The organism is Tenacibaculum aiptasiae, from assembly GCF_965221665.1.
GTDB lineage: Bacteria > Bacteroidota > Bacteroidia > Flavobacteriales > Flavobacteriaceae > Polaribacter > Polaribacter aiptasiae.
Genome location: NZ_CBDCSN010000002.1, coordinates 1,326,442 through 1,384,112, shown reverse-complemented (window position 1 = coordinate 1,384,112; position 57,671 = coordinate 1,326,442). Strand labels below are relative to the sequence as shown.

General features: G+C 31.2%; 48 protein-coding genes (2 of these 48 only partly in view). 24 read left to right on the top strand and 24 right to left on the bottom strand.

The window, feature by feature from the left end; all coding sequences use genetic code 11:
- From ACOQN8_RS06605 to ACOQN8_RS06585, 5 genes are all read right to left on the bottom strand, one after another.
- Nucleotides 1-402: the 5' portion of a hypothetical protein gene (locus ACOQN8_RS06605; protein WP_420552091.1), read on the bottom strand. The gene continues 114 nt to the left of window position 1, outside the view; 402 of the gene's 516 nt are visible here — the first part of the coding sequence; it begins with the start codon at nucleotides 400-402; the stop codon falls past the left edge of the window.
- A gap of 180 nt (nucleotides 403-582) precedes the next feature.
- The gene (locus ACOQN8_RS06600; RefSeq protein ID WP_420552090.1) at nucleotides 583-1,074 is read right to left on the bottom strand and encodes a hypothetical protein; all 492 of its coding nucleotides are present in this window, start codon (nucleotides 1,072-1,074) and stop codon (nucleotides 583-585) included.
- Nucleotides 1,075-1,083: 9 nt separating this feature from the next.
- Nucleotides 1,084-6,417 (bottom strand): DUF6443 domain-containing protein, encoded by a 5,334-nt coding sequence (locus tag ACOQN8_RS06595; RefSeq protein ID WP_420552089.1) that lies wholly within the window; start codon nucleotides 6,415-6,417, stop codon nucleotides 1,084-1,086.
- Between the two features lie 6 nt (nucleotides 6,418-6,423).
- A complete protein-coding gene (locus ACOQN8_RS06590) occupies nucleotides 6,424-9,732 on the bottom strand; it encodes an RHS repeat domain-containing protein (RefSeq protein ID WP_420552088.1) in 3,309 nt (1,102 codons plus the stop codon).
- Nucleotides 9,733-9,928: 196 nt separating this feature from the next.
- A complete protein-coding gene (locus ACOQN8_RS06585) occupies nucleotides 9,929-10,276 on the bottom strand; it encodes an arsenate reductase family protein (RefSeq protein WP_235274578.1) in 348 nt (115 codons plus the stop codon).
- Between the two features lie 42 nt (nucleotides 10,277-10,318).
- Between ACOQN8_RS06585 and ACOQN8_RS06580 the strand changes: the two genes are divergently transcribed.
- The 4 genes from ACOQN8_RS06580 to ACOQN8_RS06565 all read left to right on the top strand — a co-directional run bounded on the left by ACOQN8_RS06580 (nucleotide 10,319) and on the right by ACOQN8_RS06565 (nucleotide 13,159).
- Nucleotides 10,319-10,774: a DinB family protein gene (locus ACOQN8_RS06580; protein ID WP_420552087.1), complete on the top strand. Its 456-nt coding sequence runs from the start codon at nucleotides 10,319-10,321 to the stop codon at nucleotides 10,772-10,774.
- 13 nt (nucleotides 10,775-10,787) lie between these two features.
- On the top strand, nucleotides 10,788-11,936 hold the full coding sequence (locus tag ACOQN8_RS06575; RefSeq protein ID WP_420552086.1) for a cystathionine gamma-synthase: 1,149 nt from the start codon (nucleotides 10,788-10,790) through the stop codon (nucleotides 11,934-11,936).
- Nucleotides 11,937-12,031: 95 nt separating this feature from the next.
- On the top strand, nucleotides 12,032-12,625 hold the full coding sequence (locus ACOQN8_RS06570; protein WP_420552085.1) for a TetR/AcrR family transcriptional regulator: 594 nt from the start codon (nucleotides 12,032-12,034) through the stop codon (nucleotides 12,623-12,625).
- Between the two features lie 51 nt (nucleotides 12,626-12,676).
- Nucleotides 12,677-13,159 carry an acyl-CoA thioesterase gene (locus tag ACOQN8_RS06565; protein ID WP_235274574.1) on the top strand — a complete coding sequence of 161 codons (483 nt, stop codon included), beginning with the start codon at nucleotides 12,677-12,679 and terminating at the stop codon, nucleotides 13,157-13,159.
- A 59-nt stretch (nucleotides 13,160-13,218) separates the two neighbouring features.
- Here the strand turns inward: ACOQN8_RS06565 and ACOQN8_RS06560 are convergent, their stop codons facing one another.
- From ACOQN8_RS06560 to fbp, 3 genes are all read right to left on the bottom strand, one after another.
- Nucleotides 13,219-13,827 (bottom strand): superoxide dismutase, encoded by a 609-nt coding sequence (locus tag ACOQN8_RS06560; RefSeq protein ID WP_150897961.1) that lies wholly within the window; start codon nucleotides 13,825-13,827, stop codon nucleotides 13,219-13,221.
- Between the two features lie 121 nt (nucleotides 13,828-13,948).
- Nucleotides 13,949-15,214, bottom strand: a complete 1,266-nt coding sequence (locus ACOQN8_RS06555) for an alkaline phosphatase family protein (protein ID WP_420552084.1) — start codon at nucleotides 15,212-15,214, stop codon at nucleotides 13,949-13,951.
- A gap of 5 nt (nucleotides 15,215-15,219) precedes the next feature.
- A complete protein-coding gene (gene fbp, locus ACOQN8_RS06550) occupies nucleotides 15,220-16,242 on the bottom strand; it encodes a class 1 fructose-bisphosphatase (RefSeq protein WP_150897962.1) in 1,023 nt (340 codons plus the stop codon).
- 179 nt (nucleotides 16,243-16,421) lie between these two features.
- Between fbp and ACOQN8_RS06545 the strand changes: the two genes are divergently transcribed.
- From ACOQN8_RS06545 to ACOQN8_RS06515, 7 genes are all read left to right on the top strand, one after another.
- A complete protein-coding gene (locus tag ACOQN8_RS06545; protein WP_420552083.1) occupies nucleotides 16,422-18,017 on the top strand; it encodes a hypothetical protein in 1,596 nt (531 codons plus the stop codon).
- Between the two features lie 153 nt (nucleotides 18,018-18,170).
- On the top strand, nucleotides 18,171-18,656 hold the full coding sequence (locus ACOQN8_RS06540; protein ID WP_420552082.1) for a GNAT family N-acetyltransferase: 486 nt from the start codon (nucleotides 18,171-18,173) through the stop codon (nucleotides 18,654-18,656).
- The gene (locus ACOQN8_RS06535; RefSeq protein WP_420552081.1) at nucleotides 18,643-19,887 is read left to right on the top strand and encodes an aspartate kinase; all 1,245 of its coding nucleotides are present in this window, start codon (nucleotides 18,643-18,645) and stop codon (nucleotides 19,885-19,887) included. Before ACOQN8_RS06540 ends, ACOQN8_RS06535 begins: the two co-directional genes overlap by 14 nt.
- A gap of 61 nt (nucleotides 19,888-19,948) precedes the next feature.
- Nucleotides 19,949-21,757 (top strand): GNAT family N-acyltransferase, encoded by a 1,809-nt coding sequence (locus tag ACOQN8_RS06530; RefSeq protein ID WP_150897966.1) that lies wholly within the window; start codon nucleotides 19,949-19,951, stop codon nucleotides 21,755-21,757.
- A 72-nt stretch (nucleotides 21,758-21,829) separates the two neighbouring features.
- Entirely contained in the window at nucleotides 21,830-22,414 is a 585-nt protein-coding gene (locus ACOQN8_RS06525) for a Crp/Fnr family transcriptional regulator (protein WP_420552080.1), read from the top strand.
- Nucleotides 22,415-22,488: 74 nt separating this feature from the next.
- Nucleotides 22,489-23,781, top strand: coding sequence for an aminopeptidase P family protein (locus ACOQN8_RS06520; RefSeq protein ID WP_420552079.1), 1,293 nt, complete (start codon nucleotides 22,489-22,491; stop codon nucleotides 23,779-23,781).
- A gap of 136 nt (nucleotides 23,782-23,917) precedes the next feature.
- Complete coding sequence (locus ACOQN8_RS06515; protein ID WP_420552078.1) at nucleotides 23,918-24,940, top strand: tetratricopeptide repeat protein; 1,023 nt, start codon at nucleotides 23,918-23,920, stop codon at nucleotides 24,938-24,940.
- Between the two features lie 52 nt (nucleotides 24,941-24,992).
- On the opposite strand, the gene ACOQN8_RS06510 is transcribed toward ACOQN8_RS06515, so the two are convergent.
- The 3 genes from ACOQN8_RS06510 to ACOQN8_RS06500 form a co-directional block, all read right to left on the bottom strand.
- Nucleotides 24,993-25,355, bottom strand: a complete 363-nt coding sequence (locus ACOQN8_RS06510) for a cupredoxin domain-containing protein (RefSeq protein ID WP_150897970.1) — start codon at nucleotides 25,353-25,355, stop codon at nucleotides 24,993-24,995.
- 118 nt (nucleotides 25,356-25,473) lie between these two features.
- Nucleotides 25,474-26,031, bottom strand: coding sequence for a carboxymuconolactone decarboxylase family protein (locus tag ACOQN8_RS06505; protein WP_420552077.1), 558 nt, complete (start codon nucleotides 26,029-26,031; stop codon nucleotides 25,474-25,476).
- 366 nt (nucleotides 26,032-26,397) lie between these two features.
- The gene (locus tag ACOQN8_RS06500) at nucleotides 26,398-27,243 is read right to left on the bottom strand and encodes a helix-turn-helix domain-containing protein (RefSeq protein WP_420552076.1); all 846 of its coding nucleotides are present in this window, start codon (nucleotides 27,241-27,243) and stop codon (nucleotides 26,398-26,400) included.
- Nucleotides 27,244-27,324: 81 nt separating this feature from the next.
- On the opposite strand from ACOQN8_RS06500, the gene ACOQN8_RS06495 reads away from it, so the two are divergent.
- Nucleotides 27,325-27,951, top strand: coding sequence for a DUF6973 domain-containing protein (locus ACOQN8_RS06495; protein WP_420552075.1), 627 nt, complete (start codon nucleotides 27,325-27,327; stop codon nucleotides 27,949-27,951).
- On the top strand, nucleotides 27,951-28,646 hold the full coding sequence (locus ACOQN8_RS06490) for an alpha/beta fold hydrolase (RefSeq protein WP_420552074.1): 696 nt from the start codon (nucleotides 27,951-27,953) through the stop codon (nucleotides 28,644-28,646). Before ACOQN8_RS06495 ends, ACOQN8_RS06490 begins: the two co-directional genes overlap by 1 nt.
- 5 nt (nucleotides 28,647-28,651) lie before the next feature.
- On the opposite strand, the gene ACOQN8_RS06485 is transcribed toward ACOQN8_RS06490, so the two are convergent.
- Both ACOQN8_RS06485 and ACOQN8_RS06480 read right to left on the bottom strand, forming a co-directional pair.
- Nucleotides 28,652-29,560 carry a helix-turn-helix domain-containing protein gene (locus tag ACOQN8_RS06485; protein WP_420552073.1) on the bottom strand — a complete coding sequence of 303 codons (909 nt, stop codon included), beginning with the start codon at nucleotides 29,558-29,560 and terminating at the stop codon, nucleotides 28,652-28,654.
- A 234-nt stretch (nucleotides 29,561-29,794) separates the two neighbouring features.
- Nucleotides 29,795-30,901, bottom strand: a complete 1,107-nt coding sequence (locus ACOQN8_RS06480; RefSeq protein ID WP_420552072.1) for a type 1 glutamine amidotransferase domain-containing protein — start codon at nucleotides 30,899-30,901, stop codon at nucleotides 29,795-29,797.
- Between the two features lie 224 nt (nucleotides 30,902-31,125).
- On the opposite strand from ACOQN8_RS06480, the gene ACOQN8_RS06475 reads away from it, so the two are divergent.
- From ACOQN8_RS06475 to ACOQN8_RS06455, 5 genes are all read left to right on the top strand, one after another.
- Complete coding sequence (locus ACOQN8_RS06475; RefSeq protein WP_150897991.1) at nucleotides 31,126-31,803, top strand: succinate dehydrogenase cytochrome b subunit; 678 nt, start codon at nucleotides 31,126-31,128, stop codon at nucleotides 31,801-31,803.
- A 12-nt stretch (nucleotides 31,804-31,815) separates the two neighbouring features.
- Nucleotides 31,816-33,831: a fumarate reductase/succinate dehydrogenase flavoprotein subunit gene (locus ACOQN8_RS06470; RefSeq protein ID WP_420552071.1), complete on the top strand. Its 2,016-nt coding sequence runs from the start codon at nucleotides 31,816-31,818 to the stop codon at nucleotides 33,829-33,831.
- A gap of 9 nt (nucleotides 33,832-33,840) precedes the next feature.
- Nucleotides 33,841-34,587, top strand: coding sequence for a succinate dehydrogenase/fumarate reductase iron-sulfur subunit (locus tag ACOQN8_RS06465; protein WP_420552070.1), 747 nt, complete (start codon nucleotides 33,841-33,843; stop codon nucleotides 34,585-34,587).
- A gap of 125 nt (nucleotides 34,588-34,712) precedes the next feature.
- Complete coding sequence (locus ACOQN8_RS06460; protein WP_420552069.1) at nucleotides 34,713-35,846, top strand: SPFH domain-containing protein; 1,134 nt, start codon at nucleotides 34,713-34,715, stop codon at nucleotides 35,844-35,846.
- A gap of 73 nt (nucleotides 35,847-35,919) precedes the next feature.
- Complete coding sequence (locus tag ACOQN8_RS06455) at nucleotides 35,920-37,023, top strand: TFIIB-type zinc ribbon-containing protein (protein WP_420552068.1); 1,104 nt, start codon at nucleotides 35,920-35,922, stop codon at nucleotides 37,021-37,023.
- Between the two features lie 80 nt (nucleotides 37,024-37,103).
- On the opposite strand, the gene ACOQN8_RS06450 is transcribed toward ACOQN8_RS06455, so the two are convergent.
- Both ACOQN8_RS06450 and ACOQN8_RS06445 read right to left on the bottom strand, forming a co-directional pair.
- Nucleotides 37,104-37,490, bottom strand: coding sequence for a DUF1573 domain-containing protein (locus ACOQN8_RS06450; RefSeq protein WP_420552067.1), 387 nt, complete (start codon nucleotides 37,488-37,490; stop codon nucleotides 37,104-37,106).
- Between the two features lie 18 nt (nucleotides 37,491-37,508).
- Nucleotides 37,509-38,396 (bottom strand): tetratricopeptide repeat protein, encoded by an 888-nt coding sequence (locus ACOQN8_RS06445; protein ID WP_420552066.1) that lies wholly within the window; start codon nucleotides 38,394-38,396, stop codon nucleotides 37,509-37,511.
- Between the two features lie 482 nt (nucleotides 38,397-38,878).
- Here ACOQN8_RS06445 and ACOQN8_RS06440 point away from each other — a divergent pair, with 482 nt between their 5' ends.
- Entirely contained in the window at nucleotides 38,879-39,550 is a 672-nt protein-coding gene (locus ACOQN8_RS06440) for a sensor histidine kinase (protein WP_420552065.1), read from the top strand.
- 6 nt (nucleotides 39,551-39,556) lie between these two features.
- A complete protein-coding gene (locus ACOQN8_RS06435) occupies nucleotides 39,557-40,234 on the top strand; it encodes a LytR/AlgR family response regulator transcription factor (RefSeq protein ID WP_420552064.1) in 678 nt (225 codons plus the stop codon).
- 11 nt (nucleotides 40,235-40,245) lie between these two features.
- On the opposite strand, the gene ACOQN8_RS06430 is transcribed toward ACOQN8_RS06435, so the two are convergent.
- The 3 genes from ACOQN8_RS06430 to ACOQN8_RS06420 are packed head-to-tail and all read right to left on the bottom strand — an operon-like array spanning nucleotide 40,246 to nucleotide 42,609.
- Entirely contained in the window at nucleotides 40,246-41,391 is a 1,146-nt protein-coding gene (locus tag ACOQN8_RS06430; RefSeq protein ID WP_420552063.1) for an endonuclease, read from the bottom strand.
- Between the two features lie 18 nt (nucleotides 41,392-41,409).
- Nucleotides 41,410-42,027 carry an FAD-dependent oxidoreductase gene (locus ACOQN8_RS06425; protein WP_420552062.1) on the bottom strand — a complete coding sequence of 206 codons (618 nt, stop codon included), beginning with the start codon at nucleotides 42,025-42,027 and terminating at the stop codon, nucleotides 41,410-41,412.
- The gene (locus tag ACOQN8_RS06420) at nucleotides 42,028-42,609 is read right to left on the bottom strand and encodes a MarC family protein (RefSeq protein ID WP_272150953.1); all 582 of its coding nucleotides are present in this window, start codon (nucleotides 42,607-42,609) and stop codon (nucleotides 42,028-42,030) included.
- Nucleotides 42,610-42,718: 109 nt separating this feature from the next.
- On the opposite strand from ACOQN8_RS06420, the gene ACOQN8_RS06415 reads away from it, so the two are divergent.
- On the top strand, nucleotides 42,719-43,288 hold the full coding sequence (locus ACOQN8_RS06415) for a DUF3109 family protein (RefSeq protein WP_420552061.1): 570 nt from the start codon (nucleotides 42,719-42,721) through the stop codon (nucleotides 43,286-43,288).
- A gap of 55 nt (nucleotides 43,289-43,343) precedes the next feature.
- On the opposite strand, the gene ACOQN8_RS06410 is transcribed toward ACOQN8_RS06415, so the two are convergent.
- The 6 genes from ACOQN8_RS06410 to trxA all read right to left on the bottom strand — a co-directional run bounded on the left by ACOQN8_RS06410 (nucleotide 43,344) and on the right by trxA (nucleotide 53,731).
- The gene (locus ACOQN8_RS06410) at nucleotides 43,344-44,048 is read right to left on the bottom strand and encodes a fibronectin type III domain-containing protein (protein WP_420552060.1); all 705 of its coding nucleotides are present in this window, start codon (nucleotides 44,046-44,048) and stop codon (nucleotides 43,344-43,346) included.
- Nucleotides 44,048-48,022, bottom strand: a complete 3,975-nt coding sequence (locus tag ACOQN8_RS06405; RefSeq protein ID WP_420552059.1) for a thrombospondin type 3 repeat-containing protein — start codon at nucleotides 48,020-48,022, stop codon at nucleotides 44,048-44,050. The genes ACOQN8_RS06410 and ACOQN8_RS06405 overlap by 1 nt, the downstream gene beginning before the upstream one ends.
- A gap of 115 nt (nucleotides 48,023-48,137) precedes the next feature.
- Nucleotides 48,138-49,475 (bottom strand): deoxyguanosinetriphosphate triphosphohydrolase, encoded by a 1,338-nt coding sequence (locus ACOQN8_RS06400; RefSeq protein ID WP_420552812.1) that lies wholly within the window; start codon nucleotides 49,473-49,475, stop codon nucleotides 48,138-48,140.
- 83 nt (nucleotides 49,476-49,558) lie between these two features.
- Nucleotides 49,559-51,946 (bottom strand): ribonucleoside-diphosphate reductase subunit alpha, encoded by a 2,388-nt coding sequence (locus ACOQN8_RS06395; protein WP_420552058.1) that lies wholly within the window; start codon nucleotides 51,944-51,946, stop codon nucleotides 49,559-49,561.
- A 171-nt stretch (nucleotides 51,947-52,117) separates the two neighbouring features.
- Nucleotides 52,118-53,089 (bottom strand): ribonucleotide-diphosphate reductase subunit beta, encoded by a 972-nt coding sequence (locus ACOQN8_RS06390; protein WP_150898006.1) that lies wholly within the window; start codon nucleotides 53,087-53,089, stop codon nucleotides 52,118-52,120.
- Nucleotides 53,090-53,371: 282 nt separating this feature from the next.
- Nucleotides 53,372-53,731 (bottom strand): thioredoxin, encoded by a 360-nt coding sequence (trxA, locus tag ACOQN8_RS06385; protein ID WP_420552057.1) that lies wholly within the window; start codon nucleotides 53,729-53,731, stop codon nucleotides 53,372-53,374.
- Nucleotides 53,732-53,900: 169 nt separating this feature from the next.
- Between trxA and ACOQN8_RS06380 the strand changes: the two genes are divergently transcribed.
- The 3 genes in view from ACOQN8_RS06380 to ACOQN8_RS06370 are tightly spaced (at most 51 nt apart) and all read left to right on the top strand, a layout consistent with a single transcriptional unit that may run on beyond the window.
- Nucleotides 53,901-56,057, top strand: a complete 2,157-nt coding sequence (locus tag ACOQN8_RS06380; RefSeq protein WP_420552056.1) for a prolyl oligopeptidase family serine peptidase — start codon at nucleotides 53,901-53,903, stop codon at nucleotides 56,055-56,057.
- A 51-nt stretch (nucleotides 56,058-56,108) separates the two neighbouring features.
- Entirely contained in the window at nucleotides 56,109-56,570 is a 462-nt protein-coding gene (locus ACOQN8_RS06375) for a hypothetical protein (RefSeq protein WP_420552055.1), read from the top strand.
- A 19-nt stretch (nucleotides 56,571-56,589) separates the two neighbouring features.
- Nucleotides 56,590-57,671, top strand: partial view of a M13 family metallopeptidase gene (locus ACOQN8_RS06370; RefSeq protein WP_420552054.1) — the 5' portion only. The gene runs 1,009 nt beyond the window's last position; the window shows 1,082 of its 2,091 coding nt (coding positions 1-1,082); its start codon is at nucleotides 56,590-56,592; the stop codon falls past the right edge of the window.

Below are 57,671 nucleotides of genomic sequence, written 5' to 3'. Positions count from 1 at the left end.
ATATTGTCCGTTAACCATATTATAAAAAAATGTATTAAACTGTAATCTTGTCGCTCCTACATTGGTATGCCCATTTCTAATCAAACTTAAAATGTTTCCATTCTTATCGTAAGTAATTCCTGAAACATTATAGTTAGATCCGTTAACTCCTGTTGCTCCTAAAATTCTATTAAGTGCATCGTAGTTATAGGTATATGTTTTTGAACTTGTATCTGTATTTAAAGTATTCCAACTTGTTTGGCTAATGTTTCCGTTATACAAACGTTTGTTGGCATCTGTTATGTCGTTATACTTTAGGCTAAAGTTAAATAAATCGTTGTCATTATTCGCATCTTGGTTAATGTTTTTTAACCATCCGCGTACATTGTATTTGTAATCTATTAGGACTATGTAAAACAACAAAACCACAACATTACTGCTGTGGCTTTATTTATTTTTAAAATTTGATTTCTATTTACTTACTCATACTCTGGACGGAAAATATTTCCGCGCTATCGGGATAATATATTAACGAATCACTCACTCTTGCATGCCACTAGTCAGAGACTAGCGGGAGCGGGGGAGTAGGGAAACATCTATCTGTTACATTATTAAATCTCTATATAATTTATAACGATTTTCTTCTAATGGTCTTCCCCAAGAAGTTGTACTCTCTAAACCTCTATTTGACAAAATTTCATTTGGAATCTTTAAGAGAATATTATGAGATTTAAGAATATTGATACTAGAAATTAAAAATTTATCTGGAAATTCTGTATCATCTCCATATAAATCAACTATACCTATTTCTATTACTCTATCTATCAACTTATAAAAATCCTTAAATAATTCTTTAGGTATTTTATTAATTAAATCATTAGGCAACTCGTCTCCTCTACCAGTTATAGCTATTTCGAAACCTTTTTCTTCCCACTCCATCAAATTAGAAGATTTTAATAATAATAATAAATGATTTAAAAGCTCAGTTATTTTATGATCCTCTATAAAATATTTATCACAAAATAGTTTTACCGCTAATGCCCCTATTGCTTGTTTCTCTCTTTTATTTAATTTACTTATCCAATTTAATTCCATTATAAAATATTAATTTTTTACATCTATATTATTCCTTTCTAGAACACCACTACAAGTAGAACAAGGAGCTTTATTTGTTCCATGGATTCCTGATGTACTAGACTTACCTCTAACATTGGATACTGAAACTTTTGCTCCAGTAACATCATACCCTTTATTTCTTGCTCTTGCTATAGCATTTATCTCTGCACATTGACCACAAAACTCATTAATCCCAACTGCATTCAAATCAGCTTTAGTTCTAGCATTGCTAACCTTACCTCTATTTCTTCCTACAATAATTCTTCCATTTTTCAACTCTAGAACCGCTACTGTATTAGGTCTAGATTTTGAAGGAAGATTTTGAGCTTTATCAGCTAATCTTTGAGCTGGGTTTTTAACTTTTACAGAGAATTTCCCTTTTATTTTACCTGGTGTAACAACTGAAGCTACAACTGCTGCTCCTGTATAAGCTACCCCCCCAATAGCTTGCATATCTCCTTTTTTTGCAGCTTGAACAGTTTTGTTCATTGCTACTGTGTCACCAGCTCCTCCTATATTTAAATTAATAACTGCTTTTTTATAATCGCCATCAATGGCTTGAGCCAGTCCTCTTGTTGTTTTATTTACATAATCTTCTGAATCCGTCTTTGCATCAGGTAAACTTTCAACACCAGCCTTCATCCACCCCACATAAAGTTGAGAAACCGAACTACCTTTAGTTTTATTACCTAAATAATTTAAAGCAGCTCTTGCGTACTTCTTCCATCCTGGTGGCAATGGAAATTCTCCATTTTTCTCCTCATAGAAGATAGGATTATTTGCTGCGTAAATATAAGGAGATTGATTACTGTAAACATCAGCTTTAGGGTCAATTGATGTAAATAAAGCAATAGAAGGGTCATACATTCTCGCTCCATACTCATATAAATTTACCCCTAATGATTGTTCAAATTCCTTGCCATTAAATTTAAACTTCTGCGCAACACTATTCCCTAAAGAAGATACATTTCCATTATACCCTTTATGTTTTAATCCAAAAGGATAGTAATTAGATTCTTCTACAATCTCAGTACTAGCAGTAATTACACCATCGTTGTTACTATCTGTATATGATAAACGAACATTACCTAAGTGGTCTTTGTATTGGTATACATATTTGAAACCTGTATTATCTTTCTTTATATAACCCTCTGGGTGGTTAAAGAATTGTAAAACATTATTCTCATACATATAGTTTCCTGCATACTCTGTAGTGGTACCATTTACGATCTTCTTTAACTTCATTCCTGCTGCATCGTAGGTGTAAGTAATATTTTGACCACCTATGGTTACCTGTGTTGGTAAATTTAAATGGTTGTAAATAATATTAGTGATGCCTTTATTGGCATCCGTTTTCATATTACCATTGGCATCGTAGGTATAATCGTTCCCTGTATTTGTACCATCTTTAAATCCATAGGTATCATTACCATCATCACGTACACCTAGTAATTTATTTCCAGCATCATAACTGTAATAAAGTTGATCCATTAAACCAAAAGAAGTAGCATTACTATTGGTATGTCCATTTCTGCTTAAATAAGTGATATTACCATTTTTATCATAATAAACAGAAGAAAGTGTATAATTATGTGTTAAACTCCCTGTAGCTACTGTGATTCTGTTTAAAGCATCATAGCTATAGGTATAAGTTCTTGAACTTGTATCTGTATTTAAAGTATTCCAACTAGTTTGGCTGATGTTTCCGTTATACAAACGTTTGTTAGTATCAGTTATGTCGTTATACTTTAGGCTAAAGTTAAATAAATCGTTGTCATTATTCGCATCTTGGTTAATGTTTTTTAACCATCCTCGTACATTATACTTGTAATCAACTGTTTGTAGCCCTTTGTTATTGTCTACAACTTTTAGGTCTTTGATTTGTGTCCCTGTATGATATATTGAAATATCTCCTAATAAAACCCCTGATGATGGAGTTTGCGAAACATAAAATGTTTCTCCATTCTTTTTATAATGGATTTCATTTCTTATACGTTCTACTCTAAAAACATCTCCTATAGCATTTGTAGTTTTATTTCCTTTATTCAATGACGACTCATAAATATCAACATAACTTCCTCTTATATAAATTGCATAATCTATTGTTCCATAATGTGCATTCGTATTAGTACTTGATAATCCTGCTATATAATATTTACTATTATCTACAGTTGTAAACTCTACATACCCATCTCCTGTAAAACTTCCTTGGGTAGCTAATCCTTCTGTCCAATTTGCTACTCCTGTTTTTGTAATTACATCATCACTAATAGAAATTCCTGAAGTTACATCTTTGTAACCTTTTACTACTCCATTTCCTACTACTTTAGAGGTTAACTGCCCTAGTTCGTCGTAATTATTTTTTACAATTCTATTAGATACCTGATTATTTATCTTTTGTGTTTGACTTATCAATCTATCTAAATGATCATATTCAAAGCTATCCACCGTTACAACATCTGCATGCCCTGTCTTTTTATGTGTTGCCTTTGTTTCTAGTACTCTTCCTGTAAAGTCATCTAACTTACTCTCTACAATATCGGTAGTTTGTAAATAACCATTTTTACTATATAAATAAATCGGACGTGCCTTCTCATCGTAATAAGTAATCGTTGCTGGGATCTCATTGGGTGTCACGTCTACTACACGTGTATACGTTCCCACCAATAATCCTTTCACATTACTTGTTGATGTCTTTCCATAACTTACAACACTCTCTGGAGCTCCTCGTCTATCAAAGTTTTGATAACTATCATAGAAATTTGCCGTCAAAATATATACATTCTGTGTATTTGGAAATGCTCTATGGGTATAATACATCGCAATTCCATTCATATTGTTATATCCTGAACGAACTTCATATAAGTTATCTCCCGTAAAAGTATTTACTGTATTCTGAATAGTTATTCTGTCTGACGCATTTATATAACGTCCTGTATATACTACTCTTCCTAATACATCATACTTAGTAAATAACCATTTATTCTCTGCTCTTAAATTCGCATCTTGAGTAAGTACTGGTCTATCTAACTTATCATATACAATATACTCCCAGTCCTTTCCTGGTATCCTTTTCTCTACCAAACGGTTTCTATGGTCGTATTTGTATTGATAACCCAAGTCGTTTAATTTACTTGTAATACTAGCTAATGTAGCTGTGCTACCTTCCATTTTTGGTGGTAATACATAAGTTAAGTTTCCATACTTATCATATACATAATAAGTATCGTGCTTTTCACTATTGTTATAGGTACGCTTTAAAACTACTTGTCCTTGTTTGTTCTTAAACTCTTCTGTTGTATGGTTTACTCCATCTGCTGGTTCCCAATTCTCATCCTTGGTTACTGTTTTGTATAAAGTACCTGCTAGATAAGATGAGTTTACCGTTAAACTCGGTGTATAAGTATTGTCAGCCAATACTACATCTACTCCAAATGCTCTTACCTCATTTGTTGCGTTTGCTTGGTATTCAAACTTTATACTATGACTATTGTTTGTATAGCCTTTTGAGGAATAACTTGTTCCCTTTGCCCAGTCCTTCCCCGGAGCTGTTTGTTCAAATACTCTGTTTAATGGGGAACTCTCTAGTATTTTTTCTGAATAAGCATTTACATTAGGTAATGATACTCCTGCAAAGTCTTCACTATAATTAGTTTGATAATAACTCTTAGTAGCTGTTGCTACATCTCCTGTTCTTATCAATCCATTTTGTGTAGCTGCTGCATAGGGTAAGTACTCTTTAGTCTGACGCCCTAAAGCATCGTACTCCATATGAGTAACAATATCCTTTCCACTGGTTCCTTGACGGATTCCTATGCTTTGCTTTCCTCTTCCTAATCCATCAAAATAAGCAATACTCTCTATTACATCGCTTGAACTGGTAATTTCCGATGGACTCGTCATTGCTTTTCTATACACTCTATTAAATACATAGTTCTCATTACTAAATACTACTGGTGTATAGCTACATCCATTATTTGCTCCTGCTTCATTTGGACAAGCATCTGTATTATTAGTTACATAACCTGATGGTTTTACACTGTAATAAACACTGTTGTTTGGATCTCCAAAACCGTCATTATCCGCATCTAAATAAAAGGTTTGTGGTGCTATGTTAGTTATATTTGCTGTACTATCATTATAATCGCTTGAATTTGATACATAACCCGATGGTTTTGAACAAGCATTGGTTGTACTTGATGGATTTCCATAACCGTCACCATCTGTATCTGCATACCATACTGATGATTGTTGGATCGAATAACTTACTGTTCGAGCGCTTCCCCAACATCCACTACTATTATTCCTTGCTCTTAAGTAATATACCGAACCACTGGTTCTGGTTAAACTCGTTGATGAGTTACTTGTTGATGTTCCACTTGCACTTGACTGCCAATAATAGGTAACACCACTTGGTTGGCTTCCTTTAGTTAATACTGTGTTATCGCAGTTATTGGTAACTGTTGGAGTTCCTGGTACCGATGGTATCGTATTTACACTATAGTTTACCGTTCTTGCTGAACTCCAACATCCTGTACTGTTATTCCTTGATCTTAAGTAATATACCGAACCACTGGTTCTGGTTAAACTTGTTGATGAATTACTTGTTGATGTTCCACTTGCACTCGACTGCCAGTAAAATGTAACCCCACTTGGTTGACTCCCCTTAGTTAATACTGAACTTCCACAGTTATTGACTACTGAGGCTGTTGGTGGTGTTGATGGAACTGTATTAACACTTATATGAATAGATGATGAATTTGTACTCCAAACCCCACTACTACTGCGTGCACGTAAATAATAAGTCCCTGAGCTAGATACTGTATAGGTACTACTTGAATTAGAAGTACTTGTTCCATTACTAGAGGTTCCTTGCCAATACCAAGTTATGCCACTTGGTGGTGTTCCTCTTGATAACACTGTATTCCCACAATTGTTTTGACTTACTACTGGACCACTTGGTGTTGCTGGTAAAGCTTGTTGTACTGTTACGTAACTTGTTCCTGTATAAGTTAATGATCCTGAACTTCCATTATACTGGATTTCTTTACTCCCTGAACTTGTCCATTTTATCGTTGCTGTGGTAGCTGATTGACTTAATATCGTTGCCCCAGCTACTGTCCATGTCCCTGTATTGGGTTGATTCCCTCCTATAGCACTTACTGTATAGGTATGTGTACTATTTAAGGTTACATTGGTATTTCCACTTATTGGTATTAAGGTGCCAAAACCTGGACCTCCTGGGCCTAAACCTCCCTGCCCATAAACTACCATTCCTAATAACAATAAGAATAGTAATAATTGTTTCTCTAGTCTTTTCATAGCTTACTAGTTTTTATACTTGTATTGTGTTTCTTTTAATAGCTTTCCTTCGTTGTCCTTTACAAAGGACAAACGATTAAATTCATCGTACTCATAATACATCGTTTGTCCTCTTGGATCTGTGATACTCGTTACTCCTACCAAAGGATCGTAAGTAAATGTGGTAATCTGAGCTTTTGATAATGACGATATTCCTCTTAAGCCATTTAATGCCGTACGTAAAGTATTCTCAGTTGCTGCATTGGTATCTAAATTAGAAGCTGTTTGTATGCTTGTAATTGTAGCACTTGGAATATCTGATAATTTCGCATTCTCTATCTTAGCTATAGGCTGTGTTTTCTGATACCCCCAGATATAAACAATATGAGTACCATCCTTTTTACTCACCTCTAACGGATTTCCTTTATCATCATATGAATGATATACAACTCGGTCTTCTAATACTCCTGTACCTTTTGATACTTGCACCTTTTCTGGCAAATACAATCCGTTATAATCTTTATAAACAGTTTCCTGTTCGTTTAACTTAATCGTTCCATTAAAAGTTTTGTTTTTAATAGGCTCTGCTATTCGATGTTCGTTTATTAATCTTTGATTATTTACATCTTTTGCATACTGTATCTCTGTCTTTAAAACCTCTCCTTTACTATTAGCAACTCTCATTTCTGAATACAATAAAGGATTGTTATTGTACGTATAATCTGTAATACTAGTTACTTGTGTATTTCCTAAATGACTAATGCTTTTTTGTTGTTTCAACCTATGATATTCTGTTGTATATCCATAATATGTAATATAACGATTATCAAATATATTCTCTCCAACACCTACATAAGGCATTCGATATACTTGAACTGCAAATTCACTTCCTCTTCTGTGAAATGTATCAAATCTTTCATAAGTAAACGAATCATGCTTTAACAAAACATCTTCTCCATCAAAGTATTTAGTCTCTAACAAATTACCATTACGCCAATCTGGGATATATGTTCTCTTATGAACACTAGAAAAAGGACTTGAAAAGTAAACATCATCAAAAACATAATCCGTCCATAAATCTAATTCTTGATACTTATACTCTTTATAACCGTTTGATAACCCTTGATTGGTATATGATTCTTTTACATTTCTATAACCTACTAATGCACCTTGTTTTACAGGTTTAATAGCTCCATTTGCACTTATCTTAACAGTCTTTGCTACTCCGTTAGCTGTTGTATTGTTTGCATTAACAATTGAGTTATTAATTGGTAATTGATAAACCATTCCACTAGTAAGATTTGGATTCGGTGCTGAAGCATCAAAAGTATAATCAAATTGTCTTGAACTTACTGGAACTGTAGCTAAGGCGTCTGTATATACTTTGATTGCCCCTATTCTAAGTCCTCCAAATAAATATTCTCCTGGTGTAGGATCTATTTGATAGTTTGCTACAACATTTAAAATAGGTGATGGATTCGTACAAGTAGGATCGGTTATAGGATCACAATAGCTTTGGTTACTTCTCGATTTAGCTACAATTTTATACGTTTTTCCAGGTGTTAATTGTATTGCAAAATCACTAAGTGAAATTGTTTGTGTAAATGAAACATCTACTCCTTCTAAACTAATAATATAAGAACAATTTGTATTATTTATATCTGGTCCTGAACAACCAAACATGTCTATATTTAAATCTACCCAACCATCACTATTGGAAGCTACTGTAAATGTTTTTGAATAGGCTGTTACTGGATAACCGGTATCTAAAAATAAACTTGTATTTTGAAATCCTATAGTTTCTTTTAAGGTATAATCTTTATAAAGATGTGAACTACCATCGTTAAAAGAACTAATCTTGTGGTTTTCCCATATAAACTCTTCTACACCTCCTGTAGGAAGTGTAAGCTTTGTAAGTATTTCTGCTTGTGTATAATTTGGATGAATTGCTCTATTTGCATCTCCATAAATAGCATACGGATAACTCGGAGTATATCCTCTTGAACGCGGTATCTTATTTGCGTTAATCTGTCCATTAAAGTACCCAAAATAATCTACAGCATTGGAATACCTTCCTGGCAACTTTTGCGCATTGTATTCAAAACTATACACCCCATTTGTATTTTGGCTTTCTGATATTTCTGAAATGGAATTTAAGCGTAAGCGACTCTTTCCTTCTGTATCATGAACATCAAAAAAAGGTGCTTGATAGTTTGCCATTAATACTGCTGCTGACTGGACAGTATTTAATTGAAAGCTCTTTACAAAATTATTATTTGTATCATAAAGTGTAATTTTATCCAAAGCATAAGAGTTCTTTAAATCCAAACGTTCTGTACTACTTTTACTAAAAACTACTTTCCCTGATGGAAATTGAATCTCTGATATCTTTGGTTGTGTAAACTTCTTCTCTACATAATTAATACTATGTTTATAAGGATCTATTCCTGCTGGTAGAATTACATCTTCCCCACTTATAACCATTGCCTTAACATCATCTTCTAATACGTAATTAAAAGTAATTTGATTATTAGAAGTAGGAAAACTAATACTTTTTAACATCCAACTTTGATAATATGGGTCTGATGTATCTCCATAACTACCTACATTATTAGATGTAAAACTTCCTGTTAATGTTTGTGTATAGCTTTTAACTCCTTTTATTTTTTCTAAATAATTATCTGTTCCTCCAAAATTATAGACCACTCCATTTGGGGTTGTTATAGTAAATCCCGTTATTTTACCTAAACTTGTCTTGATGGCACTTATCTTTACATTTGAACGAGGAAACTCCACAAAATCATTTACATTTTGATCATAATAAAAGGTCCCTGAATATCCTGGTATTGTATAATTAAACTCATCTGCTTCATAATCTCTTATCTCTTGTGTAGCATCCAACAATTGATAATCTTGGGTCTCAAGAAGAGCTCCTTGAGTAAAAGCTCCATCTGGCCTTTGTGAAAAATCTTGAAGCGTATAAGTTGTATTCATATACCCAAAAGTCTTTTTATCGTCTGGTAACCAATTAATTGTTCTGGTAACCAATCCTCCTGCTTGTAAATTCCATCCTAACCCTACCCAAGAGGCAATGTCTGATACCTTATTTCCTCCTCCACTATAACTCAATCCTATAGGAATATTAACGCCCTTATAGGATATTGTATGAAATGGAATGGAGATATTTGGTAAACCCGTATATGGAGAAATATCTGTTTGTGAATACTTAATTAATGAAGCTGCCTCCGGAGATGGAGGTAATACTTCCGGTAAGTCCTGTGAAAACAAGACAACAGAATAAAGCATTGTAAAAATGCTTAACATCGTTTTTTTCATAAAGTCTGTTATTGAATATTAGCAATTTATTTTTTTATAGCACTACAAATGTATAACCTTTATTCTTACCATACAAAAACCTTTAGGTTTAAAATATTCTTAAAAGTTTTAAAAACAATAAAGTAGTACACCTATAACGCAAAAAAACCTCCCTTTATTTTGAGAGGTTTTTAATATTTATTCTTTAAAAAAAGTCTTAGTTCACTCTTTCCTTTAAAGCCTCTACTACTTTTTTACTGTTTCCAATAAAAATTTCATTGTCCACTATAAAAACTGGACGCTTTAAAAATGTGTATTCTTCTAAAATAAATTGACGATAATCAGTTTCCGTTAAGTTCTGATTTTTTAAATCTCTTTCCTTGTATAACTTTGCTCTTTTATTGAATAAACTCTCATAACTATCCGTCAATTTTCGCATTTCTTCTAATTGCTCAACAGTTATGGCATTGGTTTTTATTTCTTGTTTTTCAAAACCGTCAATATTTACTTCTTTTAAAATTCTACGGCAAGTATCACAAGTTTGTAAAAAATAAACTTTCTTCATGGGTAAATAATTATCTTTGAGCTAGCTAAAATAAGTAGAAAAATGAACAAACAATTTGAAGTTTTAAAAAAATCAAGAGAATTAGTTTTAAAAAAAATAGAAGGTTTATCAAGTGAGCAATTACATAAAATTCCAGAAGGATTTAAAAACAATATTGCTTGGAATGTAGCTCATTTAGTAGTAACTCAACAATTATTACATTATAAGTTATCTGGATTAAACTGTTTAGCTTCAGATGAATTAATTGAAAAATACAGAAAGGGTACTTTTCCTACGGAAACATTTACTGAAGAAGAATTTGATGAAGTAAAAGATCTATTAATCGGTTTACCAGATACTTTAAAAGAAGATTTTGATGCTGGAATTTTTACAAGCTATACTACTTACGAAACTAGTACTGGGTTTGTTTTAGATTCTATTGAAAGTGCTATTGCTTTTAATAATTTACATGAAGGTATTCATTTAGGTAATATCATGGCTTTAACTAAGTTGGTATAAAACTAAGCAACATATGAAATTTAACACTAAAGCCATACATGGAGGCCAAAAGCATGAGGAGTCTACAGGCGCTGTAATGACTCCCATTTTTCAAACCTCAACTTATGCACAAGCTAGTCCAGGAGTACATAAAGGTTATGAATATTCTAGAGGTGCAAATCCAACGAGAACTGCATTAGAAAATTCGTTTGCAGCTTTGGAAAACGGAACACATGGTTTTGCATTTGCATCAGGATTAGCTGCTATTGACTGTGTTTTAAGAACTTTAAAACCTGGTGATGAAGTTATTGCTGGTGACGATATTTATGGTGGTACTTACCGTATGTTTATGAGACTATTTAAAAACTACGGGTTAAATTTTCAGTTTGTAAACATGGATGAAATAGCTAATGTAACCAATACTATTTCTAATAACACCAAATTAATATGGATTGAGACACCAACCAATCCGTTAATGAAAATTGCAGATATTGCCGCAATTACCAAAGCTGTAAAAGCAAAAAGCACCAATATTTTAATTGGTGTTGATAATACTTTTGCAACACCTTATTTACAACGTCCTTTAGATTTAGGAGTAGATATTGTAATGCATTCAGCAACAAAATACTTAGGTGGTCATTCAGATCTAGTTATGGGTGCTTTAATGGTAAAAGATGCTAAACTTGCCAAAGAATTATATTTTATACAGTTTGCAGCCGGTGCTATTGCTGGACCAATGGATTCGTTTTTAGCCTTAAGAGGTGTTAAAACTTTACACTTGCGTATGCAGCGTCATTGTGAAAACGGAAAAGCTGTTGCTGAATTTTTGAATGCACATCCAAAGGTTAGCGATGTTTATTACCCAGGGTTAGAAAGCCATCCGAATCATGAAATTGCTAAAAAGCAAATGGATGATTTTGGTGGAATGGTTTCTTTCCGTTTAAAAGATGAAAGTAAAGAAGCAGCGCTTTCTTTTTTAGAAAACACTAAAATTTTTACACTTGCTGAATCTTTAGGTGGTGTAGAAAGTTTGGTAAGTCATCCTATAACAATGACACATGCATCGATACCAGAAGCGGAACGTTTAAAATTAGGAATTACGAATTCATTAATTCGTTTAAGTATTGGAATAGAAGATATTGACGATTTATTAGCTGATTTATCACAAGCTTTAGAGATATAAAATTGACAACTCCTCATAGTAAGGAGTTGTTTTTTACCATAAAAAATACCGATTGGTATATTTTTTATATATTTACACTTTAATCTAGTACTATTGTGTCTAAATCAGAGAAAACAAAAGCTTTTATTATTGAAACGGTTGCTCCAATATTCAACAAGAATGGGTATTCGGCAATGAGTTTATCAAAAATAACTCAGGCTACTGGTTTAACAAAAGGTGCTATTTATGGTCATTTTGAAAACAAAGAAGAGCTAGCCATTGAAGCTTTTCGTTTTTCTGTAAGAAATGTTTTAAAAGATTTAAATGCACATATTAATAAAGACGCTTCTCCTATAGAAAAGTTATATAACATTGCTTCTTTTTACGAAAACTATTATAACTATAGTAAACAATTTGGTGGTTGCCCTATTTTAAACATTGGTGTAGATTCTAACAATCAAAATACAGCTATTTCTAATTTAGTTCGCTCTTATAATACTCGAATTTTAGAACAATTTTCTTTATTAATTGAAGCTGGAAAGCAAGCTGATGAAATTAAACCTACTATAGATAATGCTACTTATGCAAAACGTTTTTTTTATATGATTGAAGGCGCTGTATACATGTCATATATAATGAAAGACCCTAGTTTTCTTACAGATTTATCACTAACCATGAAACAAATTATACAACAAGATTTACAACTATAACTATTTTTTTAATTAAAAATATACCAATTGGTATATTTAAACTTATTTACTATGGAATTACCAAAAATTTTAGAAAGCAAAACAAAAATAAGGTTTCAAGACTGCGATCCTTTTAATCATTTAAACAATGCTTCGTATTTTAATTATCTTATCAATGCTAGAGAAGATCAGCTAATTGAAAATTACAATTTAGACATCTATGCACATGGAAAAAACAAAGGAAAAAGCTGGGTAGTAGCTTCTCATCAAATTTCTTATTTGAAACCTGCTACTTTAATGGAAACTGTCACTATAGATTCTCAATTGATCAATTACGGAGATAGAAAATTGTTAGTTGAAATTCGTATGTGGAACGAGGCTAAAACTGAACTAAAAGCCGTTTTATGGAGCTCTTTTGCTTATTTTAACCTAATACAGTTAGCTTCTGAAAAACACTCTGAAGATTTATTAAATTTATTTGAAAGTGTAGTTTTACCAGTAGAAGAAACCTCTTTTGAAGAAAGAATTAAAAGCTTACGTTTTCAAAAAGTATAAGCATAAAAAAACCCGCTAATAGCGGGTTTTATTTTATATGTTAGCTAATAACTTTGTTATTATTTAGCTTCAGCATATCTTCTTTCTACTTCGTTCCAGTTGATTACTTTAAAGAAAGCATCAATATAATCAGGACGACGGTTTTGGTAGTTTAAGTAATAAGCGTGCTCCCAAACATCTAATCCTAAGATTGGAGTTCCACCACAAGTTACACCTGGCATTAATGGGTTGTCTTGGTTTGGAGTAGAACATACTTCTACTTTTCCTCCTTTGTGAACACATAACCAAGCCCATCCAGAACCAAATTGCGTTGCAGCAGCCTTAGAAAAAGCATCGATAAAAGCTTCTTTAGAACCAAACTCAGCTTCGATAGCGTCTTTTAATTCTCCTGATAAATATCCTCTATCTTCTGGGTTCATTACTGTCCAGAATAAAGAGTGGTTATAAAATCCACCTCCATTATTACGAACAGCTCCGTTGCTCATATCTAAGTTTGTTAAAATATCTTCAATAGACTTTCCTTCTAAATCAGTTCCTTCAATAGCAGCGTTTAACTTAGTTGTATATCCGTTATGGTGCTTACCATGGTGAATTTCCATCGTTCTTGCATCTATATGTGGTTCTAATGCATCGTAAGCATATCCTAATTCTGGTAATTCAAAAGCCATAATTATTTGTTTTTTAATAGTTTAAAATTTCGTTTTTCCGATTGTAAATTTAACTCAAAAAAATAAGGCAAACAACCGTTTGCCTTATTGAAAATTTATTTAACTATAAGTTATATCAATTCTATTCTTTTAAAACACTTTTCAACTTCTCTATATCTCCATCAACATTTTTTGGTGGTGTTAAACCAAGTATTTTACACAATAAAGGATAAACATGAATGTTTTTTACTGATTCTGTGGTATATCCTTTTTTAAATGCTGGCCCGTTTGCATAAAATATACCGTGCATTTCTTTTATTTCTGGATTAAACCCATGTTGTCCTGTAACATATACTTCTTTAGACATTTTACTCTTCTTTCGATAGGTAAAATAATATCCTTCATTAGGAACTACCTGAAATGGCCCCCAGTTTTTATTTTTAGGCACATATTCAAAATGTGGTGCATCAGCAGTTTTATACACTTTAAAAGGTCCTTTTTTGGAAGTTAAATATGTATATATTTCTTCTAATTTTTTCGGATTCTTAGGATGTATATTTACAATAGTTCCATTATTCACTACTGAGAATAACTCATCATTTTTTATTTCATCTATAGAAATAAACTTATCGGTTTTTACTTCTAACATTCCATGGTCAGATACAATAACAATATTGATTGGAAGATTTAACTCCTTTGTTTTATTAAACAATTCTCCCAATACATTATCTAACGGATATAAACCTTCTTTAATTGCTTCATCATTATTAGGTCCAAACTCATGACCAGTATCATCCATATCTGAAAAATACATAGTAATTAAATGTGGTCTTTTTTCTGAAGGCATTTTTAACCAATCAATTACTTGGTTTACCCTATCAATATTCGGAGTACTTCCTTTGTAAGGAAAATAATAGGTTGGCTTTACTCCTTGAATATCTGCTTCGCTTCCAACAAAAAAATAGCTAGCTGTTACTATATTGCTATTATTTGCTAAAACCCAAATAGGCGTTCCTCCGTAAAATTTTCCGTTTTCAACTTTTTCTCTGTCTCTAATGCTGTAAAAAGCATCGTTTTCATGACTGTAAAAACTATTTCCTAAAAGCCCATGATTTTCAGGATACATTCCTGTAGCTATAGTATAATGATTTGGAAATGTTTTAGATGGAAAAGATGGCACTAAAGAGTTTGCCTGGACTCCATTTTTAACAAAGTTTGAAAGATTTGGTGGAGAAAAACGTTTTACATAATCCCAACGAAATCCATCCAAAGAAATTAAAATAACATATGGTTTCTCAGTAGCCTCTTTTGAATTTTGAAAAACGGTTGCTTTTTTAAGTGTACTGCATGATGAAAATACTATTGCAGTAACAACACAAAAAAACAAAAATAACTTAACGTTCTTCATCTCTCTTAGTAATTCGCATCTTCTGGATACTTAGCCATAAATTCTTCCGCTTTTTCTACCATGTTTGTACTTCCACAGAAAAAAGGAACTCTTTGGTGTAATTCAGTTGGCTCTAAATCTAAAATTCTTCTGTAACCATCAGTTGCTTTACCTCCTGCTTGTTCTGCTAAAAATGCCATTGGATTACATTCATATAACAAACGTAATTTTCCTTTAGGTCCAATAGTACTTGTTGGATACATATAAATACCTCCTTTTAACATATTTCTATGGAAATCAGAAACCAATGAACCAATATATCTAGAAGTATAAGGTCTGTTTTCCTTTTCCTCTTGGCAGTATTTTAAATATTCTTTTACTCCTTGTGGAAAATGTACATAGTTTCCTTCGTTTATAGAATATATAGATCCTTGCTCAGGTATTTTAATGTTAGGGTGTGATAAATAAAAAGTTCCGATAGCTGGATTTAAGGTAAATCCACTTACTCCATTACCTGTTGTAAACACTAAAATTGTAGAAGTTCCATAAGCAACATAACCAGCTGCTACTTGCTCTGACCCTTTTTGTAAAAAATCTTCTTTAGTTACCGGTGTTCCTTCTGGAGACACTCTTCTATATATAGAGAAAATAGTACCTACAGATACATTTACATCAATATTCGACGATCCATCTAAAGGGTCCATTAACAATACATACTTGTTATCGTTTCCTTTATTCTTTCCTTCAACAACAATATAATCGTCTTCTTCTTCGCTCCCAATTCCACAAACTATTTCTCTATTAATAAGAGTTTGTTTAAATAAATCGTTTGCTAAAACATCTAACTTTTGCTGAGTTTCCCCTTGTACATTTATATCTCCTGAAGCTCCAGTAATATCAACCAAACCAGCTTTTCTAATTTCGTGATTTACTACTTTTGCTGCTAATCTTATCGAGTTTATTAAACGAGAAAGCTCTCCAGAAGAGTATTTAAAATGATTTTGGTTATCAATAATATACTCGCCAAGGGTCATGTGTTTGTTATTCATCTCAAATTTTTGTGTGTTGCGTATGTCCGCACAAAGATGCTACCTTTTTGGGGTTACTACAACGATTTCGTTTATATTTTTTTAGAATATTAGCTATCAATTGATAGCAGCTAATACTCTTAATATAAAGAAACAAATATTTTTTTATATTCGCTAACTGTTAAAGAAATCTTAAAACTATGAAACGAATACTACTATCATTTATTTTTTTATTACCAACTATCCTAGCAGCACAAAGTACCAATCTTGATCGAGAAAGGTTTAGTGTTTCTTATGTAAAACTTCCTTCTGATCCTATTATAGATCATGACAAAAGAACATTTTCTATCAATCTTAATGGAATTTCTATCCAAGGATATTCAAGAGTAAACGCACCAGGTACTTTAGATATTAAGTATAATTTTGAAGGCACAACAGTAAGTGATATAAGCATTGAAAAAATTAAACACGAAAAGAAAAACAAAGACGGTAAAGTAATATCGGTATCTTATACTTACAAAGCAAAAGCTAAGTATACTTCAAGAGCAACTATTAATGTTATTAATTCTTTTAACGGTAAGAGTTATGAGCAAAACTTTCAGGAAAAATCATACTACACCAGTAATGCTTATAACAGCTATTATAAAGCAGAAAGGCATTATGCAATTAATAAATATGATATAAAAAGTAATCATAGATCTAAGCATAAAACTGGTATTAAATCTAGTATCAAATCTTATTTAAACTCAAGATATGGTTATATTCCATTTACTACTAATCGTGAGTTTTTATGGATTCTAGGTTCTGATCGTCATCCAGAACATAAAAAACATCATGAAGCATATAATAAAGTGAAAACAATTTTTGCTAAAATGAAGTATGATGAGCCTATGGATGAAATTCACAAAGAATTAGAACCTGTTATACAATATTTTAACGACGTTATTCCTCGATACCCAGGTAAAAAACGTAAAATGAGAAAAGTAAAATATGCTAGTTATTATAATCTTGCTAATATTTACTACTACTTAGATATGCCTGAAAAGGTGAAAGAAAATGCTCAAAAGTTAATTGAGAATGGTTATGATAAATCTGATGGAAAAAGATTTTTAAGATATGCTGATGCATTAATTAAAGATTTAGAAACGAATCAGATGAAGTCACGACACATGAAAGTTATTACTGAGGATCTTAGTAATATAGAAAAAGAAGCAGAAGAAGTTGCTTCACCACAACCTAAACAAAACTTAGAATTTAATAAAGCCTATTTAATTACTAAGAAAAACGATACTGTTTTAGTTGATATAGACACTAAAAATATAGATAAGATTGCTTACGATGTAAGAACGGTACAATACGACAATAATGGTTCGCCAATAGGAACAAGAATAAAAAAAGCAAAAGTTTGCAAAGAACTTTTATTTGTTGATGGTTTACATTATAAAAACATCAAATTTAAAGAATCTTCTGCTAAAAATGGGGCATTAAGCGTTAGTAAAGCTTTAGAAGGAGCTTCAGACAAATTATGTAAAGTATTATTTGAATCTGATAAAATCAACTTATATAAATTCAATAATAAAGAGCTTGTATTTGTTACTCCTGGAAGTGATAAAGGAAAATCTACTTTAAGTATGGGATTTGTATTTGGGTTTAAGAAAAACCTAATGAAACTTGCCAAAGACTGTCCAGAGGTAGCTAAAAAGGCAAAAGCAAAAGCCTACAAAAACACAGAGGAAAGCTTATTAAAATTCTGTAATGATCTTACAGATTGTGATACTTCAAAAAGTATAAAATAAAACACTCTCAAATAAAGAAACGCAACCTTACCGGTTGCGTTTTTTACTTTTATATCGTTTATGAAAAATTCAACAATTTAAAATGATGTGTTTTAATTTTCTATTTGTTTTTGAGTAGTTTTTTAAGAAGTATCTTTACACAAAAATTTTACAATGAGTTTTATAATTAGGTCCGGAGAAAGTAAGGATGCTCAAGCTATATTAAATTTAATTATCGAATTAGCCGTTTTTGAAAAAGAGCCAGATGCAGTAAAAGTTACCGTTTACGATTTATTACGTGATGGTTTTTCAGACAATCCTAAGTTTAAAACTTTTGTTGCTGAAGAAGCAGATGGGAAAATTATAGGAATGGCATTATTTTATGAACGCTACTCAACTTGGAAAGGTAAAGCAATTCATTTAGAAGATTTAATGGTAACTGAATCTAAAAGAGGAATCGGGGCTGGTAAAGCTTTGTATACTTCAATTATGAAATACGCTCATGAAAATAACTTTAAAAGAGTTGCTTGGGAAGTGTTAGACTGGAATCTTGGTGCTGTTAACTTTTATAAAAGTACGGGTGCTACCGTTTATGATGAATGGAGAGTATGCCATATGAGTGAAGATAACTTAAGAGAATTTTACAATGAGAATATTTAAGTTTGGAGGAGCATCTGTTAAAGATGCAGAAAGCGTAAAAAATGTAGCTCGTGTTTTACAACACGAAGGAACTGAAAATCTTTTAGTTGTTATCTCTGCAATGGGTAAAATGACCAATGCTTTTGAAGAAATTATAAACAACTATTTTTATAAAAAAGATAGCTTACAAAACTCAATAGATTTTGTAGTAAACTACCACCAAGAAATTATAGATGATTTATTTGAAGAAAATCATGAGATTACTAATAAAGTAAATCTTTTATTTGGTGAGTTAAGTGGTTTTATGGCTCAAAATACCTCAACTGATTATAATTATGTATATGATCAAATAGTAGGGTTTGGTGAACTTATATCTACAAGTATTGTAAGTGCTTATTTAACTAAAATTGGAGTAAACAACCAATGGTTGGACGTAAGAGATTATATACAAACTAATTCTAATTTTAGAGATGCGAAAATTGATTGGAAACTAACTGAAAAGAAAATCAGTGAAAATGTAAATACTTCTCAACTAAATATAACTCAAGGTTTTTTAGGTAGTAACGGAAAAGAAACTACAACCTTAGGAAGAGAGGGATCTGATTACACTGCTGGTATTTTTGCTTATTGTTTAAACGCTGAAAATGTATCTATTTGGAAAGATGTTGACGGAGTTTTAAACGCAGATCCTAGAGTATTTACAGAAACGGAGTTATTACATGAAATATCATATACCGAAGCTATAGAAATGGCTTTCTATGGAGCTTCTGTAATACACCCAAAAACAATTCAGCCTTTAGAACAAAAAAACATACCATTATTTGTTCGTTCTTTTAAGGATATTACTAAAGACGGAACTTGCGTGGGAAGAGGAAAAAAAATAACACCAGAAGTACCTTGTTTTATCGTAAAGAAAAATCAAATTTTAGCTTCAATTTCTGCTAAAGACTTTTCTTTTATGGTTGAACACAACATTAGCGATGTATTTAAAAAATTACATGAGTATAAATTGAAGGTAAATTTAATTCAAAATTCAGCCATTAGCTTTTCTGTTTGTATAGAAGATAAGTACAATCGTTTCGATGCCTTTTACAATGATTTACAAACAAATTTCAATATTAAATCATACAAAAATGTAACGCTTTATACGATTCGTCATTTCAATGATGCAGCAATAAAAACCATACAAGAAAGAGGTAAAGCTATTATACGTCAAATTAATACAGAAACAGCTCAATTGGTCATCGAATAAAAGCTATTAAAGCTCGCAAATTTCCGTTATATTTGCAATTACGTCGAATTGATATCTGTGTATGGGATTAGTAACACCAAAAGAAGTTGCAAAGGCAATAGGAGTCGATAAACTGGGAGCGTTTGGAACGTTTTCTGGTTGGCTATTAATGAAAATTTTGCGTATTTCTACGGCCAATAAAATTTATAATAAACATAAGCATAAGAAGGACTTACCTTTTTTAAATGGACTTTTGAATGAGTTTCAAATTGAATTTGAAATTCCTGAAGAAGATTTAAAACGTATTCCTAAAGAAGGACCTTTTATTACCATTTCTAACCATCCGTTAGGAGGTATAGATGGGATTTTATTGCTTAAATTGTTGGTTGAACACAGAGCCGACTATAAAATTATAGCCAATTTTTTACTACATAGAATAGAGCCTTTAAAGCCTTATGTAATGCCGGTAAATCCTTTTGAAAATCATAAGGATGCTAAATCGAGTGTTGCTGGTATTAAAAATGCATTATTACACTTACGTGAAGGAAAACCTTTAGGTATTTTTCCAGCAGGAGAAGTTTCTACTTACCGAGATGGTAAATTAATGGTTGATAAAGAATGGGAAGAAGGAGCTGTACGTTTAATTAAAAAAGCTAAAGTACCAGTAATTCCTATTTATTTCCACGCTAAGAATAGTCAGTTATTTTATTTCTTATCTAAAATTAGCGACACCTTACGTACTGCTAAATTACCTTCAGAATTACTTTCACAAAAAAGCCGAGTAATTAAAGTTAGAATTGGAAAGCCTATTTCAGTAAAAGATCAAGATACCTACACTGAGATTCCAGATTTTTACCAATTCTTACGTAAAAAAACATATATGTTGGCGAATCCTTTTGAGAAAACACCTCAAAAGATTTTATCAACACAAAACCTTAAAATACCTAAAAAGGCAAAGAAAGTTACTTCACAAAAATCTTCTGCTCTTTTCATTAAAGAAGTTGATGAGTTAAGAGACAAAGGAAGCAGACTATTGCAAAGTAAAAACTATGAAGTCTTTTTTTCTAACGCAAAAGAGATTCCGAATATTTTACATGAAATAGGACGATTACGTGAAATTACCTTTAGAGATGTTGGAGAAGGTACGAACAAAGCTATTGACTTAGATAAGTTTGATAGGTATTACCACCATTTATTCTTGTGGGATAATGTACAAAATGAATTGGTAGGTGCCTATAGAATGGGTCTTGGAAAAGATATTTTTAAGAAATATGAAATTAACGGATTTTATATCCATACTTTATTTAGAATAGAACCTGAATTATATTCAATGATGCAGAGTACCATTGAATTAGGTAGAGCTTTTATATCAAAAAAGTATCAGCAAAAACCAATGCCTTTATTCCTTTTATGGAAAGGTATTGTTCATGTTACTTTACGTTACCCTAAGTACAAATACTTAATGGGTGGAGTAAGTATTAGTAATCAGTTTTCAGAATTTTCAAAATCGTTAATGATTGAATTCATGAAGTCTCATTACTACGATCCATATGTAGCTCAATACATACATCCTAAAAAAGAATTCAAAGTAAGTTTGAAAGACGCCGATAAAGATTTTGTTTTTGATGCTACTAAAGCTGACATGCAAAAGTTTGATAAAATTATTGACGAAATTGAACCTGGAGCTTTACGTATTCCTGTATTAATTAAGAAATATGTAAAACAAAATGCACGATTAGTTGCCTTTAACGTAGATCCGAAATTTAACAATGCTGTAGATGGATTAATGTATATTAAAGTAGCCGATATTCCAGACAGTACTGTTAAACCTGTTATGGAAGAGTTTCAAGCCGAATTAGAAAGGCGTGCTTCTGAGAGTTTAAATAAATAATACTATTACCTTATAAAAGGATGCTTGTTTAAGCATCCTTTTTTTATACTTTTAAACCAAAATTAGCTACCTATGAGTGTTTTAAAAGAAAATCTTACACAGTACATACAAACTATCATAAACAATGAAAATTTGAATTCATTTGTACCTGAAATTGTAAAACACTTTTCTCTTAAAACCCTTACTAAAAACGAATACTTTGTTGAAGAAGGTAAAATTTGCAAACACTTTTGCTTTATAGAAAGTGGCGTTTTACAACATGCTATTCAAGTTTCTAACGAAGAAAAAACAACTTATTTAGGTTTAAAAAACACTTGTACCGCCTCTTTAAAAAGCTTTTTACAACAAACCCCTTCTCGCAAAAATATAAAAGCTTTAAGCGATTGTAATTTGTGGATAATTTCTATTACTGATTTTAAACTTCTTTTAAAAAATAACAAAGGCTTTCATCAGTTTTATTTCAATTTAATTGAAAATCAAATTTTTTTAATTGACGATTATCGTATTGATTTACTTACGCTAACTCCAGAAGAACGTTACCAGAAATTATTATTAAACGAGCCCATATTATTACAAAAAGTTCCTCTGCATTATTTAGCCTCTTTTTTAGGAATTTCAACAAGGCATATGAGTAGAATACGTAAAAATGTAAAATAACGCCAAATGGCTAATATTTGCACATTTTGTTTGCTTATTTTTGGAACAAGTTTATAATTTAATTTGAATTTATTATGAAATACCATCCAATAAATAGAGATTTATTTATTAAAAATCGTAAAAACTTTATGGCACAAATGAAGCCTAATAGTTTAGCTGTTTTTAATTCGAATGATATATATCCAGTAAGTGCTGATAGTACTTTACCTTTTGAACAACATAGAGATATTTTCTTTTTAAGTGGTGTAGACCAAGAAGAAAGTATTTTAGTAATATTCCCAGATTGCCCAAAAGAAAACTTACGTGAAGTTTTATTTTTACGTGAAACCAATGAGCACATTGCTGTTTGGGAAGGTGAAAAATTAACTAAAGAAAAAGCTTTAGCTACAAGTGGTATTAAATCTGTTTTTTGGTTACAAGACTTAGAAAAAGTATTAGCTGAAATGATGGCTTTAGCAGACACAGTTTATATTAACACAAATGAGCACTATCGTGCTTCTGTAGAAACAGAAACTCGTGAAGCTCGTTTTAACAAATGGTTATTAGCCAAATACCCTGCACATTCAGTAGCTAAAAGTAATCCTATTTTACAGCGTTTACGTTCTGTAAAAGACCAAGTTGAGTTAGACTTATTACAAACTGCTTGTGATATTACCGAAAAAGGTTTTAGACGTGTTTTAGACTTTATAAAACCTGGTGTTTGGGAATATGAAATTGAAGCTGAATTTATCCACGAATTCATTAGAAATCGTTCTAAAAAATTCGCTTATACACCAATTATTGCTTCAGGAAACAATGCAAACGTATTACACTACATTGAAAACAATCAACAATGTAAAGCTGGTGATTTAGTTTTAATGGATGTTGGAGCAGAATACGCGAACTATTCTTCTGATATGACAAGAACTGTACCTGTTTCTGGTCGTTTTACTGATAGACAAAAAGCTGTATATAATGCTGTAAATCGTGTAAAAAACGATGCTACAAAATTATTAGTTCCTGGAACCATTTGGGCTGATTATCATGTAGAAGTTGGTAAACTAATGACTTCTGAATTGTTAGGTTTAGGTTTATTAGATAAAGCTGATGTACAAAACGAAGATCCAAACTGGCCTGCATATAAAAGATACTTTATGCACGGAACTTCTCACCATATGGGGTTAGATACTCATGATTATGGTTTATTACATGAGCCAATGCAAGCTAACATGGTATTTACTGTTGAACCTGGTATTTATATTCCAGATGAAGGTTTTGGTGTTCGTTTAGAAGATGATGTAGTTATCCAAGAGACTGGAGAACCATTCAACTTAATGCGTAATATTCCAATAGAAGCTGATGAGATTGAAGATATTATGAATAAATAATCTTTTATTATTCTTATAAAACCTTAGTTTACCACTAAGGTTTTTTTATTACTTTTAACTTTCAAAAAATTGCAAGAATTACATTATATAAATTATAATGATTTCTATTTTACATTATTAAAGACACAAAGAAAGTATGAAAAAGAAACTTTTAGGAATGATTTTAATTTCATTTTTTACAATCAATCAAGTAATTGCTCAATCTAACATTAATAACTTAATTAAAGAAGGTATTCAACACCATGATAAAGGTGATTATAAAAAAGCTATTGAAACATATGAAAAAGCTTTAAAACTAGAACCTAAATCACCTCTAGCTAACTATGAAATTGCATTAAGTTATTTCTCTAAAAAAGATTATAAAAAAGCCATAAAACATTCTGATATTGTTCTTAATCAAAATGATAAATATATGCTTCAGGCTTATATGACTAAAGGTTCTGCATTAGATTTACTTGGAAAAACAAAAGAATCTATAAAGCTTTTTAAAAAAGCTATAAAAAACACTAAAGGGCATTATCTTCTTGATTATAATTTAGCTTTAAATTATTTTAAAATTAATGATTTAAACAACGCTGAACAAAACGTTATTAATGCAATTAAACAAAACCCTAATCATTCAAGTAGTCATTTAATGTTAGCAAAAATCCATAACCTTAAAGAAAATTCTGTTCAAACACTGTTAGCAACTTATTATTTTCTTTTTTTAGAACCAAACACAACAAGATCTAATGAAGCTCTTCAATTATTGCAGCATAATTTTGGTGGAAAAAATGTATCAAAAGATTCGAATAAACCAAACACTATAAATATAACTCTTTCAGAAAATAATGATAGTCAATTTGGCGCTGCAGAATTAATGGTTTCTATGCTAGAAGCATCTAAATCATTGGAAGAAAACAAAGAGAAAACATCAGATGAAATGTTTTTAAAAAACACTAATTCTTTTTTTACTATTCTCGGTGAATTAAAAGAAGAAAAGAATAAAGAAATTTGGTGGAGTTTTTATACTACTTTTTTTTATAATTTATCAAAAAGTGAACACTTAGAAACATTTTGTAAATACATTACTCAAAATGAAAATGATGCTTCAAATAAATGGTTAACTCAAAATGAAGAAAAGCTAATTAAGTTTGACAGTTGGTTAAAATCTAACTAAAACCAGAAAACCCCGCAATATTTGCGGGGTTTTCTTTTCTATATAAAAAAGCTTACTCTACTTTTAAGCTGTATTGTGGTGTTGGGTTTAATGGGCAAAAGTATACATACTCTCCCTTTTTTAAAGTTACTTTCTTAGAAGTAGACTTTCCATTATTCTTTACTAAAGAAGTTACATATGCATTTTTGATATGATCTTTTGCTTCTACTTTTCCTTTTGGAGCCAATACAAAACCTACATCATGTCCTACTCCTTTATTAGAAATTTCAAAAATATAAGTTCCTTCTTTTAAGGTTAATGCTTTTTGAGTAAACTCTCCTTTAGTTTGCTCTAAAGCTACTGTTTTAACATCTTGTGCATTTGCTTGAAAAGCGATTCCTAATGTTAATACTAAAATTGCGATAATACGTTTCATTTGATTTGTTTTTATAATTATTGATGATTTATTTTAAGGGTTGAGCAGCCTTGTAGCCTATAACTCCGTTATTATAGTTATGCCTCACATATTACTACAAGAACTAACTCAAATTTTATTATGCGTTTACGTTAAATTTTCCTGATTCTACTTTTGGAAAATCGATTTCAGTTTCAGCAATGTGGTTAACATAGTTTGTTAATGTATTTGATACTACGTTTAATACTATTTCTAATACATCTCCGTCGTTATAACCTGCTGCTTTTACTGCTGCTATCTCTTCTGAACTTACTTTACCTCTGTTTTTAGTTACACTTTGTGCAAAGTTTAATCCTTCTTGTACTTTTGCGTCAGCTGCTATTCCTTGTCTATTTTGAGCAGTTTCTTCTTCAGTTAAACCATTCATTTTACCAATAGCAGTATGTGCTGATAAACAATAGTTACACTCGTTTTCTTCTGCGATTGCTAAAGCTAATTGCTCTCTAAACTTATTAGAAAAATTTCCACTTGCAGTTAACTCTCCTAAGCTTAAATAGCTTTGCAATGTTGCTGGTGAATTACCAAACACTTTTATTAAATTAGGAATAAAGCCTAATTTGTTTTGTACTGCATCAAATAATTCTTTTGATTTTCCTGTTGTTGTTTCTGGGTTTAATGTTTCAATTCTTGTACTCATTTCTTTATTTTTTTTAGGTTCTTATTTTTGTTTGTCACACAATTCTCCTTCAGAAAATTGATTTTCGTATTCTTGGTATCCCCAACAATTAGGGCACTGATATTCTTTTGTCTTCATCTTTTTTGTTTTTAATTAACCGTGAAAACCATCGGTTAAAATTCTAGTACAAAGATGCGACGAGAATGCTCTTCTAAAAATGGACAAAGGTTCCTATGATTAGGACTTTTTTTAAAATATTAACCTATGTTAATTGGCTGATTGAAAAAGAATGTTATATTTGTCTCATTATTACATAACATATCCCCTTATGTTATACCCCCTTTAATAATACCCCTTACTCGTAGCCCTTGTGTGTTGCGAGTTTTTTTATGCCTTTTGTTCTTTTTGAAATTGTTTTGGCGACTGCCCTGTTGCTTTTGTAAAAAAGCGAGAAAAGTATGCAGGATCATTAAATCCTAAATCAAAAGCAATGTTTTTTATAGCTTCTGTTGAATATAAAAGCTGTCGTTTTGCTTCAGTTATCACTCTATCTTTAATAAAATCACTTGGTGTTTTTGCTCCTATCTTTTGAAAATGCTTTGCCAATGATTTTGGAGAAATACCTAAACGATTTGCATAATCGGTTACGCTATGTAGTTTTTTAAAGTTTTGCTCTACCAACAAACTAAAGTCTTTAAAAAGCTTTGTTTCGGAGTCTTCTTTTATAATATGGTGCTCTTTTTTAATTCTTACCGAATGAATTATAAACTGTTTCAAATATGCCTGTAACATATCGTATTGAGCCGTATCTGTATTCTTTAATTCATCTTTTAAGTTTTCAATAATGAAGTTTAGCTTTTCTATGTCTTTTTCACACGGTTTTACAAATGGTGTTTCATAGATATTATTAAATAAAATTCCATTACAGGCTATTTCTGAATCGTGTGTTTGAATACAATAAAAGTCTCTAACAAAACTTAACATATGTGCTTTATTTATATTTTCTGATTCGACTGAAAATATTTGCCCTGGCGACAAAAAACACAATACATTACCTTCAAAAGAATAGGTTTCAAAGTCTATACTATATTTCCCACTACCCTCTTTTATCCAAAAGATTTTATATTCATCTATTCGTTGAGGTTTGTTTATAACACAAGTTCTCTCAAACTGAATTGTTTGTAAACTAAAGATATCTTTGTACGAGTGTGAGGTTACTTCTTGTATAGCCATAGTTTTGCATAGTTTTATTCTTGGTCGAAAAAAAACGATTAGCTAACAAAACAAAGCTATATTTGGGCTAAAATTAATTACATGTCTATAAAGAGATTTTTATTTATTTGTTTTCTAATTTCTCACAGCATTATTTTCTCACAATCTAATTGGAAAAAGTTTAAAAAATTATCTCATCAGAAAAAGATGTGGGTAGTGTTTCATCCATTTAAAGCTAAAAAAGCTTTGGATGTTTCACGTGAAGCAAATAGAATTGCTGACTCTATTAAAAAGTCTCCTTTATTAGATGGAGATCCCTCTGGCGGACAAGTAGACGCCTTTCGTCATGCTTTTTGGATGGCTAGTTTACGACAAAAGATAGGTCTTAATGCAGCACGTTCTCTAGGAAAAGCTCATGAAAGAGAAAATTACAAAACTTATAAGAAACGAAAACTAGAAGACGGAGTTGTTCCTGATAAAATATCAACCACCATGGATTTGTTTAATAATGAATTCGGATTATCACTTACTTACAAAGGAAGTAAAACTCCTAAAAACGGATTAATCTACAGAATTATTAACGCCATACATGCTGGAAAATTAAAAATTATTAAAAAAGATAAAAACGGTCGTTTTTTAACCTGCAAAAATAAACTCATTAGTCAGGAATCATTAAATGGGAAATGGGAAAACAATAAATGTTTGGTAAACTCTAACACTGACAGATAATGCAAAAAGTATATTTTATTTCTGGTACTATGTGTACTGTTGATTTATGGCAATTTGTATTTCCTAACTTAGAAAACATTAATCCTATCCATATTGATATTAGTAATGCTCACTCTTTTGAAGACATAAACAGTATAATTCTATCAAAAATTGAAGCTGATACACCTGTAACTATTGTTGGCTTCTCATTAGGTGGATTTTCTGCTTTAAATTTCGCTATTCATTTTCCTAATAGGCTTAAAAAATTAATTATTGTTGCTGCAAATACCAATGGCTTAAATGACAAGGAAATTTTATTAAGAAAAAGTACTATTGATTTTTTAGAAAAACACAGCTACAAAGGAATATCTCAAGCTAGAATTCAACAATTTTTACATCCAGATAATCATAGTAATCCAAAAATTACTGGAATTATAAAAAAAATGGATAGTGATTTAGGAAAAGAAGTTTTAATCCAACAGTTAAAAACTACTTCTTCTAGAGTAGACATATCTCAACAAGTTACTCAATTAAATATTCCAATATTATTTATTTCTGCTGAAAATGACACCTTGGTTCCTTCAGAGGCAATCAAAAAAACTACTAATAATACTTTAAAAGGAAAATTTATTAGTATTAAAAATTGTGGTCATATGATTCCTTTAGAAAAACCAAAAGAGTTATCTAGTATTTTGAATGTTGTCTTGAAAGATTAAACAATCTATCTATTTTTTCTGAAATTGGAAGGTGTTATTCCCTCAAACTTTTTAAACGCACTATTAAAAGAAGACAAACTTCCAAACCCTATTTCAAACGCTATTGATGAAATGGTAAACTTTTCGTTTTTAGAATCTAACAGCATTTTTTTAGCTTCCTCGACCCTATAATAATTAATAAAATCATTAAAATTTCGTTTTCCATATTCATTAATTATCGATGATGTTTTTTGTGTACTCTCCCCTATTAAATTACTTAATTTAGAAAGTGTTAAATCTGGTTTCAAATACAACTCATCATCTATAATTAATTTAGATATTTGATTAAATAATACTAAATCGTTATTAAGTTTAAATGCATCTCCATCTATTTCTGTAGCTTTTAACTCAAAAGCCTTATAACTGAGAAAATAAATAATTACTGAATACATTATAGGACCAATAATATAAGGAACCGATTCTTCAATAAGGTTCAAAAAGTAGGAAATCCAAATAACAACAAAACCTATAACAACTAGCTTTAACCAGTCGAATATCGCTTTTTGCGATTTTGTTTGTGCTTCATTTTTTACTTCCCTCCTTTTATCTCTTAATATTTTCCATGAAAACCCTATATAAAAAGCAAAATGTAAATAAATGAACAGAAGTACACTTGAAAGTAAAATTATAACTACTCTATCATTTTCAAATGATTCTTTGGTTATAAAAAAACTCATTACAAATACGAGAAAAAAAGGAATTAACTCTAAAAAATAAGTCTTTAAAAACTTAAAGTTTGACTTAGTCATTCCTAAAGTGTACCACCTAAGAAAAGGACCTATTAATAGTAAAAAAGCAAGTCCAGCAAAGATAAATATAGGTTCCAAATCGTCACCAAAATTCATCATTACCGATTTTCCTATTCTAAATGCCATAAAAATCAAAATCAACCCTAATAATAAATTAGTTAATGTTTTTTTCTTTTTAAAAAGGCATAAGTAAAATGCAAATAAGATTCCGTGCAATAAGCCGGCACTACTAATAATAACAAGAAGTATTTCTAAAAAACTCAACAGAATATTTTTATCAAATTTATAAATATTTACTAAAAAGCAAAGCACAAACCTCTATATAGATTCATGCTTTCAAAAACAATCAAAAATATTTTCTTATAGTTTGCTTTTAGCTTTGTTTTTAGCATAAGATGTTAATCCAAGTAAACCAAAGAAACGACCTATCTCTCCTTTCATTCCTGCAATAACACTATGAGATGCTAACAATAATCTATCTATTGATTTATTTTCACGTATTAATAGCTTATCAATTAACTCTTTTGCTTTTTTGGATCCTTCATTTTCGTATACCTGTAAAACTTTTACAGCGTTCTCTTCTCCTGTTATTTTTCTATATTTAGGTGTATAACCAAGTTGTTTCACCATTGTTTCTGCTAGTTTCCATGTAGACCATGGGTTTTGTCCAGTAACTAAATTATTATCGTGACTTATCGTTTCTAAATACATCGTTCCTTCATGAAACTTAGCTCCCTTAGACACTAATTTGTCTTGTAATAGAAATGGAAATATTGATTCTGCATCAGGTATTAACAACAGTTCTTCTTTATTCGTAAAACTACTTACAGTCTTATTTTCTAATAGATGGGTTCCATTATCAAGAGTTACATTTACTAATGCTGATGGACCATGACAAACTGCTCCTATAACTTTCCTTGATTGATATATTTTTTTTACAATTTCTTGAATTGCTTTATTATTTGGAAAATCGAACATTGCTCCCTTACCTCCTACAAAGTATACTGCTTCGTAATCGTCAGCAATTACATTATCTAAAGCAATTGTATTACTTGTTTTATATTGTGCTATTGGGTCATTTAAAAAAGCATAATCAAATTCTCTCATATCATCTTTATCTATTACTACAGGTGGTTTTCCTCCTAACGGACTTGCTACATCTACTTCAAAACCATTTGCTTTAAAAACATAATAAGCTCTTGATAATTCAGTTAATTCATACCCTGTACTCTTTCCACTATTCCCCATCGTATTAGTACTGGTAACAACTGCTAATATTTTCCCTCTATTAGAAATTACATTTTGAGATAAGTACGTAATATTTTCTGCTCTACTCTTTGTTAAATCTTTTTTCATTTCTTCAAGAGGTAAAAGATTTATAAACCAAAGTCCAAAAGAAACAATAAGAATTACTAAACTAAGGATTGAAATTAAGGTCCATTTTAGTTTTGGATATTTTTTAAGCATGGTATTTATTTTTAATAATTATGCTGCTAATTACTATAAACAAACCCGTAAAGACTGAGTAAATGATAATTTCGTCAGAGGAAAAGATTATTTAATCAATTATTTTTTAAGAAACTACAGCCTCTATTTAAACCCATTCTAAATATTTAAGAAAAGAATTCGTAAAGTTTGTCCGTGTAGCCTTTAGCTCTTAAATTTGTATTATAATATAATCAATAAACAAAATAATGGGATTATTAAAATCTTCGATAGGAAGAAAATTTGCCATGGCACTTTCGGCGTTCTTCTTGATGTTTTTCTTATTACAGCACTTTGCAATTAACATTACTTCAATTTTTCCAGACAATGGAGCAACATTTAACAAGTTATCCCACTTTATGGGGACTAATGCGTTAGTACAATACGTAATGCAACCTGTCTTAATTTTTGGTGTAATTTTTCACTTTGTAATGGGATTTGTATTAGAAGCAAAAAACTGGAGTGCAAGAAAAGTAAGTTATGCTAAAAATAATGGTGCGGCCAATTCTACTTGGATGAGTAGAAACATGATTTGGTCTGGTGCAGCTATTTTAGCTTTTGTTGTTTTACACTTTATCGATTTTTGGTTTCCAGAAATCAACACTAAGTTTATTCAAGGTGACTGGAGTGGTTTACACGATGGAGAATTTAGATATTTCCACGAGTTACAACACAAGTTTTTAAGTCCAATTAGAGTTGGTGCTTATGTTGTTGCATTTGTATTCTTAGCAATGCACTTGTTACATGGCTTTAATTCAGCTTTTCAATCAGTTGGAGCAAATAATAAATATACTAAAGGATTGAAAACATTTAGTAAAATTTATGCAATTGGTATTCCTGTAGGATTCATCATCATTGCTTTATTTCACCATTTCAATCATTAATACCTAATAAGTATGGCTACTTTAGATTCAAAAATTCCAAAAGGTCCATTAAAAGATAAATGGACATCTTATAAAGATAAAATTGACTTAGTAAATCCTGCCAACAAGCGTTTAATAGATGTAATTGTAGTTGGTACAGGTTTAGCAGGTGGTTCTGCTTCAGCAACATTAGCTGAATTAGGATACAATGTAAAAGCATTTGCTTATCAAGATTCACCTCGTCGTGCACACTCTATTGCTGCACAAGGAGGTATTAATGCTGCTAAAAACTATCAAGGTGATGGGGATTCTTTTTACCGTTTATTTTATGATACCGTAAAAGGAGGAGATTACCGTTCACGTGAAGCAAACGTATATCGTTTGGCTGAAGTTTCTGCAAATATTATTGACCAGTGTGTGGCACAAGGTGTTCCTTTTGCTCGTGATTATGGTGGTTTATTAGATAACCGTTCGTTTGGAGGTGTATTAGTATCTCGTACTTTTTATGCTAAAGGACAAACTGGACAACAATTATTATTAGGAGCTTATTCAGCAATGAACCGTCAAATAGCTCGTGGTAAGATTGAAATGTTCAATCGTCATGAAATGTTAGATGTAGTTATTGTTGACGGAAAAGCACGTGGTATTATAGCTCGTAACTTAGTTACTGGTGAAATAGAGCGTCATTCTGCGCATGCTGTAGTTATTGCTTCTGGTGGATACGGAAATGTATATTTCTTATCAACTAATGCAATGGGATCTAACGCTACTGCTGCATGGAAAATTCATAAAAAAGGAGCGTATTTCGCAAATCCTTGTTATACACAAATTCACCCAACATGTATTCCTCGTTCGGGAGACTACCAATCGAAATTAACGTTAATGTCTGAATCATTACGTAATGATGGTAGAATTTGGGTTCCTAAGAATATGGATGATGTAATGGCAATTAGAGAAGGTCGTAAAAAACCAACTGATTTGTCTGAAGAAGAAAGAGATTATTACTTAGAAAGAAGATATCCTGCATTTGGTAACTTAGTACCTCGTGATGTTGCTTCTCGTGCTGCAAAAGAGCGTTGTGATGCTGGTTATGGAGTAAATGCTACTGGAGAGGCTGTATATTTAGATTTTAAATCGGCAATTGAGCGTTACGGTAAAGAGCAAGCTAAATTAAAAGGTATTGAAAATCCTTCAGCAGCTAAGGTTACTGAATTAGGTGAAGCAATTGTTGAGGCTAAATATGGAAACTTATTCCAAATGTATGAGAAGATTGTTGATGACAATCCATATAAAACACCAATGATGATTTATCCTGCAACTCACTATACAATGGGTGGTATTTGGGTGGATTATAACTTAATGACTACTATTGATGGTTGTTATGCTATTGGTGAAGCAAATTTCTCTGATCACGGTGCTAACCGTTTAGGAGCTTCTGCTTTAATGCAAGGTTTAGCTGATGGTTACTTTGTATTACCTTATACAATTGGTGATTATTTATCGGGAGATATCCGTACTGGAAAAATCCCTACTGATACCAAAGAATTTGACGAAGCTGAAAAAGCTGTTAAAGATCGTATCGATTTCTTTGTAAACAATAAAGGAGAACATTCTGTAGATTACTACCACAAAAAGCTTGGAGTTATTATGTGGGAAAAATGTGGAATGGCTCGTAACGAAAAAGGTTTAAAAGAAGCAATGACAGAAATTAAAGCTTTACGTGAAGATTTCTGGAAAAATGTAACAGTTCCTGGAGGTGCAAACGAAATGAACCCAGAGTTAGAAAAAGCTGGTCGTGTTGCTGACTTCTTAGAATTAGGAGAATTATTTGCTAAAGATGCCTTAAACAGAACAGAATCTTGTGGAGGTCACTTTAGAGAAGAATCTGTAGAATTAGATGGTCCTCAAAAAGGAGAAGCTAAACGTGACGATAAAAATTTTGCATACGTATCTGCTTGGGAATATAAAGGAGAGCCTGCTGATGCAGTTTTACACAAAGAAGAATTAGAATTTAACGATATTGAATTAAAACAACGTTCATACAAATAAGATAGTATTATGAATTTAACACTTAAAATTTGGCGTCAAAAAGGCGCAAGTGATAAAGGAAAAATGGTCGATTATAAAGTGACCGATATTTCTGAGCATATGTCTTTCTTAGAAATGATGGATGTATTAAACGAACAATTAATTAATAAAGGTGAAGAGCCTGTTGCATTTGACCATGACTGTCGTGAAGGAATTTGCGGTATGTGTTCAATGTATATTAATGGTGAAGCTCATGGTCCTGACCGTGGTGTAACTACTTGCCAGTTACACATGCGTATGTTTAAAGATGGTGATACGATTACTATTGAACCATGGAGAGCAGCTGCATTCCCTGTAATTAAAGATTTAGTAGTTGATAGAAGTTCTTTCGAACGTATTCAACAAGCTGGTGGATATATTTCAGTAAACACTTCTGGTAATACACAAGATGCGAATGCTATTCCTATTTCTAAGGAAGCTGCAGATAAAGCTATGGATGCTGCTACTTGTATTGGTTGTGGTGCTTGTGTTGCTACTTGTAAAAATTCATCTGCAATGTTATTCGTAGGTGCTAAAGTTTCGCAATATGCTTTATTACCTCAAGGACAAGTTGAAGCTACAGAACGTGTTAAAAACATGGTAGCTCAAATGGACTTAGAAGGTTTTGGTAACTGTACTAATACTGGTGCTTGTGAAATTGAGTGTCCTAAAGGAATCTCTTTAGAAAATATAGCTCGTATGAACTCAGAGTTTATAAAAGCTACATTAAAAGGATAAAAAATACCTTATATAAAATTAAAAAACTCAAGCTATTTGCTTGAGTTTTTTTGTTGGTGAAACTTGTAACAAAAAATAAGCTAAGAATACTTATATTGTAGAGGTAATCTATTAAAAAGAATCAAATGGGAATTTTCGATGAAATTAAAAAGAAATTAAGCCACGAGTTTATTGATATAATTGAATGGCTTGACAATACAAATGATACTATTGTTCATCGTTTTGAACGCTACCAAAATGAAATTAAAAATGGTGCTCAATTAGTAGTAAGAGAAGGGCAAATCGCTGTATTTATAAACGAAGGGCAATTAGCCGATGTTTTTAAACCAGGAACCTACACTTTAAACACTCAAAACTTACCTATACTTGCTACTCTAAAAGGATGGAAATATGGTTTTAACAGCCCTTTTAAAGCTGAAGTATATTTTGTTAGTTCACGCATGTTTACTGACGAAAAATGGGGAACTAAAAACCCTATTACTTTAAACGATGATCGTTTTGGTTTTGTAGAAATAAGAGCTTTTGGTACTTATGCTTTTAAAATTAACGATGCCGGTAAGTTTATAACAGATATTGTTGGTACTGATAGCCATTTTACCAATTATGAAATAAATGAGCACCTTAAAAGTTTAATCTCTACTCGTTTTACTGATACTATTGGTGAAGCTAATTTACCGATTGAATTGTATGCTGCTAATACAAACGAGTTGTCGGAAACTTGCTTAGAGGTAATGAATCCTGAATTTAATTCAGTAGGTATTTCCTTAGAAAAGTTTTTCATTGAAAATGTTTCAATGCCAGAAGAACTGAAAAAGGAAATTTTTGAATACAGTAGACTTAATAAAGTAGATTTAGATAAGTTAGCTAAATTCAAAGCTGCTAAAGCAATGGAAGCCGCTGCTTCTAACGAATCTGGTGCTGCTGGTGCTGGTATGGGAATGGGAATGGGCTTTGCCATGGCTCAACAAATGGGAAGCTTATTTAACCAACAAACGCAGTCAAAAACAGTAAATCAACCTGCTTCAACTGGAGCTACTCCACCACCATTACCAAATCAAGTTCAATACTATTATGCAGCTAATGGTCAGCAAGCTGGACCTGTTAATTTTGAAGCACTTAAGAATTTATTTGCGACTAGAAGTATAAACGCTGAAACCTTAGTTTGGAAACAAGGAATGGCCAATTGGACCAGCTTACAAAGTGTACCTGAATTACAAAACTTATTAGGTTCTGTACCTCCACCTTTACCAAATAATTAAAATATCAATCTATAATTAGAACTTAACCTATTATTCTTTAATAATGGGTTAGTTTTATATGATTCTAATATCAATGAATCAAGAAACAATACAACATTCTGAACAAAAAAAACCATGTATTAATTGTGGTGCTGAATTACTATATAAACCTGGTTCTTCTGAAATTAAATGTGAATATTGTGGTTATGAAGAAACAATAGAAAAAACAGATTCTGTATTTGAAGAACTAGAGCTATACCCTTATTTAGAAAAAATGGGGGCACAATCTCATACTGAAAAAATAAGTATGCTGCATTGTAAATCTTGTGGTGCAAATCAACATATAGAGGAAAACTATAAATCTTTACACTGTGTATATTGTAGTCAACCTCTTGTTGTAGAAGATGCTTATGACGAAGATTGGATTTTACCTGGTGCTGTGCTTCCTTTTCAATTGACACATAAACAATCTCATGAGATTTTTAGAAAATGGGTAAAAAGTTTATGGTTTGCGCCTAATAAACTTCAAAAAGCAGCTTTAGATCCACAAAAAACAAAAGGTTTATATGTTCCTTATTGGACTTTTGATGCTGAATTATTTGCAAATTATACTGGTCAACGAGGAGATTATTACTATGTAACTGAAAGTTATAATACTGTTGAAAATGGAAAAAGTGTAACAAAAACAAGGCAAGTTAGAAAAACTAGATGGACACCAGCTTATGGATCTGTTAGCGGTTTTATCGACGACACCCTTATTAACGCTTCTAAGAAAAGAAACAATTCTTTACCAAACAATATAGCTAATTGGGATTTAACTGCCTTAGAAACCTTTAATTCTAAATATTTAGCAGGTTTTGTTACTGAGAAGTATACACTACCTTTAGAGGATGGTCATTTAAAATCTAAACAAGAAGCTGAGAGAATAGCAACTAATTGGGCTTGTAGAGATATTGGTGGCGATACACAGCGTGTAAGCACTTTAGACATGACGCTTTCTGAAGAAACATTTAAGCATATATTATTACCAGTTTATATCTCTTCTTATTTATTTAATAGTAAAAAGTATCATTTTTATGTAAATGGTCAAACTGGTAAGATTTCAGGGAATAGACCTTATTCTTTCTGGAAAATATTTTTCTTATGTTTATTTATACTTACAATTATTGGTCTAATTATCGTTTTTTCTGAAAAATAAAACGAGGTATTCAAAATATAAATCATTTATAAAAATTAAAAACCGAGTTGAAATCAACTCGGTTTTCTACAAACAGTAAATTAAACTTTTTCTTTATTAAGTTTCTCTTTACTAACAAACCCTTTAATCTTTATCATTTTTCTCGATTGTTTAGCATTTGATATAATAGTAACAGCCTTTGAAAATCCTCCCATTCTTGAAGTATCATAAGAAACTTGTATTTGTCCTTTTTCACCAGGCATAATTGGTTTTTCTGGTTTTTTCGGTATGGCACAACCACAAGTAGATTGAACTCCAGTTATAATTAAAGGCGCATCTCCTATATTGGTAAATTCAAATGTCCTTGTTCCTTCTGATCCTTGACTTATTTTTCCGTAATCTATAGATTCAGTTACAAACTTAAACTCTTGCGCATTCATTGTTACTCCAATAAAACAAAGCACTAAAAAAGGTAAAATTGTTCTCATATTTTCTGTTTTAAATTATTAAATCATTTCTTTCTTTATTTTTTCAATCATTTCAATAGCATTTTCATCATTCGGTTTTAGTTTTAAAACCTTCTGATAACTTTGCAGCGACTTTTCATAGTTTTTATTTGTGTAATAAGCTTCTCCCAAACTATCAAAAACGTTGTATTTATATGGATACATCTTTGTGTTTAATTGAAATACAAATAAGGCTTTTTCTATTTGCTTAGAACGCAATAGCTTATATCCAAAAGTATTTAACTCTCTGCTCCCCTTTGTAAACTCAGCAAAAGAAACTATTAATTTTTCTTCCTCTTTCTTTAGGTCTTCTAAAGATTTAAAGTTCATTAAACTATGTAAGTTTTCTGCTACGATATATTGTGGTGCATATCTTTTTCCTTGAGTAATAGCAAGCATATCTCTTTCATAATCTTGCTTTGGAGATTCAACAATTCTTCCAACCTCTCTATTATTCTTATAAAAAATAAAAGTAGGTACTCTGTGAATATTCAATCCTTTTTCTTCACCATTAGGTGATGCTTTGTATGCCTCAGGCTTTCTATCAACCGCAATAGCTTCTAAATTCTTTAAATCATATCCAGCCTCGTCTAATACTTTATAAAATTTTGGAATTCCTCGTTTACTATCTCCACACCAGCTACCATAAAAAATCTTGATCGTATAGTCTTTTAATTGCTCTTTAAATTCGTTTATTACATCTTTGTTTGTGATATAGTCTTCATAGTTTTTTTGAAACCACGAAAAGTCTTTTGTTTCAAAAGCTTTTTTGTTAGTTTTTCCTAACAACATAACTCTTCCTTTACTATCTAAAGTAGTTTTATTAATCTGTTGAGCACAAATTGTACAGCTAATTAAGAGGAAGCTACCAAGTAATATTTTTTTCATTTTTTTTGAATTATACCCGAATTTATTTCATTCTTACTCTAGAAAAAAACTTGAAGTATATACTGCTTAAAAAACAGTATTAACAACATAAATTCAAAATAATATGCAGTACGTACCGATGAAATAGCCTTTCGTACTTATTCTTTTGCTGAATGGTGAATTTTTACTTACTTACATAGCCTATGATTACATTAAATAGAAAAAATAGCACAGAGGCTTTAATTCATGTGCTTTTCTGGGTCTTATTTACTTTTGTCTCACTATTTGTTTTTACAAAATATTACTGGGCTGAAAACCCTTTTTTACAGTACTTTTTTATACTTGTAGTTATTGTATATACAAATAATCAAATTTTATTACCCTACTTTGTCAAAAAGAAGTGGTATGTCTGGTATTCTTTACTTTTTATTCTTATTTCATTTTTAGCAACACAATTGTATTGTAATGTTTTTACTCGCTGTGGTTGTACTATTATGAAATGTTTGAGTGATTACTTATGGCAAACTTTAACTCCGTTGCTTTTTTTTTCATTTATATGGATTCTTTTCAAATACATTGATCAATCTGAAGAAGTAGAAAAAATAAAACAGGAAAGAACTGCTATGGAATTGAAATTTTTAAAATCTCAAATAAATCCACATGTACTATTTAATAATTTAAATACTATTTACTCGTATTCGCTAGAAAAACCTGATAATACTCCTGATTTAATTTTAAAGCTATCAGATAATTTAAAACATGTATTATATGAAAGTAATGCTGAAAAGGTAAGTCTACAAAAGGAAATACAATTTCTAGACAATTATATTACTTTTCATAAAATTAGAACCGAAGGATTGAAGCAAATTAAATACAGTACTTTCTCTGATAATGATACTTATACAATAGCTCCTTTACTTTTAATAACTATTATTGAAAATACTTTTAAACATAGCTCTGTAAATAGTGTTATTGATATTGAAATTATTGCTAAAAACAATACTCTTGTTTGTATCACTACAAATAGCTTTGATAAAAAAACTATTAAAAACAATAATACTATTGGTTTAGGAAATTTAAAAAAACGATTAGATTTATTATACAAAGACAACTATAAATTAGATATTGATTCCTCTGATGTTTTTAAGGTAACATTAAACCTCAATTTAAGTTAATAAGCTATGAACTGTATTATTATTGAAGACGAGCTTCCTGCTCAAAATATTTTAAAAAATTATATTAAAAAAGTGCCTGGTATTCATCTTACAGATACTTTTCAAACGGCTATATCAGCCAATGGCTTTTTTAAAAATAATACTGTTGATACCGTTTTTTTAGATATTAATTTACCTGACATTTCTGGGTTAGATTTTATTAAAACAATTAAAAACCCACCAAAAATTGTTATTACTACCGCATATCCTGATTATGCTGTTACAAGTTTTGAATTAGACACTATTGTTGATTATTTAGTAAAACCCTTTTCTTTTGATCGCTTTTTAAAGGCAATAACTAAAGTTGAAAAGCATTTAAGTCGTGAAGAGATTAAACAAGAAAATGTACTTTTTTTAAATATCGATAAAACAATACATAAAGTACACATTTCCGATATCTTGTATTTAGAATCTGATAGAAACTATGTTACTTTTCATACAACTTCAAAAAAGCTAACTATTATTGATTCTCTTAAAAAATGGAGAGATTCTTTAGAAAAGAGTCATTTTTTACAAATTCATAAATCATATATAGTAAACACAAAAAAAATAGATAAACTCACCGGAACAAGTTTATCTATTAATAATATTTCTTTGCCTGTAGGAAGGACTTATAAAAATAGTATAAAGGCTATTTTAAAATAGCCTTTATTTTATTATTTCTTCCATGTATTTTCAGCATCTCCACCACCCCAAATTACAGTAGCTAAATACGGGTTATCAATTAATGGATTTCTATTTCCTTGCGCATTTGCAACTACGTTATTACGTGTTTTTTCAAAATCTGATACTGGATCATCTATATTCCATTGTAATAATAAGTCAATCATATTATTATCAGATGAATTCGTATCACCTACGATTACATTTTTAGGTAAACATTGGTTACCATAACGTAAATACATATACATTATCATACGAGCTACATCACCTTGCCATTCTTCACCAGGATACCAGTTTCCAGATACATCCTTAGCATTACCTGATCCAGCAGCAAATAATTTATTTCCTCTTTGAGAATTAAAAGTTACATCTGATGGTCTTAAGTGATGTGCATCAGACCCAGGTCCAGTACTTCCTAAATTAGGAGTTCCTAAAGATCTTGGATAAACATGTTCTCTATTCCAATCTCCAGAATTACCTCCATTTTTATCCTTACCACGAGATCTATCATTTACAGCACTACCATCATTATCATCATACCCATAAACTAAAAGAACTTTAGTATTATCAGTTGGATCTAAATCTGATTGCTTTAACACATTCCAAACACCTGGAGTATATTCCAAATTTGTAGCATGTGTACTTGATACCTTTGTTGCTAAAGCATCCTTTAATGACGACCCTGTTAAATTAAAGTTTACATCGTTATAATAACTAGTTAATGATGAAGGTATATTGAAATTTCCTGAATTATTAGAATTACCAGTAGAAGCTTTTACTGTAACAGTAATAGTAGCTGTAGAACAACTCGATGTTGTAATCGTACTACATATTGTATATTTGAAAGAATCGTTACCTACAAAATCTTTAGCTGGAGTATAGGTAAAGTTACTTCCGCTTTGCGTTATTGTTCCGTTCTTTAATGAAGTAGATTCAACTGTTATCTTAACATTACCTTGTTTGTAAGTATCGTTAGATAAGAAATCAGAGATAACTTTTGCTGTATTTTCTTCACCTTGATAAGAATCGTTTACTGCAGTAACTTTATCATCTGGTTCTGTTATTACTTCACTATCATTTCCTCCACAATTAATATATAAAAAGGTTATAAACCCTAACATTAATATTCTTTTCATCATTCTATGTACTATTTAAATTTACTTTGTTATTATTTTATCGTGTACTTTAGTTGGTATATTATCATTCCATTCTGTTAATATATCAGTAGCTACACTTGCTCCACTACCTGCAGCAATGGCAAATTGACTACGCCATCCAGCTAAAGTTCCGCAAACATACAAACCTTTTTTTATTAGATGGTTAAAATTACGTAATTGTATTCTGTCTTTCATAGCATTAGCACGCATATGTGGTTCAATATACTGCTCTAAACCTGCTATTTCAAAGGGTTTTGAATAATTTAACGCGACTACCACATTTTTACTTAAATATTCATTCTTATTGGTAATCACTTTATATATTCCATCTTTATCATCTAAAACAGCAATTACTTTTTCATTTTCTAGCTGTGAAATAGCTGGGTATTGAGTTTTTAATTGTTCTTTTCCTTCAGTTAATATATCTTTTCCTAAAGTTCCGGGAGCTAACCCTAAAACATTATTGAATAAGGCATTTTGTAAATGAGAAGATCGTTGATGTAAGATAACCCCTACTTTTTTATCCTTACTATATTCTTTATTTTGAGCAGACCCTAGCACTAATGCACATTGCATACCTGCAACTCCTCCTCCAATAATTAAAACGTCAAAAATCATTTATGCTAATAATACTTTTATGTTTGTTGCAAATAATTTTACAGCAATTGCTAATAAAATTACACCAAAAATCTTTCTAATTATCTTTATTCCATTATTACCTATCATTTTTTCAATTTTAGAAGATGTTTTTAGCACGATGTAAATAACTAATACATTTAGTAAAACCGCAACAATAATATTTCCTATATGAAATTCAGCTCGTAAAGATAAAAGTGTAGTTAAACTACCTGGACCAGCTATTAATGGAAATGCAAGAGGAAAAACAGTTGCTGTTAATGTTTCATCTTCGTCTTCTTTGTACAACGTAATTCCTAAAATCATTTCTAAAGCTATAAAGAATAAAATAAAAGCTCCTGCTACAGCAAAAGAATGTACGTCTATCCCAATTAAACTCAACAATCGTTCTCCTACGAATAAGAATAAAATCATAATAAAACCTGCTATTACTGAGGCTTTTTCTGATTGAATATGACCTACTTTCTTACGTAAATCAATAATAATAGGAATGTTTCCAATAATATCGATTACTGCAAACAATACCATGAAAGCAGTAAAAATTTCTTTTAAGTTAAAATTCATATTATGATGTTTTTCAGGTGCAAAATTAGATAAGTAATGTTACAATCTAGTATTTTTGCATTTAAATTTACGTGAAGTTAACATAAACTTCCAACTTTAAATATCTTTTATGTTTCAATTAGGAAAGACCATCGTTTCAGAAGACCTTATAGAAAAAGACTTTGTTTGTAATTTATCGGCATGCAAAGGTGCTTGTTGTATTGATGGTGATGCAGGTGCGCCATTAATAGAAGAAGAAACTAAAATTTTAGAAGACATATACCCTAAAGTAAAGCCTTTTCTTCGTAAAGAAGGTATTGATGCTATTGAAAAACAAGGAACATGGATTACAAGTGACTTTGGAGAACTAGAAACTCCTCTTATTGATGATGCTGATTGTGCTTATGTGATTTTTGATGATAAAGGGACTGCTCTTTGCGCTATTGAAGAAGCATACAACCAAGGTATTGTAAATTGGAAAAAACCTATTTCTTGCCACTTATACCCTGTTCGTGTTAAAGATTATAGCGAGTTCTCAGCTGTTAACTATCATAAATGGGAAATTTGTGATGATGCTTGTTCTTTAGGTAAAGAGCTACAGGTACCTGTTTATAAATTTGTAAAACAGGCTTTAGTTAGAAGATTTGGTCAGAATTGGTATGATGAATTAGAAAAAATGGCTGAAAAAAATTCAAAATAAAAAAAGAGGTGATTTAAAAATCACCTCTTTCTATTTATATACTTCAAATATGATTTTAGTTTACTTTAAAACTCCATATTTGTCCAATTGATTTTGCTCCTGCATCATCAATTGTATTTACTTTCCAGTAATACGTTTTTCCACTAACAACAGTAACATCATGTGTGTTTGTTGTTAAAAGAGACCCGTCTTTTGTTTGCGGATCTGCATCTTCCCCAAAATATACATCATATTTTAATGTATCTCCTGTATTAGAATCTGCTCCTTTCCATTTTAAACTAACAGTAGTACCAGAAACCGAACTATCCATAGCTGGACTTGTTAATTCAGCTGTAAATGGAGCTACATTAACAACTCCTGTTCCTTTTGTATAAAAAGCGAATACTGAAGATACTTCTCCTGACTTACCTTTACTATCTGTAGCTGTAACACGCCAGTAAAAAGCTACTCCTTTGTCTAATGTAATAGAAACTTCTGAAGTACTTGCTGTTTGTGTTTTAACAATATTAGTCATATCTCTATTCTTAGAGATTTCAACCTTATATGTTATTGCATCACTATTAGGATCAGTAGCATCACTCCAATCAAAAGTGATCGTATTATCAATACATAATAAGTTTTCTGTAGGGAATACTAAATCTACTTTACTAGGAGCGTCATTAACTACTTCTCCTCCGCCTCCGCCTGAGCTACTTCCTCCTCCACAAGCAACGAATAATGGAATTGAAAATAATGCTATATTTTTTATTGCTTTTATCATTATTTTAAGATTTTAAAAGTATTTGTTTTATCTGTACCTATTTTTAAGATATAAATTCCAGATCTGAAGCTATCAAATGGAATTGATAATTCGTTTCCTTGTCTTTCCACTTTTTGATCTATTACTACTTTACCAGTAACATCGTAAACTAATACATCTAAACTAGATGGACTGTCAGAAGGTACTATTAAGTTAATAAAGTCTGTAACTGGATTCTTTCTTAAGAAAATATTATCAATTGAAGTTTTAAATACTCCTTCACAAGCTTTAGCTGTTTTAACCTCTATAATTCCACTTCCTTCTACTCTTAAGCTAAATGTTGATACGTTAAAGGTTTCTATTAAATTACCATTTAAATAAACGTTATAAGGAGCTGTTCCTGAGTTTACATTAAATGTATAATCTTTTGATTGATTGTTTTTTGCAACTTTTAAAGCAACTGGACTAGCTTCATCAATATTTATTTCAAAACATTGCTTGTAATCTCTATCATTTACTTTAACACAAACTTCGTAAGAACCTGGCTCTAAATCAGTGAATGTTAAACTAGAAGTTGTTAATTGTTTTGATTCGTTTTTACCTGAACCGTTTAATGTTACTGTATAACTAACAAAAGTTTGCTTAACATTTACTGTAATTTTTCCATCATTTTGATCAACACAAGTTTCTGATGTAGTTTCGATTGAAATGTTGTTTTGGTTTTCATAACTAGTATCACAAACGTCTCCTACTCCATCATTATTTCCATCTTTCTGATCTGGATTTGCTTTATTTATACAGTTATCCTTATCATCCATAACACCATCTCCATCTGTATCTTGACATGCATCTCCTGTTCCGTTACCATCTGAATCTTTTTGATCTGGGTTTGCAGTTGTAGGACAGTTATCATTAATATCTATAATTCCATCTCCGTCTGTATCTTGACATACATCTCCTATTCCGTTACCATCAGAATCTTTTTGATCAGCATTGGCAGTAGAAGGACAGTTATCAACACCATTTAAAACACCATCTCCATCATCATCTCCATTAGGGTCTGAAATAAACTTCCCTGAGAATACTCCTCTACCATACGTAGCAGCAAAAACTGTATTATCATCACGTAAATCTAAATCTAAAACTGGTACATTACTCATTCCATTGTATGATTGTGTCCACAATGGTGAAGCTGCGTTAAAGTTACTTGTTTTCCATACTCCTAAATCAGTACCAACAATTACTTCATTTGCACTAGATGGGTTTTGTAAAATTGCTTTTACTGGAATATCTGGTAAATTTCCTTCTTTACTTACCCAACTTGTTCCTCCATCAGCTGAATACCATATACTTTTTACACCGTAATTGTGCATAGTAACAAAAATTTCATTTTCTGACTTACCTAATTCGATATCAGAAACTGATCCTATAAAACCACTTCCTGTAATATTAGACCAAGTTCCATTACCTGTATTTGCATTTTCTACTTTTAATACTCTTCCGTTTTTAAGACCTACAAATAATGTAGTTGAAGTTGTAGTGTACGGAGATGCTTTAAATGCAGAAGGCTCTTGATTCATTAATGAATTAAACATTAATTCTTTAACAACCGCTCCTGATAAGATATTAGAGTATCTTCTAATTACATACCCAGCACCTTCTGAATAGTTTGAGTATAAAATATTTAAGTTAGAATCTAACTCTTCTTGATTGATAAAATCTCCTTTAGAAAGATTATCATCATTAATTGTTAATCTTTGATTTGTAGAATAATCAAATAAAACAATACTTTGATTATATACATAATTCGCAATGTGATACTTATCAGTTCCGTCTACATCAAAGAAACTAGCAGCTCCATCTCCTCCTAAAGTTCTAATTGAACTGTTTATTCCAGCTGAAGCATTCATAACTAATTGAGTTCCGTTATCTTGCGCTCCTGCTAAAAAGTATTCTTCACCTCCAAAAGCAGTTGTTGGAGCAACTCCAACTGTATAGAACTGTAATGTATTATAGTTTGCATTTCTTGCAGATATACTAACACCGGCATCGTTAGAAAAATAAACTCCTCCGTCATTACCAAACACCATTCTAGATGAAGATGCAAAAGCTAATCCATGGTGATCTGCGTGAACTAAAGATACCGATAAACCAGCTAAGTCGTTATTATTTGACCATTTAGATATTTGATCCCAAGTAGCACCTCCGTTAGTAGTTTTAAATAAATCAATACCTCCAACATAAACAGTATTTTCGTTGTTTGGATCTACTCTTATTAATAAATCATAGAATGACTGTCCTCTAGTAAAGTCATTTGCAGGAATACCGTTATCTACATCATCAGGTAATGGTAATTCACTAACACTTACAAAATCGTTAGTAGTTTTAAATATTTTTACTGGAGCTGTATTAGATCCACTTGTATCAAGTTGAGCAAGAATATATACTACTCCTGGGTTAGAAGCCGAAGTAGCTATTTCTGTTCTAAGACCATCAGGCACTGTATGTTTTACTGTAAAGTTAGTACCATCTGTAGATTTAAGGATTACTCCTCCTCCATCTCCAAAAGATGAACTTCTTGTTGTACTAACATAAATAGAGTTATCTGAACCTAATCTAATGTTATTTGGTTCGTAATTATTACCTGTACTTGTTCTAGGTAAATCTAACTTAGTGAAGTTAGCACCATCTGTAGATTTATAAACACCTATTGAATCTCCACCTAAAGATGTTGTTCCATGTCTATAAAATACATCTCCTACAGCAATATAAACTTCTGATGTACCTCCGTTATTACGAACAACTATATCGTTAATATGATGTATTCCTGAAACTGTTGCTACACCATTAACTACATCATAATTACCAGCAGTTAACGTAACATTAACTGTTTCAGTAGCTAAAGCTGCGATTAACGCATCTCCATCATTTTTACCTATCATTATAGATGGAATTGATACATTTGGCCCGTCTGAACCTGCTGCCATATTAAAAGGCGCAGTATCTTCATTATTTACAACAATAATAGCCTTAGCTCCTGCTTGTTGAACTTTTAATGCTTTTAAAGAAAAATTACATCCTCCTCTTCTAACTATAGCAATTTTCCCATTTAATTCTGCTGCATTAGTAACGTTATCACAAATATCATTAACATTAGTAGGAGTAATTGAAGAGTCTGAATTATCATCAGTTGCTAATACTATATCACTTGTTATAGGTGCATTAACAGGGCTTCCAAAAGCTTTAGATAAAACTGCAGCATAATCTTTTGCTAAACCAGCTGGAGTATTAACCGTTAACTTTACGTTATATTCAACTGTAGGACTTTGAATTGTTCTTCCTATAATTCTATTCCAAGTTGTTCCTCCATCTGTTGATTTCCATACACCATCTCCGTTAATCTCACCATTTACATAAGTTTCTCCAGTTCCTACATAAAAAATTTGTGAATTATTAGGATCTACAGCTATACATGAAACAGCTAAGTTTTCTGGTATACCAACACGTTCCCATTTATTAGTTGAAACAGAAATTTTTGTGTTTTTCCATAAACCTCCACTAACTCCTCCTGCAAATACAGTTTCATTAGTAGCATCATTAGGGTCAAATAATAAGGCTCTTGTTCTACCTCCAACATTATCTGGACCTCTTTCAACCCAAGGATTATCAGCCTCCCCTGGAACTTTTTGTCCAGCTCTCAATTTATTTAACTGATCTTGAATCTTGTATACATTTTCTTTATGCGTTTTACCAGTAATTGGACTTATTTCGCTTAAATATTTTTGTTCAAAGTAAGCATTTGGTGGTAAACCTTGTGCCTTTCTTTGTTTCTTTGGCAACTCACCTGTTTTTTGGTAAGGATGATTTTTTAAAAATTCTGCATGCTGTTTTCTTAGTTTCTCCACTTTGGATTCCTTCTTATCCAAAGACTTAAAAACAACACCGCCTAAAGCTACTACAAGTAGTAAGCTAAAAAAAAGTATTTTTTTATTCATAATAAAGTTATTAGTAACACATATAACAGGTATGGCTAGTTTTTCCCTACCGTTTTCTTAAAAAAAAGCTAATATATTGAATAATTTAACATAAAAACTGAACTTTAACAGTCGTTTAAACAACATTTCCTTTGATTTTTTGATACAATCTTATTGCAAAACCATCCGATAAACCAGATACATAGCTAGCTATTTGCATAATTCTATCATATAATTTTTCTCTTTCTTGTTGATACTCTTTAGGAAGTAAATTCAACACTAATTTATCATAGTTTGACTGGTTTCCTTTAAACTTATTGTTAAGAGCTGTAACAAATACGTCTAACAAATCAGCAATAATCTTATAACCTGCTACTTCTTTCTCTATCACTTCTTTACTACGATAAATTTTTTCAACACTAATTTTTATAATATCATTAATTTGTGCTTCAAACCTACATTTATCTAACAACGATTTATCAAACGTTCCATTTAATATCTCTTCTTCATTTTCTAAGAAAATATCAATTGCTTCGTTAATTAATACACCAATAGCTAAAGCTCTTAAATAACTTACTCTATCTTTTTTATGTTGAAGTGAGTGGTATTTTTTAATATCGATAGTATTTTTTACTAACTTAATCATATACTCTAAAGCATAGTCTTCATCTATTAACCCTAGATTTATTCCATCTTCAAAATCAATAATTGTATAACAAATATCGTCTGCAGCTTCTACTAAATACGCCAATGGATGTCGATAATATGACATTCCATCACTTTCTTTTTTCTTTAAACCTAAATCATTAGCTACATCTAAAAAGGCTTCTTTTTCTGATTGAAAAAAGCCATATTTTTTATCAACTATGTGCTTGGTTGGTTTTTTAGGTAAGCTTTCTTTTGGATACTTCATAAAAGCTCCTAAAGTAGCATAGGATAGTCGCAAACCTCCTTCTGTTCCTTGATTACTCTCTGTTAAGATTTTAAAACCATTTGCATTACCTTCAAAATCAATTATATCTTGATACTCTTTTTCTGTAAGTTTTTCTTTGTATTGAAGTCCTTTTCCTGTTTTAAAGTATTCTCCTATTGCTTTTTCTCCTGAATGCCCAAAAGGCGGATTTCCTATATCGTGCATTACAGAAGCTGCTGCCACAATTGCTCCAAAATCATTAAAAGTATATCCTAATTCTTTTAGATTTGGGTGTCTTTCTAATAATATCTTACCTACTCTACGACCAAGCGTTCTACCAACTACAGACACTTCTAAACTATGGGTTAACCTGGTATGTACAAAATCGGTTTTTGAAAGTGGAATTACCTGTGTTTTATCTTGAAGACTACGAAATGCTGATGAAAATATAATTCTATCAAAATCTACTTCAAAGCCTAGACGCGTCTCGTCTTGTTTTATTCGTTCTCGTTTTTGTGTATCACCAAAACGTTTTAAAGAAAGTAATTGTTCCCAGTTCATCATTTGAATAAAATTTTTTCGAAAATACTAAAAAAGAGAAGCCTTTCGACTTCTCTTTATCACTTTTAATTTAATCCTAGTGTTTAAGAACCACACATTAAACAATCGTCTGGTCCTTCTGCATTTTTAGAAGCATCTACCATTGCCTTAAATTCTTCTGGGCTCATTGGCTTATCTTCTTCTTTCTTTTCTATATTTAATGTGAATTGCTTCGCATTAACTGCCGATTTTGTACGTAAATAATACATTCCAGTTTTTAAACCAGACTTCCAAGCATAGAAATGCATTGATGTTAATTTTCCAAAATCAGGGTCTTTCATAAATAAGTTTAACGATTGAGATTGATCGATAAAATACCCTCTTTGACGAGCCATATCAATAATATCTTTCATACTCATTTCCCAAACAGTCTTATACAAGTCTTTTAAATCTTGTGGTATTACTTCAATATGTTGGATAGATCCATTAGCACGCATAATATCTTCCTTCATATTATTATCCCATAAATCTAACTCTACTAAATCTTCTAGTAAATGTTTGTTTACTACGATAAACTCTCCGGATAATACTCTACGTGTATAAATATTAGAAGTATACGGTTCAAAAGCTTCATTATTTCCTAAAATCTGCGATGTAGAAGCTGTTGGCATAGGTGCAACTAATAAAGAATTACGTACTCCATGTTTCTTAACTTCTTTACGTAAGGCTTTCCAATCCCAACGACCACTTAATTCATCATCATTAACTCCCCACATATTGTATTGGAATTCTCCTTGAGACATTGGTGATCCTTCATAAGTAGAGTATGCTCCTTTTACTTTTGCTACCTCCATAGATGAAGTTACCGAAGCAAAGTATAATGTTTCAAAAATTTCTTGATTTAATTTTTTTGCTTCATCCGATGTAAATGGCATACGTAACATAATAAAAGCATCTGCCAATCCTTGGATTCCTAATCCTACTGGACGGTGACGCATGTTTGAATTTTCTGCCTCTACTACTGGATAATAGTTACGATCAATTACTGTATCTAAGTTTCTAATTACTTTTTTAGTTACTTCAAATAATCTGTCGTGATCAAAGAATTTATTACCATTTTCATCCTCAGCAACAAACATTGGTATAGCTATCGATGCTAAGTTACATACAGCTACTTCATCTTCAGCTGTATACTCCATAATCTCTGTACATAAATTTGAAGAACGAATTGTTCCTAAATTCTTCTGGTTTGATTTACGGTTAGCAGCATCTTTATATAACATGTACGGAGTACCTGTTTCTATTTGAGACTCTAATATCTTTTCCCATAAATCACGAGCTTTAATGGTTTTTCTTCCTTTTCCAGCTTCCTCGTAGCTTGTATATAAACGCTCAAACTCTTCTCCATATGTATCATACAAGTGTGGACACTCGTGCGGACACATTAATGTCCAATCTCCATCTTCTTGTACTCTTTTCATGAATAAATCAGAAATCCACATTGCATAGAATAAATCACGTGCACGCATTTCTTCTTTACCATGATTCTTTTTTAAATCTAAGAAATCATAAATATCTGCATGCCAAGGCTCTAAATACATAGCAAAAGAACCTTTACGCTTTCCTCCTCCTTGATCTACATATCTAGCTGTATCGTTAAATACACGTAACATTGGAACGATACCATTTGATGTACCATTGGTTCCTGCTATATAACTTCCTGTAGCACGAATATTATGTATAGACAAACCAATACCTCCAGCAGATTGTGAAATTTTTGCTGTTTGTTTTAATGTATCATAAATACCGTCGATACTATCGTCTTGCATTTGTAGTAAAAAGCATGAAGACATTTGTGGTTTTGGTGTTCCAGCATTGAATAAGGTTGGCGTTGCATGAGTAAAATATTTTTTACTCATTAATTCGTATGTAGCAATAGCCTCATCAATATCTTCTTTATGAATTCCAATAGAAACACGCATTAACATTTGTTGTGGACGCTCAACAATGTTACCATTTAACTTTAACAAATATGATCTTTCTAAGGTTTTAAAACCGAAATAATCATAATTAAAATCACGACTATAAATAATAGTTGAGTCTAATTTATCAGCATTTTTCATGATGATTTCATATACATCATCTGCTAACAATGGTGCTTTATTTCCTGTACGAGGATTGATGTATTCATACAAATCAGTCATCGTATCAGAAAAAGATTTCTTTGTGTTTTTATGTAAGTTAGATACGGCTATTCTTGCAGCTAATTTTGCATAATCTGGGTGAGCTGTAGTCATAGTAGCAGCAATTTCAGCAGCTAAATTATCTAATTCAGAAGTAGTTACCCCATCATACAAACCTTCAATAACTCGCATTGCTACTTTTACTGGATCAACAATTTTGTTTAATCCATAACACATTTTTCTAACCCTCGCTGTGATTTTATCGAACATCACAGGCTCTTTTCTGCCGTCTCTTTTTACTACATACATATTCTTACTGGTTTTTAAATTTGTTAATAAAGTTACTATAGCACTATATAATAGTAACTCATGTTTGTTAAAATAATTTTGTTTCTTAGGGGAAACCTTATGGTGCAAAAGCACAAAATGTGCTTTTGCAAAAAATTACCGCATGTAGGGGTTAGCAGTATTTATATTTTATTAGAAATCAGCATCGAAACTGATATCTCCTGTACCTCCTGATGATACACCAGCTTTTTGGTACTCTGATACTCTTTTCTCAAAGAAGTTTGTCTTTCCTTCTAACGAAATCATTTCCATAAAATCGAATGGATTCGACACATTATATTCTTTTTCACAACCAAATTCTAATAATAACCTATCAGTTACATATTCTAAATACTGAGTCATTAACTTAGCATTCATACCAATTAAACTTACAGGTAAAGATTCTGTAATAAACTCTCTTTCAATAGAAAGAGCGTCTATAATTATTTCTCGAATACGCTCTTTTGGTACTTTATTAACTATATGGTGGTTATGTAAATGAACTGCAAAATCACAGTGCATTCCTTCATCTCTAGAAATTAACTCATTAGAAAACGTTAACCCTGGTAACAATCCTCTTTTCTTCAACCAGAAAATAGAACAAAATGAACCTGAAAAGAAAACACCTTCAACCGCTGCAAATGCAATTAATCTTTCTGCAAACGAATCAGATTCTATCCATTTTAATGCCCATTCAGCTTTTTTCTTGATTGCTGGAAAAACCTCTATAGCTTTAAATAATCTATCTTTTTCTTCCTCATCTTTTACATAAGTATCTATTAATAATGAATAAGTTTCTGAATGAATATTCTCCATCATTATCTGAAAACCGTAAAAAAACTTTGCCTCAGAATACTGAACTTCATTTACAAAGTTTTCTGCTAAGTTTTCGTTTACGATACCATCAGAAGCTGCAAAAAAGGCTAAAATATGTTTTATAAAGTAACGCTCATCGTCTGTCAATTTTTTATTCCAATCATTTAAATCGGAATGTAAATCGATTTCTTCGGCTGTCCAGAAACAAGCCTGCTGTTTTTTATACCATTCCCATAAATCATTATGTTGGATTGGAAAAATTACAAATCTATCTTTATTTTCCTGTAAAATTGGTTCAGTGACAGCCATTCTTTTTGAGCTAAATTTTATGTGTTATTTTGTCTTCTTGAGGGATAAAACAAAGATTCAAAAAATTGCTAAAAATTGAAAGCGATACTTATTCACAAATCCCTTGAAGTTTTTAACAAATTGACTTTTTTTCGAAAAAAAACGTCAATTTCTAATTTTTACAAAACACTTAAAAACAACAACTTAAAAACTTAAAAACAGCTTCCGTAGTGATAATCACTGAGTTTCTTATTTTGGTTTTTTCTATAAAAAAAGTGATGCTTTTTGCATCACTTTTAATTTTTATTTTTCAACTTTTAAAACGTCTTTTATAATTTGTTCTATCTGTTTTTGAGGGAGGGCTCCATGAGCCATTTGAGGCTCTTCTCCCATAGGACAAAATAACATTGATGGAATACTACGAATTCCAAACGCTGCTGATAATTCTTGTTGCTCTTCAGTGTTTATTTTATAAATATCTATTTTCCCTTCATATTCTTCACTTAATACTTCTAAAACTGGAGCTAATGCTTTACATGGCCCACACCAATCTGCATAAAAATCTATCAATGCTGGTTTATCTCCTTCAAATTTCCACTCTTTATTCTCTTCGTAATTGAACACTTTTTTAAAAAATGTTTCTTTTGTTAAGTTTTCTGTCATTATTGTAATTTTTCACTAATTCTTATTTAGTAATATTTTTAGGCATAAAAATAGTCGTTTTTATTTCTAAAGATTACACAAAACTTATTTAATGTTAAATTCATCTTAAAAAAACAAGGTTACCAATCATTTTCTTCTAACTTTGAAAGAATTAACTAATTATTTCATCATGAAAAAAATTCTTTTCCCTGTCCTTTGCGCCAGTGTAATACTAGTGTCCTGCAAAGAACAAAAACAAACCAAGAAAAATATTACTGTGAATTATCCTGAAACAACCAAAAAACCTGTTGTAGATGATTACTTCGGAACTAAAGTTACCGATAATTACCGTTGGCTAGAAGATGATCGTAGTCCAGAAACTGAAAACTGGGTAAAAGCCGAAAACGAGGTTACTTTCGATTACTTAAGCAAAATACCATACCGTACACAAATAAAAGATCGTTTATCTGAATTATGGAACTACGAAAAAGTAGGTACTCCTTTTAAAGAAGGAAACTATACTTATTTTTATAAAAATGATGGTTTACAAAACCAATACGTATTATATAGAAAAGATGATAATGGCAAAGAAGAAGTATTTTTAGACCCTAATACTTTTTCAAGTGACGGAACAACTTCTTTAGGTTCTGTTAATTTTTCTAAAAATGGTGATATTGTTGCTTACTCAATTTCTGAAGGTGGTAGCGATTGGAGAAAAATTATCGTTATGGATGCCAAAAACAAAGAAATTATTGGTGACACTTTAATTGATGTAAAGTTTTCTGGTATTGCTTGGAAAGGTAACGAAGGGTTTTATTACTCTAGTTACGACAAACCTAAAGGAAGTGAACTTTCAGCAAAAACAGATCAACATAAACTATATTATCATAAGTTAGGAACTAAACAAAATGAAGACGCTGTTATTTTTGGAGCTACTCCTGAAGAAAAAAATAGATATGTTGGTGGTTACTTAACTGAAGATGATAAATACTTAATTATCTCTGCATCAACTTCTACTTCTGGAAATAAATTATTTTTAAAAGACTTAAGTCAAGAAAACAGTAAACTAGTTACCGTTATAGATAATTACAAGAGTGATACTTATGTAATAGATAATCGTGATGACAAATTATATTTAGTTACCAATTTAAATGCTCCTAATAAAAAGGTAGTAACTGTTGATGCTAAAAACCCTACTCCAGAAAATTGGAAAGATTTTATTACTGAAACTGAAAATGTTTTATCTCCTTCTACCGGTGCTGGATATTTCTTTGCTGAATATATGGTAGATGCTGTCTCTAAAGTATTACAATATGATTTTGATGGAAAACTAATTCGTGAAGTTAAATTACCTGGTGTAGGTTCTTCTGGTGGTTTTGGAGGAAAAACTGACGCTAAAGAATTATACTTTTCTTTTACAAATTACAATACTCCAAGCTCTTCATATAAGTTTAATCCACAAGACGGTACTTATAAATTATATTGGAAACCAGCTATTTCTTTTAATTCTGATGATTATGAAAGTAAACAAGTTTTCTATACTTCAAAAGACGGAACTAAAGTACCTATGATTATTACCTATAAGAAAGGATTAGAATTAAATGGTAAAAATCCAACTATATTATATGGTTATGGTGGATTTAATGTTTCTTTAACTCCTTCTTTTAGCATTGCTAATGCAGTATGGATGGAACAAGGAGGTGTATATGCAGTACCTAACTTACGTGGTGGTGGTGAATATGGTAAAAAATGGCACAAAGCTGGAACTCAATTACAAAAACAAAATGTTTTTGATGATTTTATTGCTGCTGCTGAATACTTAATTAAAGAAAAATATACTGCTTCTGATTTCTTAGCAATTCGTGGAGGATCTAATGGAGGTTTATTAGTAGGTGCTACAATGACACAGCGTCCTGACTTAATGAAAGTTGCTTTACCAGCTGTAGGTGTATTAGATATGTTACGTTACCATACATTTACTGCAGGTGCTGGTTGGGCATATGACTACGGAACTGCAGAACAAAGTGAAGAAATGTTTAAATACTTAAAAGGATATTCTCCTGTACACAATGTTAAAAAAGAGGCATACCCTGCTACTATGGTAACTACAGGAGACCACGACGACCGTGTTGTTCCTGCTCATAGTTTCAAATTTGCTGCAGAATTACAAGAAAAACAACAAGGAAATAACCCTGTATTAATTCGTATTGAAACTAATGCTGGTCATGGTGCTGGAACTCCAGTTGCAAAAACCATAGAACAATACGCTGATATATTTGGTTTTACATTATTTAACATGGGATTTGATCAATTACCAAACCCTCCAAAATCAAAAATTAAGAGCTAAACTGTAACATTTTTTACATTTAGTATTCTTATATGAGTAAACTAACTAACTATGATGTTTATTTCTATAAAGAAAAAAGAACCTTTTATCTCTGATAAAAATGTTTTAAAAGCCTTTAACAAGATAGAAAACATACTATCTGTTTTAGAAACTCTTCCTTTATCAGATTCTACTATTTCTCAAATAAATAAAGATTTAGAAGAAATAAACAGATTTGAAGGAAAATTAAAAAAGTATAGAAATAAACTCATAGTTAAAAATCATAATATTCTCGAGCTTGTAAGAAAAAATCATGGCTACGTTCATGAAAAATACTATCAAAATCAATGGATGGTTTTAGGAATGAGTCTCTTTGGTATTTCTTTTGGATCCATGTTTGGAATGTTATTAGGTAATATTGCTCTACTAGGTATAGGTTTACCTTTTGGTATGCTACTAGGTATTGCAATTGGGAAAGAAAAAGACAAAAAAGCGAAACAAGAAGGAAAACAATTAAAAATCACTTGTAATTAAATCAATCAAATTATATACAATGAAAACCATTCACAAAATGCTGTTTACTACTGCTGTCGCTTCTTTAGCAATTGCATCGTGTAAAACAGATAAAAAAACGGATAAGCAACCTGAAGAAAAAGTACAGGGAATTATCTTAGAAAATATGGATACCTCTGTAAAACCTACAGACGATTTCTTTAGATATGTAAACGGGGCTTGGTTGGATAAAACTGAAATCCCTGCCGACAGAACTTCTTGGGGAGGTTTTGGAGAGCTTCGTAAAAAAACAGATGCAGATGTATTAGCCATCTTAAACAAAGCCATCGAAGAAGGAAACTTTCCTAAAATAAAAGATTCTGAAGGAAACGAAATTGATTCTGACCAAGAAAAAGCTGTAAATTACTACGAAACTATTATGGATACCGTTGCCAGAAACAAATCTGGTAAAGAACCTTTAAAACCTTTCCTTAAAAAAATTGAGGAGATTAAAGATTTAAATGGTGTTCAAGATTTTATTACTAACATGGCTCCTTATGGAGGTGGTGGTTTCTATGGATTTGGAGTTTTCAATGACCTTAAAAACAGTAGCATGAATGCTGGTTATATGGGTGCTGGTGGACTTGGTTTATCAAGAGACTACTATGTAGATGATAAAGTAAAAGATAAGCTTGAAAAATATCAAGAATTTGTAGCTAAAATGTTACAAGAATTTGGTGATGATGAAGCTACTGCAAAGAAAAACGCTGAAACTATTGTTGGTTTTGAAAAAAGCTTAGCAGAACCAATGATGACTAAAGAAGAGCGTAGAGATACTCGTAAAATGTATAACCCAATGACTATTGAAGAGTTAACTACGTTAGCTCCAACAATTGATTGGGCTGCTCACTTAAAAGGAATTGGTGTTGATAACATTGATAAAGTAATTGTTACTGATCCTGGATATTTCAAAGCAATGAGTGAAATTCTTAAAACTCGTCCAGTAGAAGATATTAAATTATTATTACGTTGGAATGCAATTAATAACTCATTAGGATTATTATCTACTGACTTAGAAAAAGCTAACTGGGAGTTTTACAGCAAAGAAATGCGTGGTGCTAAAAAGCAACGTCCAAGAGACGA

Coding starts and splice junctions, on each gene's coding strand:
- ACOQN8_RS06595 (WP_420552089.1), bottom strand. CDS start 6,417: ATGAAAAGACTAGAGAAACAATTATTACTATTCTTATTGTTATTAGGA.
- ACOQN8_RS06585 (WP_235274578.1), bottom strand. CDS start 10,276: ATGAAGAAAGTTTATTTTTTACAAACTTGTGATACTTGCCGTAGAATT.
- ACOQN8_RS06445 (WP_420552066.1), bottom strand. CDS start 38,396: ATGAAAAAAATATTACTTGGTAGCTTCCTCTTAATTAGCTGTACAATT.
- ACOQN8_RS06565 (WP_235274574.1), top strand. CDS start 12,677: ATGGAATTACCAAAAATTTTAGAAAGCAAAACAAAAATAAGGTTTCAA.
- ACOQN8_RS06485 (WP_420552073.1), bottom strand. CDS start 29,560: ATGGCATTTAGAATAGGAAAATCGGTAATGATGAATTTTGGTGACGAT.
- ACOQN8_RS06535 (WP_420552081.1), top strand. CDS start 18,643: ATGAGAATATTTAAGTTTGGAGGAGCATCTGTTAAAGATGCAGAAAGC.
- ACOQN8_RS06400 (WP_420552812.1), bottom strand. CDS start 49,475: ATGAACTGGGAACAATTACTTTCTTTAAAACGTTTTGGTGATACACAA.
- ACOQN8_RS06545 (WP_420552083.1), top strand. CDS start 16,422: ATGAAACGAATACTACTATCATTTATTTTTTTATTACCAACTATCCTA.
- ACOQN8_RS06600 (WP_420552090.1), bottom strand. CDS start 1,074: ATGGAATTAAATTGGATAAGTAAATTAAATAAAAGAGAGAAACAAGCA.
- ACOQN8_RS06470 (WP_420552071.1), top strand. CDS start 31,816: ATGGCTACTTTAGATTCAAAAATTCCAAAAGGTCCATTAAAAGATAAA.
- ACOQN8_RS06405 (WP_420552059.1), bottom strand. CDS start 48,022: ATGAATAAAAAAATACTTTTTTTTAGCTTACTACTTGTAGTAGCTTTA.
- ACOQN8_RS06480 (WP_420552072.1), bottom strand. CDS start 30,901: ATGCTTAAAAAATATCCAAAACTAAAATGGACCTTAATTTCAATCCTT.
- trxA (WP_420552057.1), bottom strand. CDS start 53,731: ATGACAGAAAACTTAACAAAAGAAACATTTTTTAAAAAAGTGTTCAAT.
- ACOQN8_RS06515 (WP_420552078.1), top strand. CDS start 23,918: ATGAAAAAGAAACTTTTAGGAATGATTTTAATTTCATTTTTTACAATC.
- ACOQN8_RS06580 (WP_420552087.1), top strand. CDS start 10,319: ATGAACAAACAATTTGAAGTTTTAAAAAAATCAAGAGAATTAGTTTTA.
- ACOQN8_RS06525 (WP_420552080.1), top strand. CDS start 21,830: ATGAGTGTTTTAAAAGAAAATCTTACACAGTACATACAAACTATCATA.
- ACOQN8_RS06455 (WP_420552068.1), top strand. CDS start 35,920: ATGAATCAAGAAACAATACAACATTCTGAACAAAAAAAACCATGTATT.
- ACOQN8_RS06540 (WP_420552082.1), top strand. CDS start 18,171: ATGAGTTTTATAATTAGGTCCGGAGAAAGTAAGGATGCTCAAGCTATA.
- ACOQN8_RS06530 (WP_150897966.1), top strand. CDS start 19,949: ATGGGATTAGTAACACCAAAAGAAGTTGCAAAGGCAATAGGAGTCGAT.
- ACOQN8_RS06375 (WP_420552055.1), top strand. CDS start 56,109: ATGATGTTTATTTCTATAAAGAAAAAAGAACCTTTTATCTCTGATAAA.
- ACOQN8_RS06465 (WP_420552070.1), top strand. CDS start 33,841: ATGAATTTAACACTTAAAATTTGGCGTCAAAAAGGCGCAAGTGATAAA.
- ACOQN8_RS06380 (WP_420552056.1), top strand. CDS start 53,901: ATGAAAAAAATTCTTTTCCCTGTCCTTTGCGCCAGTGTAATACTAGTG.
- ACOQN8_RS06460 (WP_420552069.1), top strand. CDS start 34,713: ATGGGAATTTTCGATGAAATTAAAAAGAAATTAAGCCACGAGTTTATT.
- ACOQN8_RS06500 (WP_420552076.1), bottom strand. CDS start 27,243: ATGGCTATACAAGAAGTAACCTCACACTCGTACAAAGATATCTTTAGT.
- ACOQN8_RS06430 (WP_420552063.1), bottom strand. CDS start 41,391: ATGATGAAAAGAATATTAATGTTAGGGTTTATAACCTTTTTATATATT.
- ACOQN8_RS06390 (WP_150898006.1), bottom strand. CDS start 53,089: ATGGCTGTCACTGAACCAATTTTACAGGAAAATAAAGATAGATTTGTA.
- ACOQN8_RS06415 (WP_420552061.1), top strand. CDS start 42,719: ATGTTTCAATTAGGAAAGACCATCGTTTCAGAAGACCTTATAGAAAAA.
- ACOQN8_RS06425 (WP_420552062.1), bottom strand. CDS start 42,027: ATGATTTTTGACGTTTTAATTATTGGAGGAGGAGTTGCAGGTATGCAA.
- ACOQN8_RS06560 (WP_150897961.1), bottom strand. CDS start 13,827: ATGGCTTTTGAATTACCAGAATTAGGATATGCTTACGATGCATTAGAA.
- ACOQN8_RS06490 (WP_420552074.1), top strand. CDS start 27,951: ATGCAAAAAGTATATTTTATTTCTGGTACTATGTGTACTGTTGATTTA.
- ACOQN8_RS06555 (WP_420552084.1), bottom strand. CDS start 15,214: ATGAAGAACGTTAAGTTATTTTTGTTTTTTTGTGTTGTTACTGCAATA.
- ACOQN8_RS06505 (WP_420552077.1), bottom strand. CDS start 26,031: ATGAGTACAAGAATTGAAACATTAAACCCAGAAACAACAACAGGAAAA.
- ACOQN8_RS06410 (WP_420552060.1), bottom strand. CDS start 44,048: ATGATAAAAGCAATAAAAAATATAGCATTATTTTCAATTCCATTATTC.
- fbp (WP_150897962.1), bottom strand. CDS start 16,242: ATGAATAACAAACACATGACCCTTGGCGAGTATATTATTGATAACCAA.
- ACOQN8_RS06395 (WP_420552058.1), bottom strand. CDS start 51,946: ATGTATGTAGTAAAAAGAGACGGCAGAAAAGAGCCTGTGATGTTCGAT.
- ACOQN8_RS06435 (WP_420552064.1), top strand. CDS start 39,557: ATGAACTGTATTATTATTGAAGACGAGCTTCCTGCTCAAAATATTTTA.
- ACOQN8_RS06520 (WP_420552079.1), top strand. CDS start 22,489: ATGAAATACCATCCAATAAATAGAGATTTATTTATTAAAAATCGTAAA.
- ACOQN8_RS06590 (WP_420552088.1), bottom strand. CDS start 9,732: ATGAAAAAAACGATGTTAAGCATTTTTACAATGCTTTATTCTGTTGTC.
- ACOQN8_RS06450 (WP_420552067.1), bottom strand. CDS start 37,490: ATGAGAACAATTTTACCTTTTTTAGTGCTTTGTTTTATTGGAGTAACA.
- ACOQN8_RS06495 (WP_420552075.1), top strand. CDS start 27,325: ATGTCTATAAAGAGATTTTTATTTATTTGTTTTCTAATTTCTCACAGC.
- ACOQN8_RS06420 (WP_272150953.1), bottom strand. CDS start 42,609: ATGAATTTTAACTTAAAAGAAATTTTTACTGCTTTCATGGTATTGTTT.
- ACOQN8_RS06510 (WP_150897970.1), bottom strand. CDS start 25,355: ATGAAACGTATTATCGCAATTTTAGTATTAACATTAGGAATCGCTTTT.
- ACOQN8_RS06575 (WP_420552086.1), top strand. CDS start 10,788: ATGAAATTTAACACTAAAGCCATACATGGAGGCCAAAAGCATGAGGAG.